Genomic DNA, 41,420 nt, shown 5'->3' with positions numbered 1-41,420 from the left:
CTCGGCAAGTGGGTCGGCGTACATCTTTCTGCGGAGAACCACCGGCAGCTGTGGGTGCCGCCGGGCTTCGCGCACGGTTTCGTGGTGCTCTCCGAGTCGGCGCAGTTCCTCTACAAGACGACTGATTACTGGTTCCCGGAGCACGAGCGCAGCATCGTATGGAACGATCCGGAAATCGGCATCGAATGGCCGATTGATTACGAGCCGTTGCTGGCGGCAAAGGATGCTGCCGGCAAGCGGCTCGCCGAAGCCGAGTGTTTCGAATGAGGACCGTCGTGCAAATGCCTGAGCCCAAGACCATTCTGCTCACCGGCATCAACGGCCAAGTGGGATTCGAGCTGGCGCGCACCCTTCAGGGACTCGGAAATGTCGTGGCCCTCGACCGCAGCCGGCTCGATCTCTCGAACCTCGATCAGGTGCGCGAGGTCGTGCGCGAAGTGAAGCCCGGCCTCATCGTGAATCCGGCTGCCTATACGGCCGTGGATCAAGCGGAATCCGATGTCGCGCTCGCCATGCGCCTGAATGCCGAGGCGCCCGCCGTGCTGGCCGAAGAGGCGAAACGCATCGGCGCGGCCATGATTCATTACTCGACGGACTACGTGTTCAACGGTACGAAGGATGGCCTTTACGCCGAGGATGATCCCGTCGATCCACAGAACGTCTACGGCACGAGCAAACTCGAAGGCGAGCAGGCCATCGCGGCTTCGGGATGTGCACATCTGATTTTCCGCACGAGCTGGGTGTACGGTGCGCGTGGCAAGAACTTCCTGCTGACCATGCTGCGCCTTGGCGCCGAGCGTGAGGAACTGAAGATCGTCGCGGACCAGATCGGCGCGCCCACCTGGTCCAACACGATCGCTGCGTTGACGGCCAACGTAACTGCGCAGGCCATTGGCATCAGCCCAGCTGGATGGGACGAATGGTGGCACACGCATTCGGGCATCTATCACCTGTGCGCCTCGGGTTCGACTTCGTGGCACGGATTTGCCGAGGCCATCTTCCGTCTCTCGAATTTGCCCAGGAAGCCCGTGGCAATGCCCATTCCGGCAAGCGCCTATCCGACGCCCGCGAGTCGTCCGGCCAATTCGCGCATGTCGAATGCGAAGCTCGCCGAGCATTTTGGCTTGTACGCCCCGCACTGGGAAGTCGCACTCGAGCTCTGCATGAGAGCGATGTAACCCCAGTCGCATTGGCAAATCGTACACGCGCGTCGCTCCGGGTAGCACGCGCAAATTACACGCATAATACTCAGGCCAATAAAGCAACCAATCTGAATACCGAATATATTTCCGATCGTTACAACCGGTCTTCCGCTTTAATTGCACATCTGTGCAATCTGTTCAATGCCTGCACGGCATCGACTGCGGTTCCAGGCACACGCCGAACCCCGGCGATTCGCCGATCTACCCTGCATAAACGAGCCAACTCGCGCAATCAATCCATCCACTGACCCCGCCACAACGCCTGCGCGGCTGCCGAAGAACCCATACTGAGAGACATAATCGGGGCCGTACGCAGAGAATCTGTTGGTTTCTGACAGAATCCTACTTTGCAGTCAGCTTTCGAGATAAAATCTGTCCCCGCGTCCATGTCCAAAGGCTGGCAGGCATGGCCAATATCCTTGCTCCCACATGCGCACCATTCGTGCCGCTTTTGCTTTTCACATGCATATATCGGGGAAAAAACGCAAAGTCAGCCAGTAACAAAGAATGAAGCTCATGAGCAAATGCGTTGCTTTAGTCGGATTAGCTTTCCGATTTCCTGGAACAGATACTCGTAACTACTGGAACGATCTGCTCAATGGCAAGGACTGCGTAACCGAAGTCGAGCCCAGCAGATGGTCTCGGGATGCCTACCTGCATCCGGCCAAGGAACACCCGGGCACCGCCTATACCTTCAAGGCAGGTTCGATCGGCGATGTCTCCGGATTCGACGCCGACTTCTTCGGGATCTCTCCGCGCGAAGCCGCGCTCATGGATCCCCAGCAACGCCTCTTGCTGGAGCTCTGCTGGGAGAGCATTGAAAACGCCGGAATCCAGCCTTCCTCGCTGCGCGGGAGTGACTGCGGCGTCTTCGTTGGCATCGCCAGCGCTGACTATTCATATCGCATGGCCGACGACCTGGCCACGGTCGACGCATCCATGGCGACGGGCAACACCGCCAGCATCGCCGCCAACCGTCTTTCCTACGTATTCGACCTGCGCGGGCCGAGCATGGCCGTCGATACGGCTTGCTCTTCGGCAATGGTGGCTTTCCACCTGGCTTGCCGCGCCATCGCCAACGGTGAAATCAGCCACGCCATTGCGGGCGGCGTCAGCCTGCATTTGCACCCGTATGGGTTCATTACCTTCTCCAAGGCGTCGATGCTCTCGCCCAACGGACGCTGCAAGGCGTTCGATGCATCGGGCGACGGCTACGTGCGCTCAGAAGGCGGCGGCCTCTTCTTGCTGAAGGACTATGACCAGGCCGTGGCCGACGGCGACCGCATCCTCGCAGTCGTGGCGGGCACCGCGGTCAACACCGATGGCCGCAAGTCCGGCCTCACCGTGCCCAGCGTGGAAGCCCAGACGGCGCTGATGCGCCAGGTCTACGAGCAGGCCGGCATTTCGCCTGACGAGATCGACTATCTGGAAGCCCACGGCACCGGCACGCCAGTGGGGGATCCCATTGAAACCCGGGCGATCGGACAGGCGCTCGGCCAGCGGCGAGCGAATACCCCGTTGCCGATCGGTTCGGTCAAGAGCAACCTCGGCCACCTCGAGGCGGCGTCGGGCGTTGCCGGACTGGTCAAGGCGGTCTATAGCCTGAAGCACCGCATGGTGCCGGGCACAGTTGGCATCAAGGAATTGAATCCCAATATCCGCTTCGATGACTGGAACATCGAAGTGCTCACCGAGCCGCGCCCTCTCTGCGCGACGGGCACGCTGACCATCGGCGTGAACTCGTTTGGCTTCGGCGGTGCCAATGCACACGTCATCCTGCAAACGCCGGCGCAATCCAGCCCTGCGCCCGATGCGCGGCTGAAGAAAACCGCCGCCGTGCCGATGATCGTGAGCGGCCGCAGCGAACAAGCCCTTCAGGCCAATGCACGCCAACTCGCTCAAACGCTGCGCAGCCAGCCTGCGCTCCCGCTATACGACGTAGCGTACGGAGCCGCACTGCGCCGCGACTGGCACGAAAAGCGCGCGGTGGTATTTGGCACCGACAACGAGAGCGTCGCGCACCTGCTGGAGCAGATCGGCCTTGGCGACGCTCCGAATCCGCTCGTGCACAGCGCCGTTGGCGTTCAGGCTGCGCAAGGTCCGGTTTTCGTGTATTCGGGCAATGGCTCGCAGTGGGCGGGCATGGGAAGCCAGTTGCTCACGCATCCGGTCTTCGCACAAGCCGTTACCGAAATCGACGGCCTGTTCTCCGGGCTCGCCGGCTGGTCGATCAAAGACTTGTTCGAGCGCGAAGCACAGGGCAATGGCTATGAGCGCACTGAAGTCGCCCAGCCCGCGCTCTTCGCGATTCAGGTCGGCATGACTCGCATGCTCGCCGAACAAGGCGTGCAGCCCACCGCCGTGGTCGGACACAGCGTTGGCGAAGTCGCGGCTGCATGGGCTTGCGGCGCCCTCACGCTCTCCGATGCCATCATCGTCATCTACCATCGCAGCCAGCAGCAGGGCCTCACGAAGGGCAAGGGCCGCATGGCAGCACTGGGCATGGACGGCGTGGCCGCCACCGAGCTGCTGAGCGAGCTCGGCCTCGAACACGCGCTGTGCGTGGCGGGCTTCAACAGCATCAAGGGCGCAACCCTGGCCGGCGACGCGCACGCGCTGGAGCAAGTCGCCCAGGTACTTGCCGAGCGCCGGGTGTTCTACAAGCAGCTCGATCTGGATTACGCGTTTCACAGCAGCGCGATGGATCCGATCGAAGCGCCCCTCAAAGCGGCGTTGGCCAATGTTCGGCCGCAGCGTACAAACGTGCCCTTCTTCTCGACGGTGACCGGCGCACTGCTCGACGGCACCGCGCTCGACGCCGACTACTGGTGGCGCAACATTCGCGTGCCCGTGCAGTTCGAGCAGGCGCTGAACAGTCTCGTCACACAAGGCAGCGACGTCCTCGTCGAAATCGGTTCGGCACCCGTGTTGCGCGGCTATGTCAACGAGACACTCAAGCATCACGGCAAAACCGGGCAGTGCATCACAACGGGCCATCGCGGGGACGACGGCCCGGATCGCGTGCAGGCCGCAGCGGGTCAGGCGATCGTGAGCGGCGCGCCGATCGACTGGGCGCAACTCTTCCCATTCAGCGCGGCGCCTATCGAATTGCCGCCGTACGCGTGGCAACGCGAGCGCTACTGGCACCCCGTCACGGCAGAATCGATGAACTCGCTCGGACGCCGCCGCGTCCACCCGCTGCTCGGCTACAAGATGAGTCAGCAGACCCAGCCTGCCTGGGAAAACCAGCTGGACACACAGCGCCTGCCTTGGCTCGCTGACCACGTCGTAGGCCACGCAACGGTCTTCCCCGGTTCGGGATTCGCGGAAATCGCACTCGCAGCGGCCCTGCAATGGCATCCGGGCGAGCGCGCGGATATCGAAGAACTGGAAATTCTCGCGCCGCTGCTGCTGGCAGCCGCGCCAAGCAAGATCACCCGATTCTCGCTCGACGAAAGCGATGGCCGCTTCCGGCTGCGCAGCAAGGAAGTCGGCAGCACCGATCCGTGGACGGTGCACACGAGCGGCCGCCTCCTTTTGAGCGCAACCACGCAACAGCTCGACGAAATCGCGCCCGCGCTGCCGGAGCGACGCCCCGATTTCACGGGCGCCACGCACCTCGCGCTCACGCGCGCGGCCGAACTGGACTACGGCCCGGCCTTCCAGGCGGTGTCACATGGCTGGCTCGAATCGCCCACCAGCGTGCTGGCCGTGTTGCAGACTCCGCAGGCGCTCGCGGAGAGCCTGCCCCACAGCCTGCTGCACCCCGCCCTGCTCGATTGCACCTTCCAGCTCATCATTCAGATGCTGAAGGACGATCCCTCGCTGGGACAAGGCATTGCCTTCGTGCCCACGCGGATCGGGCGGCTGCGTTGGCGTGCCGGTCTGGGTGTACCGCACCGCGTGCGTGCGCGCCTCATCAAGCGTGCGCCGCACTCGCTCACCGCCGAGTTCGCCCTTTTCAACGAACAAGGGCAGCAAATCGCAGCCATCAGCCAAGCGCGCTTTCGCAGCGTACGCCTGTCCAAAGCGCATGCCGAGCCGCTCGCCTTTCTCGATTACGCCGGTATTCCCAGCCCGCACCCACTGGCCCCCCAGCAGGCGAACGTCGTTCTCCAGCGCAGTGCGCTAGAGCCCGCCCTGCGGGCGATCGCAGATGACATCGCGACGAACGGCCTGCTCGAGCGCTACGCGCAGGAGGTCGATCCCCTGCTGGAGACGCTGTGCGACCGCTATGCCGCGCAAGCCCTACTGGCATTGTCGAGCGATGGCCGTCTGGAAGCCAATGCGCTCGCGGCGCTACGCGACGCGGCGCCCGAAGCGGCCCCGCTGCTCGACTGGCTGTTGAGGCGTGCCGCGCATCAGCAGCTTGAATCGTCTGCGTGGCAGATCGATGCGCCACTCGACGACGATGCCAGCACCGCTGACATCTGGAGCAGCCTGCAGCGCGAATATCCCGACTATTTCCCGCTGGTGAACGCTGCAGGCCGTATTGGTTTGCACCTGCCGGACTTGCTGAGCGGTAAGACCGCATGGGCGAACGTTTGCCCGCGAGACATCACGCCTGCGGAAATCGCGCACTACATACTGGGCGACGCGGCCCACCAGCGCCTCTCCGACGCCTTGAGCGCCCATATCGAGAAGGCCTTGCGCGCGCGCGCGCCCGGCCAACGCCTCGGTATTCTGGAAATTGGCGCCGGCGCTGCGCGCATTGCGTCCGACCTTTGCGGCCGCCTGGACTTCGCCGTGGCCGACTATGGCTACGCAAGCTCCGAAGACGCAGCGCTGGAACACGCGGAACGTCTGCGCGAGCACTGCCCGGAGCTGTCCGTCCTCCGCATCGACGCCACCGCTTCAGATGCGAGCCGTCATGCCGACCTCATCCTCTTCCATTGCGACTTCAGCAATCTGGAAAAGGCCCAGGACGCGCTGCAGTATGCGGCGACGCGCCTCAAGCCCGGCGGCACGCTGCTGATGTGGGGCACGCAGCCGAGCGCGTGGATGGACTTCGTCTTCGGCGGCAACGCGACGTGGTGGAGCAAGCGTGATGACGGCACGCCGGTCTCGCCGCAGCGTCCGGCCAGCTATTGGCAAACCGTGCTGGCCGAGTTCGGCCTCGAATGTGACCAGCCGCTGGAACTCGCGCGGGGCGCCGCCTGTGGGCCCTATCTGCTTACAGCCGGCCTGCCCGCCGATGCGCTCACCGAAACACAGCCCCAACCACCTCAATCGGGCGGCTGGCTGATTCTCTCAAGCTCACAGGACACCGGACTGCCGAGCGTTGCGGGCATGCTGGCCGATTACCTGTCGAGCACGCACCGGTTGCCGATGCTCACGCAGGGCGTTACCGCGACAGAGAATCTGGATACGCTGCTCGAACATGCGCAAGCTACGTTGGGCCGTATCGAAGGCATCGTGCACCTGGCCGGTCTGGCGCAAGAAGCCAGCACTGCCGGTGCTGAAGATCCACAGCTTCTGCTTGAGGCACAGGTACAGCGCTGCGCGCTGGCCGCCGCGCTCGCCGCAGCGTGCGAGCGCACCGGCCTGAAGACCACGCTTTGGCTGTTGACGTCCGGCGCTGCGCCCTTCCTGCCCGCGGCGGAATCTGCCCGCTATGCGGCCCTGAACGACGCGTCGCTGTGGCACTACGGCCGCACGATGATCAACGAGGCCGCGGGGTTCGACGTACGGCTGGTCGATCTGCCTCACGCAAGCGCGCTGCCACTGGAAGCACTGACGCGCGAACTGCTCTGGCCGGACGACGAACAGGAAGTTGCACTCGGCGCGTCGGGCGAACGCTATGCGCCGCGCCTGCGCAAGAATCCGCGCCCGCGTCCGCCCTCGCCGGCTGCTCGCGCGCACGCCCCGGATGCCGCGCTGCGCCTTGGCTTCGAGGTGCCCGGCCAGTTGCGCAACTTGCGCTGGGAAACTCACACGCTGCCCGAACCCGGAGAAAACGAGCTCGAAATCCGCGTTGAGGCCACCGGCCTGAACTTCCGCGATGTGATGTACACCTTGGGCCTGCTGTCCGACGAAGCCATCGAAAACGGCTTCGCCGGCCCCACGCTGGGTCTCGAGTTTTCGGGTGTGGTCGAGCGAGCGGGCAGCAACGTCACCGGTTACAAGCCGGGCGACGCCGTAGTCGGCTTCGGGCCGGCCAGTTTCGGCAACCGGGTCGTGACCCAGCCGAGCGCACTAGCCCATATCCCGCAAGGCATGTCGTTCGAGGCTGCGGCGACCATCCCCAGCACGTTCTTCACGGTGTACTACGCGCTGCATCACCTGGCTCGAATCGAGCCCGGCGAGAGCGTACTGATTCACGGCGCGGCGGGCGGCGTCGGCATTGCCGCGATTCAGTTCGCGCAGTGGCTCGGCGCGGAGATTCACGCAACGGCCGGCTCGAACGAGAAGCGCGACTTCCTGCGCCTGATGGGCGTGAAGCACATCTACGACTCGCGCTCGCTGGACTTCGCCGACCAGATACTGGCAGCCACCGGCGGCCAGGGGGTCGATGTCGTGCTGAACTCGCTCGCAGGCGAAGCCATCAACCGTAACCTGCGCGTGCTCAAGCCGTTCGGCCGCTTCCTCGAACTGGGCAAGCGCGACTTCTACGAAAACACCCGGATTGGCCTGCGCCCATTCCGCAACAACATCAGCTACTTCGGCATCGATGCCGACCAGCTGATGTCGCAGCGCCCCGATCTGACCCGCCGCCTGTTCGGCGAGATGATGGCCCTGTTCCAGGAAGGCGTGCTGCATCCTCTGCCCTACCATGCGTTCGATGCCAACGACATCGTCGATGCGTTCCGCCACATGCAGCAGGCGCGTCAAATCGGCAAGATCGTCGTCACTTATCGCCGTGGCTTGCAAGCGAGTGCCGCGCAAAAATCGGCGGAGCCCGCAAGCGAGTTGCACCTGAGCACAGAGGCCAGCTACCTCGTTACCGGCGGCTTGTCCGGCTTCGGCCTGCGAACCGCGCAATGGCTCGCCGACAAGGGCGCTCGCCACCTGGTGCTCGTAAGCCGAAGCGGCCCCGTGGCCGATGAAGCGCGCGAAGCGATTGCCGCATTGCGCGAGCGCGGCGTCGAAGTACATGCCGCCGCGTGCGACGTGACCGACCGAGCGGCGCTTGGCGCGCTGCTCACGCACATCGAGACGCAGATGCCGCCGCTGCGCGGAATCGTGCATGCGGCGATGGTGATTGACGACGGCCTCGTGCGCAGCGCAACGGCGGCGCAAATCGAACGCGTGATGGCGCCGAAAATCCTCGGCGCGCTTCACCTCGACGAACTCACCCGCGCACTGCCGCTGGACTTTTTCGTATTCCACTCCTCGGGCACCACACTCTTCGGCAACCCCGGCCAATCGAACTATGTGGCCGCGAATGGCTGGCTCGAAGCGCTGGGCCGCCAGAGGCGCGCGCGCGGCCTGCCCGCCACCAGCCCCCGCTGGGGCGCCATTGCCGATGCGGGGTTCCTTGCGCGCAACCAGAAGGTCAAAGACGCGCTGCAAAGCCGCATGGGCGGCAACGCCCTGCCGGCCGCCACGGCGCTCGGCGCGCTGGAGGACATGCTGCTGGCCGGCGCTGGCGACCTGGGTGTGCTCGAACTGGACTGGCGCGCGCTCGCACGCTTCCTGCCGAGCGCGCAAACGCCCAAGTTCGCGTGGGTAGCGCATGAGGCGGCGGCCACCCACCAGGACGAGGACAGCAGCGGCGATATTGCCGAGCTGCTGGCAACGCTGAACGACAGCGAGCTTCACCCGGTGGTAGTCGACATGATCAAGCAGGAGGTGAGCGAGATCCTGCGCGTGCCGGCCGACAAGATCGACCCCGACCGTTCGGTGTACGACATGGGCCTCGATTCGCTCATGGGCGTGGAACTGGTCGTGGCCCTTGAAAGCCGCTTCGGCATCCGGCTGCCTGTCATGGCGCTCTCGGAGAGTCCCACCATGACCAAGCTGGCCACGCGACTGATCGAGGCGCTGCGCGGCGACGACGCGGTCGAAGCCGACAACGTCGCCCAGCAGGTCGCCCATGTGGTGGCCCAGCATACTGAGGACGTCTCCAGCGAAGCGATCGCCGAATTCGCCGACGAATTCAAGGCCGCACAGCAAACCGGCCACAAGCCGCAACGCATGATCCGATAAGCACGATATGAGCAACAGCAAGACCGGCCTGCCGGGTCTGACCTCGGCCCTGAAGAACAAGCTGATCCAGCAAGCGCTCGAGCGCAAGCTGCGCGACGCGGGACGGGAGCCGCCCGCCACGCCGGCCGGCGGCCGCAAAGCGGCCAGCCCAGTGCCGGAGGCCTACACGCGCTTCGACCAGTACCCGGGCTACCGGCAGTTGCGCATCATGAGCGACGGCGCTGCGCGCCTGGGCGTGCGCAGCCCGTTCTTCAAGCTGCACGAAGGCACTGCCAACGCGCAGTCCAGCATTGCCGGCAAAACCTATATCAACTACGCCAGCTACAACTACCTCGACATGTCGGGCGACCCAGTGGTCTCACAGGCCGCCAAGGACGCGATCGACCGGTACGGTACCTCGGTGTCGGCGAGCCGCCTGGTGTCAGGCGAACGACCGATCCACCGCGAGCTCGAGCGTGCGCTCGCCGACCTGTACGAAGTTGACGACGCCATCACGTTCGTGAGCGGCCATGCGGCCAATGTGACCACCATCGGCTACCTGTTTGGTCCGCGTGATCTGGTGGTGCACGACGAGCTCATCCATAACAGCGTGCTCCAGGGCATCCAGCTTTCTGGCGCCAAACGCCTTTCCTTCGCGCATAACGACGCCGACGCGCTCGACCGGTTGCTCGCCGAGCAGCGTCATCAGTTCGAGCGCGTGCTGATCGTGCTGGAAGGCATCTACAGCATGGACGGTGATTACCCCGATCTGCCGCGCTTCATCGAGATCAAGCGCCGCCATCAAGCTTTCCTGATGGTGGACGAAGCGCATTCGCTGGGCGTGATGGGCAAAACCGGACGCGGCATTCGCGAACATTTCGGCTTGCCAGGCAATGCGGTCGACATCTGGATGGGTACGCTAAGCAAGACGCTAGCGGGTTGCGGAGGCTATATCGCCGGCGAAACCGCGCTGGTCGAGCATCTGAAATTTCTCGCGCCGGGGTTCCTGTACAGCGTGGGGATGCCGCCGCCAGTGGCCGCCGCTTCGCTCGCGGCGCTGCAACGCATGCTGGAACTACCGGAGCGGGTAGCGACGCTGCAGGCGCGCGGGCAGTATTTCCTCGCGCGGGCCAAAGCCGCGGGCGTCGATACGGGCAGCAGTGCGGGGATTGCTGTTATTCCGGCGATTCTGGGTAGTTCGCTACGAGCGACCAGGTGGTCGGACGCCCTCTTCGAGCAGGGTTTCAACGTGCAGCCCATTCTCTATCCGGCCGTGCCGGAACAGTCGGCGCGGCTGCGGTTTTTTATCGCCTGCACGCATAGTCAGGAGCAGATCGACAGGACGGTTCAGGCGATGCAGATATTGCTCAAGAAACTGTAGTCCCGTTACGTTTAGTATACGGCCCACTCTTATTACAATTTATTCGACACGCTCATGAAGATCGCCATCGCTGGCACCGGTTATGTTGGTCTCTCCAACGGCATACTGCTCGCTCAGCACCATGAAGTGGTTGCGCTGGACATCGTTCCCGAAAAGGTGGAGATGCTCAATCGCAAGCACTCTCCCATTATCGATGACGAGATCGAGGACTATCTCGCAAACAAGCACCTGAACTTCCGTGCCACGCTGGACAAGCATGAGGCCTACGAAGGGGCGGATTACGTCATTATCGCCACGCCAACCGACTACGATCCCGAAACCAATTACTTCAATACCCGCTCGATTGAGGCCGTCATCAAGGACGTACGGGCCATCAATCGCAAGGCGGTGATGGTGATCAAATCGACGGTACCGGTGGGGTATACGGCCAATATCCGCGAGAAGCTGGACTGCGATCGTCTGATCTTCTCGCCTGAATTCCTGCGCGAAGGTCGCGCGCTGCACGATAATCTGCACCCTTCTCGCATCATCGTGGGTGAGCGATCGGAAAGGGCTAAGGTGTTCGCCGGGTTGCTGCAAGAAGGGGCGATCAAGAAAGATATTCCAATCCTTTTCACGGACTCGACAGAAGCCGAGGCCATCAAGCTCTTTGCCAATACGTACCTTGCTATGCGGGTTTCGTATTTCAATGAGCTTGATATTTATGCGGCGACACACGGCCTGGACACCCGGCAGATCATCGACGGCGTGTGCCTTGACCCGCGCATCGGCGACCACTACAACAACCCCTCATTTGGCTATGGTGGCTATTGCCTACCCAAGGACACCAAACAGCTTCTCGCCAACTATCGGGATGTGCCTCAAAATCTGATTCAGGCCATCGTGGCATCGAATACCACGCGTAAGGACTTCATTGCTGAAGACGTGCTTCGGCGCAAGCCTAAGGTTGTTGGAATCTACCGCCTGATCATGAAGCACGGATCGGACAACTTCCGGGCATCGAGCATTCAAGGGGTGATGAAGCGGATTAAAGCCAAGGGGGTCAAGGTCATTGTGTACGAGCCTGCAATCAAAACACCAGATTTCTTCAACTCCCCTGTAATGAATGATCTGGAGGAGTTTAAAAGGGAAGCCGAGATCATCATCAGCAACCGGATGACCCCGGAGATTCACGATGTATCGCAAAAAGTATATACGAGAGATCTGTTTGGCGACAATTGAAAGCGAGCCCAGGCTCGCCGTCATCTAATCTCCAATTCCACGCCAGGTTAATTGAGTAAATATGGGAATCAAATTATGCGTCGCAGCCATCGTTAAAAACGAAGCAGACTCCCTCTTGGAGTGGATTTCCTTTCATCGCAGTGTGGGCGTACAGACGTTCTTTATCGCTGACAACGAGAGTACTGACGCTACTATAAAAATACTCGACATGCTTTCCCACGAAGGCATCGTCGAATATTTTTCCATTGCAACTCCTTCTGACGGCAATGCACAAATGCCAGCGTATTCCGAGATTCTGAAAAGAGCAAAAGGAAAATGCGATGTGCTTGCCTTTATTGATGCCGATGAATATTTACTATCAACAGAGGAAGACCCATCTATCCTGCCTTTAATCAATGAGATTTTCTCCACTTCGACCGTAAGCGCCCTCGGTTTGAACTGGGCAAATTTTGGATCTAACGGCCATCTGTTTTCCAGGGATGGTATGGTTATTGAGCGATTCACAAAACGAGCTCCTCAAAACTTTAACGTCAATCTTCACATAAAGAGCATCGTTCGGCCGGAAATGGTTTCTGAATTCCACAATCCGCATTACGCAATATTGAAAGAGGGGCGTTATGTCGATACGACCGGGACCGATATCGTGGCTAACGAGAGACACGGCTCCGGCCTCACAAACAAGGTCGTTTGGCATCGCGCACGCGTCAATCATTACGCAACAAAGTCTCTTGAAGAGTTTGTACTCGGAAAAAGCCGGCGAGGTAGTGCATCTAAAAAAAGTCGCGTAAAACATGAAAAGTATTTCATGCAACACGATCGCAATGACGAAGAATGTCTGTTGGCGTTCGGAATAGCTGACGCCACAAGAGAGGAAATAGCCAAATTGAAGGAATTACTGGATAAAAAAGATACAGAAATAATAAATAGCGGACGCAACGTCGGGGACCACCTTAAAAAGGCAATTTCCACCTTAAAGAAAATTCTTTAAGTACCACCGAAGATCGCAGTCGATTTTCACGATAGGTGATCGCCGCCGGTCGATGGACGACCATGCAGTCCTGCATACTGGTTCAACCCACCGGAGCAAGTACAGCAGCAAGCAACGCCTCATTCCCGGAATTCCTCGATGAAGTTTTTTAGGGGATAATCGGCGTCAGCTTATGGAGATAGCCCCATGAAAGAAATCGCTGCCTGCTTTCTCTCTGTCTTCGCACTTTCTGCACATGCAAGCGCGATGTCCGAATACAACACGGTTGTGCGCTGGCTCGACGCCAAAGGCGCCACCAAGTACCAAGGTACATGCACTGCCCGCGCCGATGCCGCCGACGTTGACCCTACCCGCCCACTACGTTATGACCTGATCTGCCCGTCATCCAAGGAAGTCCACGTCCTGATCTATCAGCAGACCGATCTTGCCAGTGTCAATGGTTGGCTGCCTGCGCGCGTCTTGCTTCCTGTGAAAGGCTCTATCTCGCTCCTTACTGCTGAAGGCGAGACGCTCACATTTGTGACGGATGAAACAGTTTCGTCAACGGATTTCGGGGCGAAGGGTGATGGGGCACGCGATACGTCCACCGGCGGTACTGCCGTGGCCACATCACCACTTCGAATCTCGTATTCGCCGGATACGATCACACACGCAACCGCCAAGCCTGCTGGATTCGACCCACGGGCCGAAGCCGACGGAAAAGGCAATTCCTCTACCGACGACGATGTGATGCGCTACGACCGGAATGGCGATCAGGCCACCGACTACAGCGTGCGAATCACGCGCAATCGCAAAGATGTCCAACCGGACGCATCGAAGCGTGGCTATTTCTTTTACCAGAACTATCAATCCAGTCGACCGGGACCGGGAAGCCTGTTCGGCTTCGCTGCGAATGTCTCTCGAACTGGCGGCAATCGACTCGTTGTCCCTGCACAGCTAAATGGGTACGCTTTGGACCCGGCTGGCGGGGGAACTGCCGGGTCAGTGTGGGGTATTGCGACCGAGGCGTGGAACGGTAACCCTACAACAGCGCCTGTACGTACTGCGACGTTGGTGGCCGGCGAGTTTGCAGTTTTTTCCCAATACGATAAAAATACGAATCCAATTGTTGGCGTAAACCCCGTTTTCTACAATCGGGCCGGTGGTGCAGCCGATGTGCTTCATGGGAACGCAGGCGGTAATCAATTCAATAAGAATTCCGTTGCCGTTTTGATTTCCAATGGATTTAATAAACCTCGTCCACCCTCTGGAGCATATTCGGGATGGAATACCGGAATCAGCTTCGAATCAAATAGCCTCGACAAGAGCGTTGACAGAGGCGCGGTCGGCATAGACCTCGGGAAGGTGAACCCCTCTGTGATGCTCGCCTCCATCAAACTGCCGAACACAGTTCCCGTTATTGTCGGCACTGCGCCGGGGAACGTATACGACGGGTTCGTGTATCGTAATGACGTTCATGGAAACAGCGGGCGGCGAATCGAATTCGTTAGAGATATCGGTGGAACACCGGCCGTAAAGGCAACCTTGGACCTCGGCTCGAACGGCCCTTCGGGAACCATTATGGCTTATGGATCCGTTGCGACCACTGTCGGTGCCGCAGGGAGTGCGGCAGCGTTGCCGGCAGCGCCCGCAAAATACATCCAAATGCGGGACATTACGGACGGGAAAATCTACGCGATCCCTCTTTTCAACGTAGAAAAGTAAGCACGCGACGGCAGTGGTGCGGCCATGGTTAAACAATGCGGTTTGGCATTCGAGTGCCGCTCCCAACTGTACCGGGGCCGCATGCCTAGTACAGGTGACCGGATAAACTACACGCTAATCTGCGGCGCACCTGGATGCCTCGGCCAGATTCCATCATCGCCGATCTCTCCAGCACACTTCGACGCGAATCTCTGCCAAATTCCTGTTGGAGGTTTCCGTTTCCGGTGCAATCGGCACAAATGTCGGCGCGGCGCCCGTTGCGTATCTACCGGATTCCCAGCAGGGAACTTGGGGTACCGCCTTCGACTTGAACAACTCAGCCATCGCAACCGATCGCAAGCTTAGCCTCCAATAGGCGCGGGGTGTGCCGACATAAGGTCGCTTGAGGAGACAAAGCCAGGTTCGAAAGGTGTAATCGTCCCTCGTGCCTCTCGCTCCCCTATCAGTTCTATGCATCTCTCGACATCATGAAACTGAATACCTCTCAGATCCCATGGGGCAAATCGCCACCACCTGATCGACAGCAATTGTTCAATTACACGTTCATCAAACCTGAGGCGAATGACCCGCGCCGGATTACCACCCACAATGGCATATGGAGGCACATCTTTGGTGACAACGGCCCGCCCAGCGATAACCGCGCCATCTCCGACCGTTACACCTGGCAGAATGAATGCGCCGTTTCCTATCCATACGTCATTACCAATAATGACAGGATCAGGTTGCGTTGAGCGCTTATCTTGCGGAGTCGCTTGGTCGGCTTTGTATCGATCGGCGCCAAGGAAACTGTCGCCGACACGGAAACGGAAGTCATTTCGATATTGAAAGGGATGGGAACTGAGCCAATCAACAGGATGAGCCCCCGGTCCGATTGTTACGTCCCTAGCAAATGATCCATAGCGCCCGATTTCAGCGAAGTGAATCGCCCCATCCACCATATAGGTGAAAGCCCCGATCCTTGCCTTGCTGAAGATAGTTGTCGCCAATGGCCTGGCCGGTGGTTCGAATGCAAAGTCATCCGGCAGGATAGCGTTCGCTGACCAGCCGTGGTCCAGACCATGTTCCCGTAACCAGCGTAGTTGATTTTCGTTCAGTCGAATAAGAGCCATACGAACAGCTTATCATCTCGGGTAGCAGATTAAAAAATCGGAATAGCCTCATCAACACCATTCCACCGCCAGATGATGAAATCTGCACTTTCCGGAACAGCAGCGTTAGGCTTGAGACTGTATCGTCCGAGTCCCGTCGCCATAGAACTCGAGGCTTCGTTGATCGACGGATCGCCAAATGCGGCGAGAGAACCAATTTATGAACGATGCAAGCTCAGCCAAACGACATGATCTATTTTTATTTAGGCTTCCTGCTCATACAGCCAAGTTACGCAGCGGAAGCGGCAATCGATACCCGAAACCCGCAGGAGCGGCGTGTGGATCACCGCCCCGCGGCCCGATCACCGTTACGGCATTACGTCTCTCCGCGAGAAATCAGCCTCTTCCATTTCGCGAGCTTGGAAGTCATCTCACAGTTCAACTATTACATCAAACGGTATCGCTAACCCGCTCTCCGCGCTCGAGCAGTGAATGCGCTATGCCTATGCCAGAGAGGACCACCTTTGTGTCTACGACCTGGAACTCCGGACGAGTGTTCACAATATCGCAAAGTTTGTCCACATCGAAGATTTCGTCAATTTTGGTCTGCTGCTTTGCTTCGACAAGTAAATCTACGATTTGGGTTCGCTGGTTCTCGACGAATTCACACTGCCACGCCTGGATAGAACGAGGAGGAGCCTTTACCCCACCGTTCCAGGGCGTCATCGCGTGCTGCAAGCCAAACCGACCTTGCAACGCCGGATCCCATTGAGCATTTAGAAATGGATGCTCTACAAGTTTGGGGACCAAGCCAGCCATCACGGAGTAGTGAAAAAGCTCAAGCGTCCGTGCATGCGGATGCAACTTAAAGACAAGGCGAGCCACCTTGGGGGAAAGAAGTGGCATCAGCTTTACGCGGCCAGTTACATTCTGAGCAAGTGGTCCATTCCAGTGAGAAAGTCTATTTTCAACGAAAAATTTCTCAGGCAGAACGTCAACACGAACTCGGCCGTGATTTTCATCCAACCAATTCTGCAGCCAATCAATTTGAATTTCTTTATATTTATCGCGCAAAACTGCGAGGGGATCCATTCGCTGATGATAATTAACCCATTTAGCAATCAAATTTTCTTCGTTTAAAAACGCCAAATTCTTAAACTGCTTGGCGTGACCACCAGGTCCACGATATAGTTCGCCCCCGAAACCGGTCATCTCAATAAAACTACCCCGCTGCTCGCCCGAGCCAGCACCATCCCAGGGGCAAATATAGCCATCGAGCCGGTACGTATGCTGTCGCAGTCTTCGCCAGGAAGTATCGAAATCCTGCTGGCTGCGAGACGCTTTCGAAACGACAGCATTGTGACGAACCCCTGCGACGGCGGCTACATTTCTTGCGCAATCAATCTCCGGACTGCCCTCAGGGCCGTTGGTGAATGTCTCGATGCGTTCTCGCAAGCCCGCACCCATAGCAAGTGCCAGGGTGAGGCGTGAATCCTTTCCACCGGTGAGAGACAAGCGCAGCGGATCGCCAAGCTGACTAGCTGCCGCCTTAACATTTTTGACCAGTTCGTCAGTAATCTCCGCCCACTCATCTGTCGTAAGATCGTCCAACATCGGACTCTTGCCCTCTCCCGACGGCCATACCTGATTGATAAACGGCGTCGATTCCCCGTGCGTACTTCCTAGTTTGTTCCGAAAAAAAGTGCCAGCGGTAATGTTTTCCACATCCGTGTACGGCGTTTCTCTGCCGAAAACGTTTGCGTGCCCTATGAGCCAGCTCATCGCTGTAAGGTTCCGGGAACGCACCGGATCGAGGGCCGCCAACGCGCTTGCCCGATTGGAAACAGCGGCCGCGCCGCTCATTTCGCGCTTATAGACCGGATAGGTTCCAGAGAAATCCGAGAATGCCACGAGCCCATTTCGCAACGTGACCGATGCACAGTTGTACGACCCAGCCAACGCGTCAAACAGTGTTTCCGGGTCTGAATCGGCCACAGCATCGAGTCCCGCATGCGCGACGTCCAGACTATCTCCGAGTCGCAAAACAGGTCCGTTTACCAGGAAGAATCCACGCTGGCTAACAGCGACACGGCGCGAAAGCTCCTCTTCGGTAACTGCGCATGCAACATAGGCCCAGACACCGTTCTCGGCTATCTTCGCGGACCAGGCAGCTGGCACAAAGGTCAAAGTGGATTCGAGTGCCTCTTTGGCTGAAGCGTAGATCCGCCTCACTTCAATCGGGTCACCAGTCAGAGCAATATAGTTGATCATCTTTCGGGATGCAGCGGGATCTAGATAACTGCAAAAATTGCGCGTCCATCCGACGCTAGACGCGCAAGATTCTACAGCAACCAGCTAGCCCACAAGGAAGCTATGGGGAAGTCCAGTAGTACGCCGCTACAGGCAATCTGCCTATAGCGGCGTACTTAAGCCCCCCAACCAACACGAGACGGAGACTGCAGACGAAGCTATACGACCGTCCGGGTAGGCAATTGAACTCACCAAATTGTCCCAGCGACATCAGTCGGAAGCCGCTCTCGCCAACAACGCTGCGAACCTGTACGCCCTCAATACGAAGCAGGCGCCCAGCGAATCCACCCTCGTACCAAACACCACAAATTCATGATCCACCTATACATCGGCGGATCAAATCATCAGCACTTCTGAACAGCTATTTCTTCGAACTCAGCAGAGACTGGTAAATCTCGACGTATCGGCTCGCCATATTAGCAGTTGTGTTGCTGCGCCCCTCATTTTCCTGCCAACGCTTAACCGCCTTCAATTTACTTCCAAAACCAGCATAATCAATCAACTGCTCTTGAATATACGAGAACACTTCGTCTGCCGAAATACCTGCCTTTAAAAGCCAGCCACAACCCGTAGCGCGAATACGGTCGCCCACAGCACCCAAGTCGATACCGAACACAGGGATTCCGCAAGCCCACATCTCCGTCAAGGTATGGCAATAAGTCTCGGGCCAAATCGACAGCACAAAACCGATATGCGGCTTGATCGCTCTCACCCTTTCAGAGAATTCATCTCTCGCGTAAGGCCCGTGATGTACCCCAATACCTTTTAGCTCGGATGCAGCAACACCCAAAAAGTGGAACTCGAACTTTCCATCTACATCCAGTTGTGCCAACCGTTCTATAATCGTCGCACCTTTTTCAGCAGAAATATTTCCTGGAACGAGAATCCTTACTCGCTCTCCCTCACCAGGAATCGTCCCGACGGATAAAAAGCCTGTAAAATCTCGGCCATGAGGAATAACACTGAACTTACGCTCTTGCTCCGGATAGGCTTCGGAAAATATAGAGACTGCGGATGGCGTCGTCGTTATTAGTTTGTCACAATTCCCCAAAAATCCGGACATAGATCGCCTCCAGCGAGCCGAGAAGCCCTCCGGAATCTGATGCATCGGCCACAGTGGATTTAATTTTTCACCAGCCAAATCCACCCCGCAATATTGATTATCTCTGTTAACCAGCTTTACAGAATAACAAACACTGTAAAAATCATGAACTGAAAATATAACCGGAATTCCCAGTGCCTTGGCCGATTCCGCCAAACCTAACCCATGCCACGCAACATGCCGAATATGGAGCAAATCGATCGATCTCCGATAAATCATATCGATAACAATTCGATCATATTCGTTCGAACGGTGAGTGTAAGGCTCTATTCCCTTTGACAATTCCCTACTTTCGCACTCTACTAGCTCGCCATTTTGCAAATGGTATAACGTGAGACGAATGCTATCGGAGCGCAAAAGCCAACAGTCGTAACGGCCACGCATTGCACGCATCAAGTCCAGATTGGTCTGAGGCGTGCCACCTGTTTGCGTTGAAATTACATACAAGATTCTTGGCAAAATATTATCTTTGGACGCAGCGTCCAGGTTTCGCCGAATTCTCGCCCGCATCATCGAAAACTCTATATCCGAGAATCGAGTAATCAATGTCTTGTATTCGGGATACTCCCGACGAACCTGCATCGCTCCCGCAGCGATTAGATCAACCTTCTCACCCTGAAAGCTTTGCGATCGCTGATGAAGCACGTATGCCTTGTCGCAAACCAGATTACCCCATCCTGCATAAATCGCGCGCATGCAAAATTCGTTTTCCTCACCATATCCGCGGGGAAATTTAACATGATCAAAAGCGCCAATTTCGTCCAATGCGGCCCGTCGGATATACATACAAAATCCGTTTCCAGTGGGGACCGACATGCCTATCCCAAGACCGCTTTGTCGCACAACCCCCCCAACATCCTCCGAATTCAGATGTGACGGACCAGCATTAAATTTTCCGAATTCAGGCACTGAAAACGCGCCGGAATTATCGGAAAGTGCGGTAACAGTCGCCACCCTCAATTGCGAATAGGCACAGTAACGCAGATTCCGCAACCAATCCTTGGTAACCGTCGTATCGCTGTTCAGCAAAACAATATCTCGACCGGTACATTTCTCTATGGCGGCGTTTACGTTACACGTATATCCTATGTTCTTCGAATTCCTAAATACCTTGAATCCGGGAACATTACGATATTGTGCCAGTAAATTCGGAATTCGCTCGTCCGTACTGGCGTCATCCATAACCAGAACTTCAGCGCCTGGAATCAGGTTGTTAGACAGGGACGAAAGACACCTCGAAGTCGCCTCCCAAGCGTTATAAACGGGGACAATGACGGTAACCGGAAGAATTTCTCCACGCTGAAAGGCGGGCAAATAATCGCTTAAAAAATTGGATCCGGGTTGACGTGTGCTTTTTACAAAAAAAGATCCGTTCTTCAACGGTACGTCACCCGCACGCACCTCGATTTTTTGACCCAAAGTCAATAAACCAGGTGGAAATGGAATGAAAAACCCCGCTGTCTTTCCATCCATCCCGGCCCGCGAAACATCAGGTCTTGCTCGAAATGTTTTAAGCGAAAATACATGCAGCCCATCAACCAGCAAATTTATATCGACCGATGCCCCGGGATTGGACATATCGACCGCCCACCCGGTAATACCTTTTTCATCCGCTGATTCCAGATTTCCTTTGCAGCTCTTCGACGGAAATGGAGTTTTCGAGACACTCCCTACCTCCTTGGCCTTATTCACCGGCAAGGTCGATTTTGATTTTTCCTGAGTTGCCTTTTTATTTCCCGCTCCTGTACCAGGCAACTTGACCACCGGAGTCGAGTTTACCACTGGAACAGAAATGACATTGAACGGTCGAGCACTTGCCTCTCCTCTGAAATAGGGCGAGCGCTCCTCTTTTTCTCCGTGCTTAATAAAATGAACCAACGGATTCATTTTTGCAATTGCTACATCCGGATAACTCTCGAGGTAATACAATGTATCAAAGCGAGGACCCGGATTGCGCCCCTCGGCCGCCCCGTGTAGCAAATAATGCAAATGCGGATCGATGCCCAGACTAGCCAGATCCGAATACTGCCTCATGTACCATTCTGCATCGAATAGTCCAGATTTTTTAATGATCAGCAAATCGTCCCGAACACGCTTATCCAGGCCACGGACCGCGGTTACGTCGGCAGCTCGTCGGAGTTTTTTCCAGATTTTATCCATTACCGGCATCGCCATGCTGGAGTCGCCATCACTCTTCATCTCTCTTAACTTTCCTTATTCGTTTATTTAATCAGATGAGCCAAAATCATCGTCCCCTCGGTCTCATCAGTAGATTTTTACAATATCTTCCAAACCCTGGCCCATGCTATTTTCAGGCATTTCTCGGCCATACAAAAAGGCATCCAGACTTTATATCTTGGAGTAGGCATTTATTCCTTCCTCGACATCGTCAAAAACCTCCATCTTTCCGTCACGTAACAGCAAAACCATGTCGCATAATTTTCTAACCTGCCCCATACCATGCGTCACCAGAATCAAATTAGCCTGGCCTACCCGACGCTTAAATTCATCCGCCGCTTTTTCACGAAAATGAGCGTCCCCAACGGACATTGCTTCATCGACCATATAATAATCGAAATCGAAGGCCAAGCTCATCCCAAAGCGGAGCCGGGCGTTCATTCCAGATGAATAAGTTTTTACCGGCTGATTAAAATATTCACCCAGTTCGGCAAATCCTTCAACGTAGGCAATCACCCTTTTCATCTCCTCGCCTTCGGCCCCCAGTGATCTACATATAAATTTGACGTTCTGCCTTCCAGTGAGCGACCCCTGAAAGCCGCCTCCCAGCCCCACCGGCCACGATATACGCTTATCGGTAATTATGCGCCCACTATCCGGCACATCCGTGCCGCACAGCAGACGCATCAACGTACTTTTCCCCGCGCCGTTCTTCCCGATGAGAGCGATGTTCTTATTCGGTGGAATAGAAAATGAAAGATCTCGAAAAATATATTTTCGACCGTGCTTCGTCACATAAGACTTGGTTAGCTTCGATAACTCGATCATCTCGGTTACACCTTTGGAGCACGAAGAGCCTGTCGCCGCTTTCTATATATTGCCATCGATAAAAACGTCAGCACAACGGAGAATATGATCGGATACCCAACTCCCAGGCTCTTGGGGATCGGATAGTTTGCGAACATCGCCGAGCGAATTCCCTCAATAATACCCACATATGGGTTCAATGAAATTATTGCAATCTTATCCTGCGGCAGATTCCAAATTGGAAACAAGACGCCTGAAGTGATATACAAAGGGATGAAACTCATCTTGCATAGACGAGCTGAATTCGGTACCGCATGTCCAATCATCGCGAACGCGATGCCCAGGGAAAATGAAAGCAGCACGCCTATCATCATGTACCAGATCCAAGCCAAGGGATCACTGATGAGAATGTCACGCTGCAGCCAAATTCCAAGAAAAATGCAGATTATTATATAAGCACAAGAATATGTACACAGTTCGACGATCAAACGCGCCACGAAGGTATCGAATGGCATCACCTGACGGTATGCAAATAAGCCTTGATTGGCCTGTACCGCATCGCTGACGCGCCACGCGATATTTCTCATCATGTGAATCGGAACAATTCCACTAAACAGAAATACGGCAAAATCTATCCCCTGCATCGGCCTGGTCCGAAGGGCTGCATGGAATATCAATATAATCGCCAGAATTCCGAGCGGTTCGAAAACAACCCAGACAAAACCCATTCTTCGCGCGCCGAATCGTGTCTGCATCTCCCTCATAAACAAGGCGAACAAAACCGACCTAACAATCTTTAGAGGTGGCCGGCTCGCTTTAAATGGAGATTCGAGTTCAGACATGTTCCCCCCAATATCAATTACTTATGTTTTGACCCAAGACCAACATCTGAACAATCGGTGAGATAATTTTCTGTAGTTCGTATACAGGCGAGTTTGTTACATAGACTGTGTCATCTGAGTGGATCAAGAAATTTTTTGCCAAGAACATCGATACCGGCTCTCGCAGATCTAGCCGAAATACCTCGGCCTTCGGCGTACCGCCATCCGAATCATGTTCCAGCCGGAATATGAAGACCCCTTTAGGATTGGCCGTATGCTCGTTCAGGCCACCTACCGATCCCAATACCTCTAGCAAACTTGGTGAGGAAGACGGGAAGTCGTGAAGCCCCGGTTGACTAACTGCTCCCATGGCCACAAAACGCTTACGGGCTCGTTCAAGCACGATCTCGGAGTTAGGTGGCACAGGTACATTGCCGCCCGATAGCAGATCCTGGTAGTTATAGCTATGCACAGCAGTTCCGGTACGAACTACCACATTGATCAGGTACGGCTCGAGAACCGGTCCACCCGCCTGGTTTATCGCATCCAGGATCGTCAGCGGTCCTTGCAAAACCGAGAAGCGTCCGGGACTCTTTACCGCGCCCGCAACCAAAACGGAACTGGACAAATCGCTGATCAGTTCGACGTGCACCTGCGGCTCACCGGCTCGTCCCTTGACCCCGTGCCGAATAATGTCCTCGGCCTCCGACAACGTCGCACCACGTACGGTCTCTTGTCTCATGTAGGGCAGCGAAATTCTGCCTTGTGCATCTAAACGAACCTGGGCAAATACCGTTCCACCCTGCGACAGAGGCGCAAATACGGTCTTGTCAGTCCCGCTATCATCTGAAATGACAACCTTCAATACGTCACCAGGCATCAGGCGCACATCGGGTTCTTCCGGGCGTGCGACCCGCTTCAACAGCGCACTCTCCGGCGGCCGCATATATGGCCCGATATTGCTGGGTGCAAGGTCTATCAGTTCGTACGGATACTCCAGATTCTGGGCATTGCTCTTTCCCGTAATGCTCATCATTCGTGGACCAGCTCCCGACAGTACGTCACAACCGCTCAGCAATGTCATGGCAACAAGGATTGCAACGCCGCATACAGAACGAGAATATTTCATGCTCGAATCGACAGTAATTTTTTTACGTATACTACGCATTCTTTTCACTTAGTCTTTGTGATCGTTAATCGTTGCAATAGCAAAACGGGCAATCCCATAGAGCAAGAGCAAAACAATGAATGTTGTAAACAGACCGTATATCCGTCGCGGGAGCAATGCTTCATCCGGCATGTTGGGGCTAACCACAACGACCAGGCTCCGTAGTTTTCGCGTGGCGTCAATCCGCGCGCTCTGCAGCGAAGCAACTGATGCTTTATACGAATCTTCGGCAATGCCCGCGTCTACCTCCAACCCATGGAATTGCGAGGCGACTACGTTCAACTTGCCCTTGGCGTTACCCGAAATGAGTTTCTGCTCTTCTATAGTAATTTGCTTTCTCAGCGCATCGATTTGTATGCTTTGTTGCCGGACTTGGGGACTATCCTCGCTCAGGCTGGCACGCATGGCACGCAGAGTTGCACTTTGCCTTGTCAGGTCTGCTTGCAGCTGATCAATGACCTGATTACTGGCAACAGCTGATTGTTGTGCGTCCAGTACATTATTCGCACCTTGAAATCTCAGCAGTGCTTCCTGGCTGGCTTGGTAGTTGAGACGGGAGTGCTCCAACTCTCCCTCGGCAAAACTCACCTGTTCTCGCGCCAGCCGGTGAGATATCTCATTTACAAACCGATCACTCTCCGCGATGATTGTAGACAAAGTTTCGTTCGCGAAAGCACGATCGAATCCTTGTACCTGAATTGTCAGTAGTCCTGTCGTCTCGTCAAACTGAGCCGTTACCATACGCTGGTAGTATTTCAACAACTCCTCTCTCGATGCATTGGGGCTCAGGTAATACCAAAAATCGCGAAAACGACCAGAATAATGCTTACTCCAATGCAATTTTTCCTGAAGCTTATTCAACATGTCTTGTGATACCACGAACTCTCGCACATAGAGAGTTTCCGCAGCCGTGCTATCGGCCATCCCGCCACCGCCCATCAGTGCTGCCAACCCCGAGATTTGGGGAGCCTCCTCACCGCTATCCGAGCTGACTTTGTGGACAACGACTTCCGACGAACTGACGTAACGGTCTTTAGCCAGAAGACCATAATAGGCTGTGGCCAAAAGCATCGGCGCGACAACCATACCCCAAAAAAGCTTATGTTTCTTGATGCTGTCTATAATCATAGTATTGTCGTTTCTATATTTCACAGCAAGACCGTGGCTCATACCTCCAGGCCCTATCCATACTAAATATGTCCGCGCCACGGGTACACAATTCCCGGCGTCGCGTTTAACGTAAAATCAGCCTGAAGATAGTTGAGGTTGGGGTTGTAGTAGGGATCATGATGCATTACGTGTGCCCAGCGCTTACGCATGTACCTCACCTCAGCCTTGAATCGACGTCGCTGGCTTGGCGCATCTTCCTTGCCACGAGAAACTGATTCGTGATGGTAAAGCACGGCATGAGGCGTCCAAACCACACGGCGTCCCGCGTCTCGCAGACGCAAGCAATAATCCACGTCGTTGAAGGCTACCTTAAGGCGTGTTTCGTCGAGACCACCCACCGCTCGATAAACCATTTTATTGGTGAGAAGGCACGCCGCAGTAACCGCAGACAAATCCTGCGCGACCAACGCCCTACTTGTATAACCGGGCTCATCCCGCCCAATACCGTTATGTAAATGATTGGCGCATCCGCCAGGACCTACGGTATCGCCAGCATGCTGAACCGTGTCGTCGCCATACAACAATTTGGCTCCAACAGCTCCCACGTCGGTACTCAGCACCAACCCCACCATCTCCTCCAACCAATCCGGCGAAATCACCTCGGTATCGTTGTTGAGCAGACAAACCAACTCACCCTTTGCATGCGCAACCGCCATATTATTGATGCGCGAATAGTTGAACGACTCGTCAAACGGCAAAACCCGGACGTTGTCCATTTGCCGCAAGCTCTGCAAATAGTCCAGCGTGCCGGGATCGGTGCTTTGGTTGTCAACAACGAGAATCTCGTAGGGCCCGTAACGCGTCTTCTCCAGCACACTGTCGATGCAACGACGCAAGTGACCCAACTGATCACGAGTGGGAATGACGATGCTCACCAAAGGTGCGGGCTCACATACCGGATAACGCACTCGGCACCGGCCCAGCCCGGTGCTTTCGGCCTTGGCCAGAACTCCAACACGTTGCAAATGAGCCGCGACCGCCCTGGCCGTCTCCTCGCCATCGATCTGCCGGCCTTGAGGTGTCATATGCCACAGCGGTGCAGGCACATGCACCATAGGCAAACCCAGTTCGCTCAAAGCGAGCAACAAGGCATGCTCCACGTTGGCATCGCTTGCGTCCGCAGCCCATTCGGGCAGGCGCTGCGCATACTGGCCGTTCCAGGCGAATGCCTCGCCAATGTAGTTGGTGGAACGCAGCAACTCGGGAGACCAGTCCGGCTTGAAAACAGGATCAGCCAACTGCCGGTCCACGCCAAGAACGTCATGATCCGCATAAACCACGGCAGCATCCGGCGTTTTGACCACAGCATCGGCGAGGCAAAACAATGCCTGCTCCGCAAACGTCACCCCAGCGCGAACGACGATGCGCCATGTACCGTGTGCGAGCGGATCCAAAATCGAGCTGAGCCGATCCCGCAATGAATCGTCCAAAACCTCGATCTGAAACCGCTGATACGTCTGCGCCTCCAGACTGGCGCGCGTAGCGTCAATATCCGCCTGGCTGGTTTCCCAATTTACCCATAACGTAATACGAAAGTCAGGAGAATATCTCCATCGCCCTGCACAACGAGCCATTAATGTGCGGTCCGCCGGGGTAATAGAGTAGAACTCCTGATACCACCCTGCGTATCCCTCGCGATATACATTCGCCCGAAAGCGGCAAGCCACCTCATAGGCATAATCCAAATCGCATAGCAAGGTGGCAAATGTGAGGCCCGCACGCGCGCATCGTTGCAAAGGTTGCTTGTACAACGTACAACCCACTCTCCAGATTTGCCGCAAGCGGTATTCCGCGCGAGCCAGGCGACGATATCTAAGGAACTGAATGCTAACGGCTTTCTCGTTTTGGCCCCGCGTCAACTGGATGGCGCGCACGGTCGCCGGGGTTTCGACCAGCTCTTGTATACGGCCCTTGCTGCTGACCAAGACTTTTAACGTTTGCGTGTGACCATCGTGCAACGTCAACGCGACAGTCGCGACACAAGCCTTGACATTGCCCGCGACCCGGCCTTCTATAAGCCAAGCCATGCCTGAATGCCGATTCCGCCCCCGAACGATTCCAGCCGCCACTTCTTAATTACCTGCCTTGGTCATGACGCTAAATTGAATCCGCGATTATAATTCAGGATAAGAGGAAGACCAGCAAAACCTAAAAGTATCCAACATGCGCCGAGCCATCCTATTTCTCCAGGGCCCACCTTCGCTTTTCTGGCGTCAACTTTGCGAGCACTTCGAGTCTGCAGAGATCCGCACACATCGAATCAACTTCTCTCTGGGAGACTGGGCCTACTGGCGCAAGCCTGGCGCGGTGAACTACCGCGGCCGCTTCAGCCGCTGGGCCGACTTTCTGCGCGACTACCTGGTTCGCCACCAGATCACCGATATCCTCTACTACGCCGACCGCCTGCCCTATCACGCGGTTGCGCGCGAGGTGGCCCAATCGCTGGGTATTCGCACGTACTCCGTCGAATTCGGCTATCTACGTCCGGACTGGCTCACATTGGAGCGTGGCGGAATGGGTACACTTTCGCATTTTCCTGGCGACCCGGAAGCTATCCGTGCTATCGCCCGCCGTGTCGGACCACTCAAGCAGGAAACTGCGCATTACTCGCACAGTTTCGGCCAGGAGGCCTTCAACGAGGTCTTCTATAACCTCCTGACCTCGCTGGTGCCGTACTTCTTTCCGCTCTATCGGACCGACAAGTTTTACCTCCCGCTGCTGGACTATTTAAGCTGGTTGCCACGTATGGCTCTTCAGCGCCTGCGTGAGCCCGCGCGTGTCGCTGCGGCCGATGTCTTGCGCCACTCCGGTAAGCGCTATTGGATGCTCGCCCTGCAAATGCAGGCCGACTACCAATTGCGCGCCAATTCCGCCTATACAGACCAACGCCAGGTAATTGAGCAGGTCATTTCGTCCTTCGTACGACATGCACCGCGAGACGGATCCCTCGTCATCAAGCTGCACCCGCTCGACAATGGCATGGAGCGTTGGGAGCAGTTCGTCGCGCGCACTGCCAAACGTTACAACGTGGCGTCCCGCGTGATCGCGGTGTCCGACTGCGATCTCAAACGCACGATTAAACATAGCCAAGGTGTAATTACCGTGAATTCCACTGTTGGCCTGCATGCATTGCGCGCCAATTGCCCCGTGAAGGTGCTGGGCATGGCCATGTACGACATTGCGGGGCTCACGCACCAAGGGCCGCTGGAGACGTTCTGGACAAAACCGCAGCGCGTCAACAAGGCATTGCTGAAGGACTTCGTGGCAGCCATCGCGGCCACCATTCAGGTGCATGGCTCGTTCTACAATGCCGCCGGCCGCAAGGCGGCCTGCGTGGAAATCGTGCGTCGTGTGCTGGGGGATCAGGTCAATGCCCACGGTGCATTTGTCGATCCGCCGCCGCGGCTCGAACGCGCGCTTCAGTCAAGGGTTCCGATCTTCGACTCGTTGCGTGGCAGCGGCATCGAACCGGAGGAGGCTACGGACTCCGCCACTACGCCTCACGGAATACCCGTGCAACCCAATGCCGCCAACGTGGCACCCGTGGCTTAGCGCGCCATTCGATCAATTCCTGCAGGGCATGCTCCGGGGTGGTGAAACGCCCCGTCTTGCGGCTCACGTACGTGGGGTACAGAATCAGCGCCGCCGCCACTAGTTCATCGATGTTCAGCGCACGGCTGCGCCGGCGGCGCAATGCGTCCGTTAAACCGACATCGTGCGATACCCCCCAACCCGCGTAGAACGGCTGCCCGTAAGTCACCACCTTCACGTTGCGCAGTAGCGCCTCGAAGCCGGCCAGCGAAGTCAGCACATGCACCTCGTCCACGCTGCCGAGCAACTGATGGAACGATACTGAGCCAATCACCTCGTCGCACCACTGCGTCGCACCGGTTTCGCCTTGCCCTACTTTGCGCAGGCCGGCCGCCACATCCGGATGCGGTTTATATAGAAGGTAGGCATCGGGATTGGCGGCGCGCACTGCTCGCAGTAGATCCATATTGCTGCGAATGCCCGATGAGCCAAAGCGAATGGAGGCGTCGGTCTCCACTTGCCCGGGCACGAGAATGACGCGCCGCCCCTGAGGACGCGCCCAAACCGCCGGCCCCGCGAGGTTGTACTTGGTGATGCCGGCATCACAGATGGCTCGCCGCAAGTTAGAAGCGCGCGCAACCAGTTCTGAAGCAAACGTCGTTTGCGCAAGCAGTTGCTCCAGTTGAGAGGGGCGCGTAGCGTCGTAATAGATGCCAACATCATCCTGCACCCAGGACAAGGGGCGAGTCAGGTCTGCGCCCAAACCGACGGAGCGCACAAAGCCATCCTCTACCCGAATAATCTTGCGCGTTTCAGGCGAAGCAAGAGCGAGCCGATCATCGAGCTTGCATCCCCAGGTGGCAACGGTCTCGTCGATTCGCCGGGGAACACGCCAACGAAACCGCATGGCGCTGCCGCCGAAGAATTGACGTACATAATCCTTTTTCCAGCCGGAAAAACCCAAAGCATCGATCTTCGTGTCAAACCGCTGTTGCATGCGCCGCTGCAACGCAATCCATGCGATCAGCGTTTCAACCTCGCATCGCTTGCCGGTTTCCGGATCGACGTAGCGGCAATAGTCAATGAGCGCGGCATGAACCAGTTGTTCCAGCGCCACAGAACGACGGCGCGTGGGCGCGGGCAATTCGTCTCGTGTGAGTCCCCAACCGGCATAGAACGGCATGCCGAAGACGCGCACCGGCCGCCCCCAGAGCAATGCCTCAAATCCCAATTGTGAAGTCACGGTGTAAACCTCGCGCACCGAGCACAACAGGCTGGCCGGGTGCACGTTGTCGTCCAGCACCTGTACGCGCGGCATCGCGCGTAAAGCATCCAGATCGTAGTGGCCCTGCTTGCGTCCGGCCACCACATCCGGATGCACCTTGAGCAAAACGATGCTGCGAGGATGCTCGCGAAGCGCGGCCTTCAGCATGCGCTCGAAACTCGCGACGTCGGCGAGACCGCAGGAAACCGAGGCGTCACCGCGCGTCTGGTCCACGACCAGCACGCAGTCATCGGGCAGCGCCCTGTCCAGGTCACGGCTATGGTTGTACTTGGACACCCGGCCATCGCGCCAAGCTTTGACCAGCGCGCGAGCGCGCTCGACCTGATCTTCGCGCAGCGATTGTGCGATCAGGTACTCCAGCCTCGAAGGCTGGCTGGCGTCGAGATAAAGTCCAATATCGTCGAAGACGATGGCAAGCGGCGGATCGTCCTTGCCCAATCCCACGGAACGCAGGAATCCGTCTTCGATGTGATAGACGGCAAGAGCATGCTTCTGGGCATAGCGCTGCGCAGCCAGAGCGCTCGGGCGTCGCCCCCATGCCAGTACACCCGTGCCCGCGGCCGGTTGGCCCACCGACCGATAGTGCAATTGAAAATCGTCGAGCAATGCCGCCAGCGTAGGGATGCGGTGAACGCCTGGCGCCAGCGTATAGGCGAGCGGCAGTGCCATGGCACGCGCGCCCCGAAGCGCCGGGGCGCCGACTCCGCTTTGGCGAACCGGGAATTCCGTCAAAGACATAGGTCAGGGCAATAAAAGCCGCCAGTCTCCGCGCGAGCGGGCAATTGCTGCAAGCGGGATATATTCTGCGAGGTCGAAATAAAGCGTATATCGGCGCTCCCGCTCATTTCTTTATGCTGAACGGGTAGACAATCATCGGTTCGCGTGGACATACGGTAGTGCAATGGCTGGGACACGGCCTGAATGATGCGTGAGGCGCAGCTCTTGCGACGTTCCCGACGCGAGCAACCACACAGAGGCCAGCACGGCCGCTTCACGGCAGACTGGCAAGCAGATTTCTGAATTTATTCGATTGCGAGAATTACACTATATAATTTAACATTAGAAGCGATACACGCGCAATCGAATATCCTTCGAGTTATCACATGCGCGAATGAACCACAGGTGTCGGGGCGGCTTGGCATGCGTCATTCTGATGACCGCTGGCCAACCACACGAATTGACTTGCCCTGATGCTGCGCAGGCTCCTTTACCGAAAATCGGCGCCCGAGGTTTCCCATTCCCTCCGCCACGGCGTCGTCCGACGCTGGCTCGTTTTACACCAAGGCGAAAATCCGTCTACAGACTATTACGTTTATCCCCGTTTGCAAGAACTAGGATTACCTATCGTCTATAAGAACCTGGACAGCGCATTGCCGGAAGCCGGAGACCTGGCGCCGGGCACGGCGGTCGTCATCATCCGCTACCTCAATGCCAGGTGGGCCCGCGCGCTGCATATTCATCGCGCTCATCTGCCCCGCGTCGTGTACTTCATGGATGACGACCTGCTACACCCTCAATCGTGGAAAGGTCTGCCGCGTCCATACGCGAAGAAGCTGCACAAATACTGTCGCGCCCATACGACAGACATACGCGACCTGGCAACGGAATACTGGTTTTCCACGCAGGCGCTCCGCGATCGCTACCCGGAACGCGCGGCCAAACTCGTCCCTCCTCGCGCGCTGCATGAGGATGCCCGCAGGCTGCGATCCCATAAAGTATCCCCGGATTCACCCATCCTCGTCTTCTACCACGGTAGCGCGGCCCACCAGGCGGAGATCGCCTGGCTGCAACCGATCATGGCTCAGGTGCTCGCGCGTTGCCCGAACATCCATTTCGAGCTCATCGGCGCTCACGACGTGAACGTGCTTTATCGCCGCTTGCCTCGCACGCGCGTCGTGCATCCAATGGACTGGGCCAATTATCGAGGTCATTGCCGCCTGCTGGACGGTCATATCGGCCTCGCCCCCCTGCTGCCCTCGACCTTCAACGCCGCGCGTTCGCACGTGAAGGCCTACGACATCGCCCGCTGCCGAGCCGTAGGCCTTTATGCCGCGTCGGGCCCGTATCACGAAGTGATCCGGCACCGCGAAAACGGCCTGCTGCTCGATAACCACCCGCAATCCTGGGTGGAGGCGCTATGCGCGCTTGCCAACGACCCCGACCGCCTTCACGCTTTGCGTGTCGCCGCGCAGGGACTGCTGCAGCACCGGGCGACCGACCAGGCGAACGCCCTTGCAGGCACGCCTGGCGGCCCCGTACAGGTGGCGATTACTCGTAGCCCAGCCGGCTCAGGAACCACCCCGACACCACGGGATGCAGCCCCGCCAGCAGGAAACATCCCAGATTCAGCGGAAATGGAAAGCTGATCCGCGCGCGGTTGGCTCTCAACCCAAGGCGTATCACGCGCGCCGCTTTAGGCGCTTTCCAGAGAAAGGGCTTGGGACCGGGCATATCGAAGCACATCTGCGATTCGACGTATCCGGGCATCACCACGTTGATCTTGACGCCCTCCGCCGCCAGCCCATCGCGCATGGCTTCGCCATAAGCCTTCACGGCGGCCTTGCTCGCGCTGTAGCTCGGCGTCTCGGGCAACCCTCGCCAAGCCGCAAGGGAACTGATCAGGGCAATTTGCCCCCCGCGGCGCGCCCGCATGGCCGGCAAAGCGGCATGAGCCGTGGCCAGCGCGCCCTTGACATTCACCTCCAGGAGCCGGTGCATGTCCTCCCAGGACTCGCCCACATTCCCATGGCCGGTATTGATATTCACGCCGGCGTTAGCAATGACCAGGTCGGGCGACTCGGCCGCGCTCACCTCGCTCACCCAGTTGCGCAAGGCGTCGTGGTCGCGAACATCGAATGCTGCAGTGATCACCCGGGCACCCAGCGCTATGCAGGCATCACTCAGGGACTGCAGCAAGGCGTTGTTGCGACCATGCAAAACCAGCACAGCCGTACCGGCTCGAGCGTATTCCTGCGCCAGCGCTGAACCGATGCCACCCGTTGCACCGGTAATCAACACGCATCGAGGAACCCCGTTTTTTTGTTGTATAGACATGGAAGAGAAGCTGGGCTTCGGCCAGTGGCACTTCCCGAAGCGTTATCGGATGCTCACTGCCCAAAGCAGCGCACCACTTTCGATGTCAGTTTGCGGAAAACCGAAAGCATTTTCCGAATACTTGATCATCGCCAATCCGAATCGGTTAGACGAAAAGCGCACAGGATACCAGAAATAAGCATGCGGCTGACACCTCTCCAGTGCCGGGCGAGAATCGGCCGACCTGGCGCGCCCGAGGCTCTTCAACGGTACGTCCAACGGCACCAGAACGCGAATTCTACTGCCGGTAGTTTGCAACTCGACACGACAAATGCTTCGGATTCCTACGTATTGAGCAAACAAGGCAGAATACATTTTCTCCACCGCATGCCAATTAACAACATCGTTATCCTAAATTATATAAAACCCGATGAAAATCATTTGCACGGCCAATATCTCTTCGCAAATGTGCCCTATCAGCGCCCCATTTGAGCCTATCAATCAACAATTGCCCAAATCCATCACACCGACGGGCAGCATCCGCCGAACGAGCATTCGCGCCCACACGTGGCCTTTCCCGGTAAACTGCCGTCTTTCGGGACACGCCCGCCTTATTTACAACGGCATTACCGCCTTTCACCATTGTGCAACCCAATGACAACGCCGCGACCCGTGCGGCTCGCTCGTCCTCGCCCGTGCAGCCTCTGAACGTCGCTCTCGTCTGCAACACCGCATGGGCCATCTACACCTACCGCCAGGGTCTGCTGCGCGCGCTCACGCAAAGCGGTGCGCACGTTGCCGTGATCGCGCCACGCGACCGCACATTCGAGCCGCTCGAGGCCATGGGCTGCACCTGCATCGACCTCCCCGTGGCCTCGAAGGGCACCAACCCGATCGACGACCTGCGCACCCTGCTCGCGCTCTTCAAGCACTACCGCGCGCTCAAGCCCGACGCCGTCTTCCACTACACGATTAAGCCCAACATCTACGGCTCGGTTGCGGCGTGGCTCGCGCACGTACCATCGGTGGCAGTCACGACGGGACTTGGCTACGTATTCATCCAGAAGAGCCGCGCCGCGCAGGTCGCCAAGCGCCTCTACCGCTTCGCCTTCCGCTTTCCGCGCGAAGTCTGGTTCCTCAATCGCGACGACGAAACCGCCTTTCGCGAGCAGAACCTGCTCGTACACCCCGAACGCGCACGCCTCCTGCATGGCGAAGGCGTCGATCTGGAGGAATACGCGTTCACACCGCTGCCCGAGCGCGATGAGTTCGCCTTCGTGCTGATCGGTCGGCTGCTCTGGGACAAAGGCGTGGGCGAATACGTCGAGGCCGCGCGCCAGTTGCGCACGCACTATCCGCATGCACGCTTTCGCCTGCTCGGTCCGGTGGGCGTCGACAACCCGAGCGCCATCACGCGTGAGGAGGTGGCCGCATGGGAGCGCGAAGGCGTGATCGAATACCTCGGCGAGACTGCCGACGTACGCCCCTATATCGCCGATGCGGATTGTGTCGTGCTGCCCTCGTACCGCGAGGGCGTGCCGCGCACGCTGATGGAAGCCAGTGCGATGGGCCGCCCGATCGTGGCCACCGACGTTCCGGGCTGCCGTGAAGTAGTGGCAAGCGGTGAAAGCGGCCTGCTCTGCGCCGCGCGCGACGCGGCGTCGCTCGCGACCGCCCTCTCACACATGCTCGATATGACCCCGACTACCCGTGCTGCCATGGCGGAGCGCGGTCGTGAAAAAATCGAAAAGGAATTCGATGAACGGGTTGTGGTACAACGCTATCGGGAACTGATCCGGGGGTTGACCGGATTGACGTTTTGAACGAATTCAGGGAACTCGGGAAAACAACATGGCAACAACGAACTCCAAGGGCACGATCCTCGTCACGGGCGGCGCGGGCTACATTGGCTCGCACACGTGCGTGGAGCTCCTCAATGACGGCTACGACGTAGTTGTCGTTGATAATCTCGTCAACAGCCGCCAGGAATCGCTTGCGCGCGTCACGCGGATCACCGGCAAGCCGGTCACCTTCTACGAAGCCGACGTGCGCGATGCGCAGGCACTCTCGCGTATCTTCGACGCGCACAAGATCACGGGCGTGATCCACTTCGCGGCGCTCAAAGCCGTCGGAGAATCGGTCGCCAAGCCCATCGAGTACTACCGCAACAACCTCGACGGCCTGCTCGTCGTGCTCGACGTCATGCGCCAGCACGACGTCAAGCAGTTCGTGTTCAGCTCGTCGGCAACGGTATACGGCGTACCCGAGCGCTCGCCCATCGACGAGACATTCCCGCTTTCGGCAACGAACCCTTACGGCCAGTCCAAGCTGATCGCCGAACAGATCCTGCGCGACGTCGCGATCTCGGATCCCTCTTGGCGCATTGCGGTGCTGCGCTATTTCAATCCGGTGGGCGCGCACGAAAGTGGCTTGATCGGCGAGGATCCGGCCGGCATTCCGAATAACCTCATGCCGTATGTCGCCCAGGTCGCAGTGGGCAAGCTCGAAAAGCTACGCGTGTTCGGCGGCGACTACCCTACCGCGGACGGCACGGGCGTGCGCGACTACATTCATGTCGTCGATCTTGCCCAAGGGCACCTCAAGGCACTCGATGCACTGATCGCCCGCAACGAGGGCTTTGTCGTGAATCTCGGGACGGGTCAAGGCTACAGCGTGCTTCAGGTCGTGAAGGCGTTCGAGCAAGCCTCGGGCCACCCCGTCCCCTATGAGATCGTCGCGCGCCGGCCTGGCGATATTGCCGAGTGCTATGCAAATCCCGCAACGGCAGAAAAGCTGATCGGCTGGAAGGCGCAATTCAGCATCGAGCGTATGTGCATCGATCACTGGCGCTGGCAGGAAAAAAATCCGCGTGGGTTTGAGTAAGGCGTGAATGCCTGACGATGGAACGGGGCATCCGGGCCCGATGAAAACAGGTTGTGGGCCACTGCCACTCAATGGAGCGGCGGCAATTGGTCCGCTTCCATTTCAGCGTGGCGCTTTGCCTCGCCGAGCATCAGATCGAAGCTCTTGAGCGGCCGGTCAAGACCTTCCGTGTAGTACTCGCCATCGATCTTGTACGACCAATGCCACCGACCGTTGCGGTCTTCGTCCACGTCGATGTCGATGCTGTGCCCGCTGTACTCGTAGCTGACATGAGACATTTCAGACTCCGTCCATTGAACTGCGTACCAGTGCAACTACTGCGAAAACTCAACCGTGGATAGGCGGACAAAAATCGCTGGATCTCCTGGCCCCCTATTTCTCAAAGCTTCAATCTCGCACGAGAGTAACGCAAGCCAGGGCGAGTACCACTCTGAATGCGACCGATAGCACCGCAGCCGTTACAACGGCCGGACGCGAGGAAACGGTGGCCTGTGAAACCGGCAAATCCGGAATTAATCACCCGCAAGCTACGACCCTACCGTTTTGCCCAATCACCAGGTCAACCTGCAGCTCGCGCCGCCGCTCCACCTACGCTCTGCAGCTTCGGTGCGCTCGACGGCTGATACTCGGGCACCCAGCGGCGCAAATCCCGGCGCACTTCGTCGTCGGTGGGCACGCGGTGCTGCATCAGCCAGGGCAGCAATTCGTCGAGCAGGTTCTCAGGCACTTCACGCGCCCGCGCAATACGCAGTTTGGGATGCGGCGTGCGCGTCGTGGTTTCATCGTCGGCGAGCAGCTCTTCGTACAGCTTCTCACCGGGTCGCAGGCCCGTGAAGGCGATACGGATTTGCTCATCGGTGAAGCCGTACAGGCGGATCAGGTCGCGCGCGAGATCGACGATCTTGACCGGCTTGCCCATGTCGAGAATGAAAATCTCGCCGCCATGTCCCATGCTCGATGCCTGCAGCACAAGCTGCGAAGCCTCGGGAATCGTCATGAAGAAGCGCGTAATCTCCGGGTGCGTAACCGTCACCGGACCGCCCTTCGCGATCTGCTGCTGGAATTTGGGAATCACGCTGCCCGCGCTGCCCAGCACGTTACCAAAGCGCACAGTCTCGAACTGGGTACGCTCGCTCGTCTGCTGCATGGCCTGACAGGCCATCTCCGCGAGACGCTTGCTCGCGCCCATCACGTTGGTCGGATTGACGGCCTTGTCGGTCGAAATGAGCACGAAATGCCGGACCTGGTGCTTGATCGCCGCGCGCGCAACGCGGTACGTACCCAGCACGTTGTTGCGAATCGCCTGCCATGCGTTGAGCTCTTCCATCAGCGGAACGTGCTTGTATGCCGCCGCGTGGAACACGATGTGGGGCGTGTAGCGCGCCATCACCTGGTCGAGCAGCAACGCGTCCTTCGCATCGCCGATGATGGGCACCACGGAAAGCTCGGGAAAGCGTTCGCGGATTTCCTCAGTGAGCCGATACATCGCGTATTCGGACAGATCGAGAGCAATGAGTTGCGCGGGTGCGAAGCGCAGAATCTGGCGGCATAGTTCAGAGCCGATCGAGCCGCCCGCTCCCGTCACCATGACCACTCGCCCACTCAAAAGAGCCTCGACGTGCGGGGTATCGATGTTGACTGCATCGCGACCAAGCAAGTCTTCGAGGTCGATGTTGCGCACCTGCGAAAGGAAGCCCTGGCCGGGAGCGAGCTCGGTCAACGCGGGTAGCATCAGCGCCTTCACGCCCGCTCGCAGACATTGCGAGGCAACATGCCGCTGCACCTCCGCCGACGCCGAAGGAATGGCGATGATGGCGAACTCGCAGCGCAGCGCGCCGGCCCAATGCTCGATGTCGCCGATGGGCCCGAGCACCTTGTAGCCGTAGATCTCGCGCCCCTTTTTGGCCGGATCGTCGTCGAGCAGACCCACGAGGCGCCACTCCGCCGAGCGCGACAACTCGCGCGCGAGGCTTGCGCCGGCTCCGCCTGCGCCCACGACAATAACAGGCTTGCCTTGAGCAACAAGGCCACCGTACAGGTAGAACTCTTTGGTCGCACGATAAAGCGCGCGCGCGCCGCCCATGACAAAAAACAGCAGAAGCGGCGAGACGATCAGCACGGAACGCGGAACGATCGGCGACGGTTGCAGCATGACCGACGCCACCATCACGATGAGTGCGGCCGAGACGATCGCCTTCGAAATGCGCATCAGATCGGGCAGGCTCGCAAAGACCCACATGCCGCGGTAGAGCCCGAAAATGCGGAACATAATGGCATAGACCGGCAACACCCAGAAGAGGTTATCGACGGCACCGTGCCAGAATTCGGTCGGGACGGACGCGTTGAAGCGCAACAGATAGGCCGTCAGCCATGCGGCGGCCACTGCACCGACATCGAAGAGAAAAGCGCTGAATGAGAGCCAGGAGGCTTTATTGCGGAGCATCAGCGTTCGACCTCAGGTTGACTGGTAAGGGACTGGAAACGGCGCCAGCGCACGTCAATTGCCGCGCCCATCAGAACAAGAACGACAGCCCAACCTGCAACGATTCCCCACTGTAAGGCCGTGGGTAGTACCAAGGCCCAAAGAGCAAGTATTATGCCGGCAAACATGACCAGATACCATGTCAGTGCCGTTGCTGCATGACCGGTCCCAAGGCGAACCATGCGTTGATAATAATGTTCGCGGTGCGCTTGCCAAAATTTTTCGCCGCGCAAGAGCCGGCGGATCAAGGTGATGGAGGCATCGCCAATAAAGGGCGAGAACACAAGGGCCGGGAACCAGATCGGCCAAGCCCCGCTGCGCCAGCCCCAGTAGCCCATTGCGCCGGCCAGAAAGCCCGTGGGGATCGACCCGGCGTCACCAAGAAATATCTTCGCGGGGTGGAAGTTGAAAAATAAAAATCCCGCCGCCGAACCCGCGACCGCGGCGCACGCCCAGCTCAACTCAAGCGTCGGCGTGGGCCCGAGCAGCGCCGCAACCGCGTAGGCCCCGAAGCCAAATAGCGCCATGCCGCCCGCGAGGCCGTCCGAACCATCCATGAAATTGTAAAGATTGACCAGCCACAACATCAAAAATGCCAACCCGGCGAGGCACCACCAAGGAACCGGAGCCGGATAAACGACGATCAGCGCCAGTACCGCGACGAAATGCGCCGCAAAGCGCACGCGCGCGGGCAAGCCGCGGCGATCGTCGATCTGCGAAACCGCTGCCAGAAAAGCAACGGCAACGGCGACCAACCACAGCGACGGGGCCAGAAGCAGGATCGCGACCACGATCACGGGCATCATGCCCCAGCCGCCAACGCGCGGCGTCGGACGCTCGTGAAGCGAGCGCTCGTTCGGGATATCCGTGGCGAGGCGCCACGCCAGGCCGGTCTTGAGCAGAACGCCCAGTACGGCCGCGCACAACGCAGCGCAAATGACTACGGTCGCCGCGGCGCACAGGGGTATCGACATCGGTGCCTGCAACATCGGCTTCAATGCTCTCCGTTAGTTCAATGCGTGGAGCGATACCAGCGCGCCGTCGCGGCCAGTCCTTCGTCCAGGGTATAGGGGCTCGTCCATCCGAGCGTCTCGCGGATACGCGAATCGTCGACTCTCAGGCTCTGGGTCAGCCGCTCCATTTGCGCGGACCGCCCCGTCAGGGCGCCTGCCGCGCGCAATAGCGACACCGGTACCGGCAAGAGCCGCGCAGGACGGCCCAGATGGCGTCCCAGCGCGCGCAGCAGCCCGGCGACCGAGGGGTCCTGGTCGTCGCGAACGTAGAAGCAAGCATTCGCGGCACGCGGGTCGATGGCGCAGTGCATGAGCGCGTCGGCAAGGTTTTCGACGTAGACGAGGCTGCGACGCGCATCGACCGCGCCGAGCGGTAGCGGCAGGCGTCGCCATAACGCATTCATCATCTGCAAAAAATTCGCGCCGACGTCCGGGCCATACACGAGCGGCGGTCGCACGATCACGATTTCGAGACCACTCTGCTCGCCATATTGCCAGAGTGCCTCCTCCGCCTGCAGTTTCGAGCGTCCGTAGGCGTCGTCGGGAGCGGCCTCCACGGATTCGGTGAGCGGCACGCCGCTATCGAACTCCGCCGCGGCCTTCACGCTGCTCACGAACACCATGCGCCGTGCACCGCGTTCGCGGGCGGCGCGCGCCACCCGCAACGCGCCTTCGACGTTGGTTGCGCGAAAAGCGGCGAGCGGATCTGCGGCCGTGTCGTTCATTACGTGCACGCGCGCCGCGAGGTGCACGATGCAATCGGGTACGAGCTCGCGCGGCCATGCCTCGGCGAGGCCGGCGAAATCTGCCCCGCCATGGCTCCATTCGCGTGCCGTGCCGGCGGCCGAGCCTGCTCGCCGGACGAGCGCCGTCACGTCATGGCCATTGGCCGTCAACGTGCGGCACACCGAGCGGCCGACGAAGCCGTTCGCACCTGTGACCAGAATGCTGCTCACAGCCACTTCCACCCGAAGCGGTTGAAGAACTTGAAGGCCGATGCCACGAACATGCGGATGTGTGCAAAGCCCTTGCGCGAAGCGCCGCCGCCGTGGTGAAGCACGCGCACCGAGGGCACATAGGCGACGCGCGCCACGTCATGCGTGCGCAGGCTCAAATCATAGTCCTCGAAATAGAGGAAATAGCGAGGGTCGAATCCCTCGAGTTTTTTCAGCACATCCGTTCTGAACAGCATGAAACAACCGCTCACGATCGGTGGATCCCAAACCGTGTCGCACTCGTTGATCTGCGCACGCATCTCATAGCGCGCGAGGCGCCGCGCAAACAAACGCCGCATCGATGCGGGCAGGAAGCCGCGGACGAACAGGTCGATCAGCGTCGGATATTGGCGACAGAGGAATTGCATCTCGCCTGTATCGTCGAATATGGCTGGTGTAAGCAACCCTGTGTCTGGGTGCGAGTCCATGAACTCGATCGCCTTCTTCAGCGCGTCGGAACTCATGTCGATGTCAGGATTGAGAATCAGGTGATAGCGGCCTAGAGGTTGCGCCATCGCGAGATTGTGTCCGCGCCCATAACCCACGTTGCCGTGCCCCTCGATCAGCGTGTAGCCGATTCCGGCGCGCGCAAGCGCTTCGAGACTTTCGCCTATATCGGGCAGCCCCCCGTTATCGATCAGGTAAAGGTGGAGCGCCCCCTCTTTGCCTGCAGCAAGCGCACCACTGGCGGCCACGAGACTGGCCAGCGTACGGGCCAGCAACGTCCGATCGGGCCGGAATACAACCACCGATGTGGATACTTCGAAGGGGTTACCGCGTGACACAGCGTTCATTGTGGTCCGATGGCGCTCCAGGTTGGGGCGGCCAGTAATGATGGGGTAACTGAAGACATCGGACTCTATTTTGACATCCTCGATGACGGGCGACCACAGTACGTCCTGCGCAGCGACCGCGAGTTCCAACGAGGCGT

The 41,420-nt window shown here is 58.1% G+C and carries 26 protein-coding genes and 1 pseudogene; 12 read left to right on the top strand and 15 right to left on the bottom strand.

The window, feature by feature from the left end:
- From U5775_RS35335 to U5775_RS35305, 7 genes are all read left to right on the top strand, one after another.
- On the top strand, positions 1 to 267 hold a 267-nt coding region (locus U5775_RS35335), incomplete at its 5' end, for a dTDP-4-dehydrorhamnose 3,5-epimerase (protein ID WP_322062770.1).
- Positions 268 to 281: 14 nt separating this feature from the next.
- Positions 282 to 1,178, top strand: coding sequence for a dTDP-4-dehydrorhamnose reductase (gene rfbD / locus U5775_RS35330; protein WP_415913727.1), 897 nt, complete (start codon positions 282 to 284; stop codon positions 1,176 to 1,178).
- A 540-nt stretch (positions 1,179 to 1,718) separates the two neighbouring features.
- Positions 1,719 to 9,350, top strand: coding sequence for an SDR family NAD(P)-dependent oxidoreductase (locus tag U5775_RS35325; protein WP_322062768.1), 7,632 nt, complete (start codon positions 1,719 to 1,721; stop codon positions 9,348 to 9,350).
- A gap of 7 nt (positions 9,351 to 9,357) precedes the next feature.
- Positions 9,358 to 10,710 carry an aminotransferase class I/II-fold pyridoxal phosphate-dependent enzyme gene (locus U5775_RS35320; protein ID WP_322062767.1) on the top strand — a complete coding sequence of 451 codons (1,353 nt, stop codon included), beginning with the start codon at positions 9,358 to 9,360 and terminating at the stop codon, positions 10,708 to 10,710.
- A gap of 54 nt (positions 10,711 to 10,764) precedes the next feature.
- On the top strand, positions 10,765 to 11,931 hold the full coding sequence (locus U5775_RS35315) for a nucleotide sugar dehydrogenase (RefSeq protein WP_322062766.1): 1,167 nt from the start codon (positions 10,765 to 10,767) through the stop codon (positions 11,929 to 11,931).
- Between the two features lie 61 nt (positions 11,932 to 11,992).
- Positions 11,993 to 12,919, top strand: a complete 927-nt coding sequence (locus U5775_RS35310; RefSeq protein ID WP_322062765.1) for a glycosyltransferase family 92 protein — start codon at positions 11,993 to 11,995, stop codon at positions 12,917 to 12,919.
- Between the two features lie 186 nt (positions 12,920 to 13,105).
- Positions 13,106 to 14,623, top strand: coding sequence for a hypothetical protein (locus tag U5775_RS35305; protein WP_322062764.1), 1,518 nt, complete (start codon positions 13,106 to 13,108; stop codon positions 14,621 to 14,623).
- A gap of 506 nt (positions 14,624 to 15,129) precedes the next feature.
- On the opposite strand, the pseudogene U5775_RS35300 reads toward U5775_RS35305, so the two are convergent.
- The 8 genes and pseudogenes from U5775_RS35300 to U5775_RS35265 all read right to left on the bottom strand — a co-directional run.
- Positions 15,130 to 15,333: pseudogene (locus U5775_RS35300) on the bottom strand (CatB-related O-acetyltransferase); the annotation flags it as partial.
- Positions 15,334 to 16,161: 828 nt separating this feature from the next.
- Positions 16,162 to 17,982 carry a hypothetical protein gene (locus tag U5775_RS35295; protein WP_322062763.1) on the bottom strand — a complete coding sequence of 607 codons (1,821 nt, stop codon included), beginning with the start codon at positions 17,980 to 17,982 and terminating at the stop codon, positions 16,162 to 16,164.
- Positions 17,983 to 18,382: 400 nt separating this feature from the next.
- Entirely contained in the window at positions 18,383 to 21,322 is a 2,940-nt protein-coding gene (locus tag U5775_RS35290) for a glycosyltransferase (RefSeq protein ID WP_322062762.1), read from the bottom strand.
- A 150-nt stretch (positions 21,323 to 21,472) separates the two neighbouring features.
- Complete coding sequence (locus U5775_RS35285) at positions 21,473 to 22,129, bottom strand: ABC transporter ATP-binding protein (protein ID WP_322062761.1); 657 nt, start codon at positions 22,127 to 22,129, stop codon at positions 21,473 to 21,475.
- A 5-nt stretch (positions 22,130 to 22,134) separates the two neighbouring features.
- Entirely contained in the window at positions 22,135 to 22,950 is an 816-nt protein-coding gene (locus U5775_RS35280) for an ABC transporter permease (RefSeq protein ID WP_322062760.1), read from the bottom strand.
- 13 nt (positions 22,951 to 22,963) lie between these two features.
- A complete protein-coding gene (locus tag U5775_RS35275; RefSeq protein WP_322062759.1) occupies positions 22,964 to 24,058 on the bottom strand; it encodes a polysaccharide biosynthesis/export family protein in 1,095 nt (364 codons plus the stop codon).
- 48 nt (positions 24,059 to 24,106) lie between these two features.
- Complete coding sequence (locus tag U5775_RS35270; RefSeq protein ID WP_322062758.1) at positions 24,107 to 25,267, bottom strand: ABC transporter permease; 1,161 nt, start codon at positions 25,265 to 25,267, stop codon at positions 24,107 to 24,109.
- A gap of 20 nt (positions 25,268 to 25,287) precedes the next feature.
- Entirely contained in the window at positions 25,288 to 27,294 is a 2,007-nt protein-coding gene (locus U5775_RS35265; protein ID WP_322062757.1) for a glycosyltransferase family 2 protein, read from the bottom strand.
- A gap of 136 nt (positions 27,295 to 27,430) precedes the next feature.
- Between U5775_RS35265 and U5775_RS35260 the strand changes: the two genes are divergently transcribed.
- Positions 27,431 to 28,819, top strand: a complete 1,389-nt coding sequence (locus tag U5775_RS35260) for a capsular biosynthesis protein (protein WP_322062756.1) — start codon at positions 27,431 to 27,433, stop codon at positions 28,817 to 28,819.
- Here the strand turns inward: U5775_RS35260 and U5775_RS35255 are convergent.
- The gene (locus tag U5775_RS35255; RefSeq protein ID WP_322062755.1) at positions 28,761 to 30,752 is read right to left on the bottom strand and encodes a capsular polysaccharide biosynthesis protein; all 1,992 of its coding nucleotides are present in this window, start codon (positions 30,750 to 30,752) and stop codon (positions 28,761 to 28,763) included. The genes U5775_RS35260 and U5775_RS35255 overlap by 59 nt on opposite strands.
- 521 nt (positions 30,753 to 31,273) lie before the next feature.
- Here U5775_RS35255 and U5775_RS35250 point away from each other — a divergent pair.
- Entirely contained in the window at positions 31,274 to 32,449 is a 1,176-nt protein-coding gene (locus tag U5775_RS35250; RefSeq protein ID WP_322062754.1) for a hypothetical protein, read from the top strand.
- On the opposite strand, the gene U5775_RS35245 is transcribed toward U5775_RS35250, so the two are convergent.
- A complete protein-coding gene (locus tag U5775_RS35245; protein ID WP_322062753.1) occupies positions 32,352 to 33,137 on the bottom strand; it encodes an SDR family NAD(P)-dependent oxidoreductase in 786 nt (261 codons plus the stop codon). The two genes, U5775_RS35250 and U5775_RS35245, sit on opposite strands and share 98 nt — an antisense overlap.
- On the opposite strand from U5775_RS35245, the gene U5775_RS35240 reads away from it, so the two are divergent.
- The 3 genes from U5775_RS35240 (at position 33,136) to galE (ending at position 35,999) form a co-directional block, all read left to right on the top strand.
- The gene (locus U5775_RS35240) at positions 33,136 to 33,315 is read left to right on the top strand and encodes a hypothetical protein (RefSeq protein ID WP_322062752.1); all 180 of its coding nucleotides are present in this window, start codon (positions 33,136 to 33,138) and stop codon (positions 33,313 to 33,315) included. The two genes, U5775_RS35245 and U5775_RS35240, sit on opposite strands and share 2 nt — an antisense overlap.
- 496 nt (positions 33,316 to 33,811) lie before the next feature.
- The gene (locus U5775_RS35235; RefSeq protein ID WP_322062751.1) at positions 33,812 to 34,939 is read left to right on the top strand and encodes a glycosyltransferase family 4 protein; all 1,128 of its coding nucleotides are present in this window, start codon (positions 33,812 to 33,814) and stop codon (positions 34,937 to 34,939) included.
- A 28-nt stretch (positions 34,940 to 34,967) separates the two neighbouring features.
- Positions 34,968 to 35,999 (top strand): UDP-glucose 4-epimerase GalE, encoded by a 1,032-nt coding sequence (gene galE / locus U5775_RS35230; RefSeq protein ID WP_322062750.1) that lies wholly within the window; start codon positions 34,968 to 34,970, stop codon positions 35,997 to 35,999.
- Positions 36,000 to 36,067: 68 nt separating this feature from the next.
- On the opposite strand, the gene U5775_RS35225 is transcribed toward galE, so the two are convergent.
- The 5 genes from U5775_RS35225 to U5775_RS35205 form a co-directional block, all read right to left on the bottom strand.
- Complete coding sequence (locus tag U5775_RS35225) at positions 36,068 to 36,277, bottom strand: hypothetical protein (RefSeq protein ID WP_322062749.1); 210 nt, start codon at positions 36,275 to 36,277, stop codon at positions 36,068 to 36,070.
- Positions 36,278 to 36,558: 281 nt separating this feature from the next.
- Positions 36,559 to 38,442 (bottom strand): nucleoside-diphosphate sugar epimerase/dehydratase, encoded by a 1,884-nt coding sequence (locus tag U5775_RS35220; RefSeq protein ID WP_322062748.1) that lies wholly within the window; start codon positions 38,440 to 38,442, stop codon positions 36,559 to 36,561.
- The gene (locus U5775_RS35215; protein ID WP_322062772.1) at positions 38,442 to 39,470 is read right to left on the bottom strand and encodes a glycosyltransferase family 4 protein; all 1,029 of its coding nucleotides are present in this window, start codon (positions 39,468 to 39,470) and stop codon (positions 38,442 to 38,444) included. The genes U5775_RS35220 and U5775_RS35215 overlap by 1 nt, the downstream gene beginning before the upstream one ends.
- Before the next feature lie 23 nt (positions 39,471 to 39,493).
- Complete coding sequence (locus tag U5775_RS35210; RefSeq protein ID WP_322062747.1) at positions 39,494 to 40,450, bottom strand: NAD-dependent epimerase/dehydratase family protein; 957 nt, start codon at positions 40,448 to 40,450, stop codon at positions 39,494 to 39,496.
- A complete protein-coding gene (locus U5775_RS35205) occupies positions 40,447 to 41,283 on the bottom strand; it encodes a glycosyltransferase family 2 protein (protein ID WP_322062771.1) in 837 nt (278 codons plus the stop codon). Before U5775_RS35205 ends, U5775_RS35210 begins: the two co-directional genes overlap by 4 nt.
- Positions 41,284 to 41,420 lie beyond the last annotated feature (137 nt).

This window comes from Paraburkholderia sp. J63, assembly GCF_905220245.1.
Lineage (GTDB): Bacteria > Pseudomonadota > Gammaproteobacteria > Burkholderiales > Burkholderiaceae > Paraburkholderia.
The sequence above is the reverse complement of the archived record's forward strand: the minus strand, read 5'-3'. Positions and strand labels throughout refer to the sequence as shown.

Bases quoted from the DNA above. Each gene is read 5' to 3' on its own strand.
- rfbD (WP_415913727.1), top strand. From the start codon at position 282: ATGCCTGAGCCCAAGACCATTCTGCTCACCGGCATCAACGGCCAAGTG.
- U5775_RS35325 (WP_322062768.1), top strand. From the start codon at position 1,719: ATGAGCAAATGCGTTGCTTTAGTCGGATTAGCTTTCCGATTTCCTGGA.
- U5775_RS35320 (WP_322062767.1), top strand. From the start codon at position 9,358: ATGAGCAACAGCAAGACCGGCCTGCCGGGTCTGACCTCGGCCCTGAAG.
- U5775_RS35315 (WP_322062766.1), top strand. From the start codon at position 10,765: ATGAAGATCGCCATCGCTGGCACCGGTTATGTTGGTCTCTCCAACGGC.
- U5775_RS35310 (WP_322062765.1), top strand. From the start codon at position 11,993: ATGGGAATCAAATTATGCGTCGCAGCCATCGTTAAAAACGAAGCAGAC.
- U5775_RS35305 (WP_322062764.1), top strand. From the start codon at position 13,106: ATGAAAGAAATCGCTGCCTGCTTTCTCTCTGTCTTCGCACTTTCTGCA.
- U5775_RS35295 (WP_322062763.1), bottom strand. From the start codon at position 17,982: ATGATCAACTATATTGCTCTGACTGGTGACCCGATTGAAGTGAGGCGG.
- U5775_RS35290 (WP_322062762.1), bottom strand. From the start codon at position 21,322: ATGAAGAGTGATGGCGACTCCAGCATGGCGATGCCGGTAATGGATAAA.
- U5775_RS35285 (WP_322062761.1), bottom strand. From the start codon at position 22,129: ATGATCGAGTTATCGAAGCTAACCAAGTCTTATGTGACGAAGCACGGT.
- U5775_RS35280 (WP_322062760.1), bottom strand. From the start codon at position 22,950: ATGTCTGAACTCGAATCTCCATTTAAAGCGAGCCGGCCACCTCTAAAG.
- U5775_RS35275 (WP_322062759.1), bottom strand. From the start codon at position 24,058: ATGAAATATTCTCGTTCTGTATGCGGCGTTGCAATCCTTGTTGCCATG.
- U5775_RS35270 (WP_322062758.1), bottom strand. From the start codon at position 25,267: ATGAGCCACGGTCTTGCTGTGAAATATAGAAACGACAATACTATGATT.
- U5775_RS35265 (WP_322062757.1), bottom strand. From the start codon at position 27,294: ATGGCTTGGCTTATAGAAGGCCGGGTCGCGGGCAATGTCAAGGCTTGT.
- U5775_RS35260 (WP_322062756.1), top strand. From the start codon at position 27,431: ATGCGCCGAGCCATCCTATTTCTCCAGGGCCCACCTTCGCTTTTCTGG.
- U5775_RS35255 (WP_322062755.1), bottom strand. From the start codon at position 30,752: ATGGCACTGCCGCTCGCCTATACGCTGGCGCCAGGCGTTCACCGCATC.
- U5775_RS35250 (WP_322062754.1), top strand. From the start codon at position 31,274: ATGCTGCGCAGGCTCCTTTACCGAAAATCGGCGCCCGAGGTTTCCCAT.
- U5775_RS35240 (WP_322062752.1), top strand. From the start codon at position 33,136: ATGGAAGAGAAGCTGGGCTTCGGCCAGTGGCACTTCCCGAAGCGTTAT.
- U5775_RS35245 (WP_322062753.1), bottom strand. From the start codon at position 33,137: ATGTCTATACAACAAAAAAACGGGGTTCCTCGATGCGTGTTGATTACC.
- galE (WP_322062750.1), top strand. From the start codon at position 34,968: ATGGCAACAACGAACTCCAAGGGCACGATCCTCGTCACGGGCGGCGCG.
- U5775_RS35225 (WP_322062749.1), bottom strand. From the start codon at position 36,277: ATGTCTCATGTCAGCTACGAGTACAGCGGGCACAGCATCGACATCGAC.
- U5775_RS35220 (WP_322062748.1), bottom strand. From the start codon at position 38,442: ATGCTCCGCAATAAAGCCTCCTGGCTCTCATTCAGCGCTTTTCTCTTC.
- U5775_RS35215 (WP_322062772.1), bottom strand. From the start codon at position 39,470: ATGTTGCAGGCACCGATGTCGATACCCCTGTGCGCCGCGGCGACCGTA.
- U5775_RS35205 (WP_322062771.1), bottom strand. From the start codon at position 41,283: ATGAACGCTGTGTCACGCGGTAACCCCTTCGAAGTATCCACATCGGTG.